Origin of the sequence: Bacillus sp. BB081, assembly GCF_008368895.1 — a bacterium.
GTDB lineage: Bacteria > Bacillota > Bacilli > Bacillales > Bacillaceae_G > Bacillus_A > Bacillus_A wiedmannii.
In genome coordinates this window covers 1-48,278 of record NZ_QOZX01000012.1, presented here as the reverse complement: position 1 = coordinate 48,278, position 48,278 = coordinate 1, and the positions used below count along the sequence as shown (strand labels likewise).

Sequence of the window (48,278 nt, the reverse complement as noted above, 5' to 3'; positions counted from 1 at the left end):
CGTTCAGTTTTCAAAGAACTCATCTGCCGCTCAGAAGCGACTTTATCAATATAACATTTCGTTATATTTTCGTCAACAACTTTTTTCAATAAGTTGTTTTTCGTTTGTTTTGCTTGTTACCTTTCGTGGCAACGAATATAAATATACCAGTTTGATTATTAAAATGCAATAGTTTTTCTAATAAAATTTTTAACTTAGTAAAAAAGTATAAAAATAGCACATTCCTTCTATATAAATATAATTTCTCGCACCATCAAGAGCTACTATCCCTACGTAGCTCATACTCAAATAAAAAAAGCTTTGGAGAAATCTCCAAAGCTTAGTCTTGTTTATGACGCATAGCAGGGAATAATAATACATCACGAATAGATGGTGCATTCGTTAACAACATAACAAGACGATCAATACCAATTCCTAGCCCACCTGTAGGAGGCATACCGTACTCAAGAGCTTCAATATAATCATCATCCATCATGTGAGCTTCATCATTACCTTGTTCGCGCTCTTTTAATTGCGCTTCAAAGCGTTCTTTTTGATCAATCGGATCATTTAGCTCAGTGAATGCATTTGCATGTTCACGTGCAACGATAAATAATTCGAAACGATCTGTGAATCGTGGATCTTCATCATTCTTTTTCGCAAGTGGCGAAATTTCTACCGGATGACCGTAAATAAATGTTGGTTGGATTAATTTATCTTCTACTTTTTGTTCGAAGAATTCATTTATAATATGACCAACTTCCATCGTATCCTTAATACCTACATTATGTTCTTTTGCAAGTTCACGCGCTTCTTCTACACTCATTGGATTCCAGAAATCTGCTCCAGAATGTTCCTTGATTGCATCTACCATATGAAGACGTGTCCATTCTGGTTCTAGATTAATTTCATAATCACCATATTGGATCGTTGTTGTACCTAGTACTTGCTTCGCAATATGCGCAACCATATTTTCTGTTAGTTTCATAATATCTTTATAATCAGCATACGCTTCATATAATTCAATCATTGTAAACTCTGGATTATGACGAGTTGATACACCCTCATTACGGAATACACGACCGATTTCATAAACTTTTTCTAATCCACCCACAATAAGGCGCTTTAAATGAAGTTCAATTGCGATACGCATGTATAATTCCATATCTAACGCATTATGGTGCGTAATGAAAGGACGCGCAGAAGCTCCACCTGCAATTGCATGCATCATAGGTGTTTCCACTTCAAGATAACCATTGTCATCTAAGTATCTTCTCATTTCACGGATGATTTTACTGCGAGTAACGAATGTTTCACGGCTTTCCATGCTTGTGATTAAGTCTAAGTAACGTTGACGGTAGCGTTGTTCAACATCTTTTAATCCATGATATTTATCCGGTAATGGACGAAGAGATTTCGTTAATAGTGTAAAGCCCGTTGCTTTCACCGAAAGTTCTCCAACGTTCGTTTTGAACACTTTACCTTCAATACCTACTAAATCACCTAAATCTGCTGTTTTAAACAATTCGTACTCTTCATCTCCAACAGCATCTTTGCGAACATAAATTTGAACTTGTCCATGTAAATCTTGAATATGTGCAAATCCAGCTTTTCCTTTACCGCGTTTTGTCATAATACGACCAGCGATAGAAACAGAGATTTCTTTCTCTTCTAATTCTTCTTTAGAGAACTCTCCATATAAGCTTAATAAGTCATTTGTTGCATTTGTACGTTCAAATCGTTTACCAAACGGATCGATTCCTTGCTCACGTAAGTTATGTAACTTTTCACGACGAACAAGCAATTGGTCGTTTAATTCTTCGTGGTTCATGTTATCCATGGTATTGATATCACTCCAGCTCTATTAATTTTTACAATATATACAGTATAGCATTTTCTACTCAACTAGAAAAACTGCCAGCAACTAGCTGGCAGTTCTTCTTTCTTTCACGTAATTATAGGAAGTGTATAGAAGAATGTCAATCTTCCCTATCTATTATTAACCAACGTGAATTGTTTGTTGTTTCGCTTCTACTTCTTCTACAAATGCACCTAATACATTCGCAAGGTCCTCACGCGTATTACAAGCATTGATACCATTACGTACAGTTGCATTACCACGAACACCCTTTAAATACCAAGCTGCATGCTTTCTCATCTCTCTTACAGCGACATTTTCGTTCTTTAAATCGATAAGACGATCTAGATGCAACATACATACGTCAATTTTCTCACGCACTGTCGGTTCCGGCATTAATTCACCTGTTTCCAAATACTTTACCGTACGATAAATCATCCACGGGTCCCCAAGGGCAGCGCGACCAATCATAACACCGTCTACACCAATTTCATCAAGCATACGCTTTGCATCTTGTGGCGTTTCGACATCACCATTTCCGATAACCGGGATATTTACAGCTTGCTTTACTTGTTTAATAATATCCCAATCCGCTTTCCCTTCATACATTTGTACTCGTGTACGTCCATGAACTGCTACTGCTTGTCCGCCAGCACGCTCAACAGCTTTTGCATTCTCAATTGCAAAAATATGATCTGCATCCCAACCAATACGCATCTTAACTGTAACCGGCTTTTCAACAGCATCTACAACTGCCGCTACCATTTCATATATTTTATTTGGGTCTAAAAGCCACTTTGCTCCCGCGTCACACTTAATGATTTTCGGTACCGGGCAACCCATATTAATATCAATAATGTCTGCTGTCGTATATTTATCTACGTATTTCGCAGCATCTACAAGAGTTTCTTTCTCTCCACCAAAAATTTGTAAACTTAATGGCTTTTCTCTTTCATCAATATATAACATATCTAATGTTCTTTTGTTATTAAGCAATATCGCTTTATCACTTACCATTTCAGCACAAACTAAACCTGCACCAAATTCTTTTACTGTCAAACGGAATGCAGAGTTACACACTCCCGCCATCGGTGCTAATACAACCGGGTTTTTCATCTCAATATTTGCAATCTTTAACACTCGACTTACTCCTTCCTTCATAGTCACTTCGGCATTAATTCCTCCACTGAAACCTTTAATGCCTTAGCAACTTCCACTACAAAATCTTGGGAAGGCGATCGATTCCCTCTCTCAACTTCACCTAAAACAGATACAGATACCCCTAACTCTTTCGCAAAACCTTCTTGTGTATAACCTTTTAGCTTTCGAAAAGCACGAATGCGTCTTCCCCATTTTTCTGCTTCCATACCGTTACTCCCTCTCGCCTTTTCATTTCTTCTACTTGTGAACGTGAAATGTTTTGTTTTATATCTTGATTAATCTCTAACAACGGAACGATAACAAAAGCTCTTTCGAACATCCGCGGATGCGGAACAATAAGATTCTCTGCTTCAATATTTTCTTGATTATATAGTAAAATGTCAAGGTCGATGGTCCTCGGACCCCATCTAATTTCCCTTTTTCTTCCTAAATCATTCTCTACTCTTTGTGTAATTTTCAATAACTCTTGCGGTGATAAATTGGTAGAAATTTTTATAACTAAATTTAAAAAGCAACTTTGGTCAGTATAGCCAACTGGTTCTGTTTCATATACAGATGAAATATCGTTAACTTGGATATACGGGTTTTTGTTTAAAAACTGAATCGCTTCAGTTAAATACGTATAACGTTCTCCGATATTTGAACCTAATGCAATGTAAGCTATATTATTCATGGTCGTTCTCTCATAATTTCTACTGCTACAGCACGATAATGCCCAGGTATCGGCGGATCTGGTTTAATTACTTTAATTGTACAACGGAAAATACTCTCATATTGTTTTAATATATCTGCAGCAATATTTTCAGCGATACTCTCTACAAGCTTATACGTTCTATCTTCAACAACTTTTCTACATAACTCGAAAAGCTCTCCATAATTGACAGAATGCTCTAAGTCATCACTTTCTCCTGCCTGTTTCAAATCCAACTCCACCGTTAAGTCCACTTTAAATCTCTGACCCAATTTATTTTCCTCCGGGAATACACCATGATAACCGTAAAACTCCATATCATGAACATAAATTTTATCCAATTACTTTACCCCCTTACCAATCATCGCATCCATCATCTTAGCCATACGTGCCATTTCCTTCACATCGTGAACACGAACAAACTCACAACCCTTTTCAATGCCGAGACAAACGGTAGCTCCTGTTCCCTCAAGACGTTCCTCTACCGGTAAATCTAACACATGTCCAATAAAGGACTTTCTTGAAGTACCTAAGAGAACTGGATAACCCAGTACGTTTAACTGTTCTAAATTACGCATCGCTTCTAAATTTTGTTCAGGTGTTTTAGCAAAACCGATGCCTGGGTCTAAAATGATATTTTCATCTCGCACGCCAGCATCTTTAGCAATTTTGATGCTTTCATATAAATCAGCAATCATATCAGCCATTAAATTGCGGTAATTCATGTTATCGCGATTATGCATCAAGATAATAGGTACATCGTAATGAGCTGCAACTTCAGCGATTTTCGGTTCCGCCTTCGCTCCCCAAACGTCATTAATAATATGAGCGCCCGCTTCGATTGCTTGTTTTGCAACTTCAGCTTTATACGTGTCGATAGAAATCGGCAATTCCACTTCTTTTGCAACCGCCTGAATCATCGGAACAACTCGCTTTATTTCTTCTTCCACCGATACTTTAGCAAAACCGGGGCGAGTAGATTCACCGCCGATATCAATAATATGAGCACCTTCATCTCGCATTTCTTTCGCATGGCGCACCGCAGCCTCTAACTCGTTGTAACTCCCACCATCAGAAAACGAATCTGGTGTTACATTTAAAATCCCCATAATTAAAGTTTTTTCATTTAAGTTCAATGTATATTCGCCGCAGCGCAAATCATAATCCCACTTCAAACTACACATCTCCTCTTCGCAATTCATTTCTGCTCCACAATTTCTCTCTCTGCATTTCATAAAGACTCATAAACCTTTTTGTAACCATACCTACTTTACCCGGGAAATCTCGTCCCTCTATATGATAAAGCGGGACAATTTCTTGAATCGAGTTTGTTACGAAGACTTCATCAGCTGAAAGTAATTCATCTTTTGGAAAGAAACCTTCCTTCACTTCGATGCCCAGCTCTTCAGCAACCTTTATAATAAACGCACGAGTGATACCATTTAAAATCCCTGTTTTTAGCGAAGGTGTATACAAAATATCACCTTTCACGAAAAAGAGATTCGAAACAATACCCTCTGCAACATAACCTGTTTCAGTAAGGAAAATACCTTCCTTATTCACAACATTTCCAATTTCACGTTTTCCTAAAATGTTATTTAAATAATGATGAGACTTTAAGCGAGACGCACCCTCTGGTGTATTTCGCACTTGCTTTAAAACAACCCCTTCTTTTTCCACTACATCTTCAGGGGCTGCTAAAGGTTTTATAAAAACAATAACAGACGGCTCTTCATACCTTTCCGTTTGCAATCCAATTTCATCTATACCCGCTGATACATTAAAACGTACATATGCATGCTCTAATTCATTCTTAACGAGTAAATTCTTCAAAATAAGCAGTACTTCATCTTTCGTCATTGTCCATTTAATTTGCAATGTATCCAGCGCATCTATTAAACGATTATAATGATCATCCAATAAGAAAGGATGACCATTATAAATACGAAATGTCTCAAAAACTCCAAGACCATATAAATAACCATGATCATAAGGAGAAATTCTCGCTTCACTCGCTTCTACATACTCACCATTTACGTAAATTAACACGATGTCACACTTGGGCTGTATTTACGAATGAAATTCTGCAACAACTCTTTCCCGTGGGAAGTCATAATTGATTCTGGATGGAACTGTACACCTTCAATCGGTAATGTTGTATGACGGAGCGCCATAATTTCCCCTTCTTCTGTCCAAGATGTTACCTCTAAGCAATCAGGTAACGTCTCTTTCTTAACGATAAGGGAATGGTAACGTGTCGCAGTAAACGGATTAGGGATATCCGAAAAAATCGTCTTTCCGTCATGATGCATAAGCGACGTTTTCCCATGCATTAAGCGCTCCGCACGTATAACCTCTCCGCCAAACACTTGTGCAATGGATTGATGTCCAAGACAAACCCCAAAAATCGGAATCTTTCCAGCAAAGTATTGAATAACCTCCATACTAATACCTGCTTCATTAGGACTACACGGACCTGGCGAAATCATTAAAAAGTCTGGTTTCATATTCTCAATATCTGAAATAGTCACTTCATCGTTACGTTTAACAACAAGCTCTTGTCCAAGTTCTCCAAGAAACTGCACTAAATTAAATGTAAAAGAATCATAATTATCAATCATTAATATCATTTCTCTCACCTAACCGTTTCTTCGCTACGTTCTTTTGCACGCCATAAAGCAATCGCCTTTTTTAACGACTCTTTATATTCATTTTCCGGATTCGAATCAATTACAATTCCCGCTCCTGCTTGTACATGTGCTTTTCCATCTTTAGCAAGCAGTGTTCTAATTACAATATTCAATTCTGTATCTCCAGAATAACCGATCCACCCGATTGAACCTGTATAAATCCCTCGGCGAACAGGTTCTAATTCTTCAATAATTTCCATCGTACGTATTTTCGGGGCACCAGTAATTGTTCCCCCAGGGAATACAGCCTTCACTAAATCAAAAGCATCTTTATCTTCTTCCACCTCACCACGCACATTAGAAACAATATGCATAACATGTGAGTATTTCTCAATTACCATAAATTCATCTACTTCTACAGTGCCATATTTACAAACACGCCCTAAATCATTTCGTTCTAAATCCACAAGCATGACGTGCTCTGCTCTTTCTTTTTCGTTCTCAATTAATTCTTTTGCTAATTCTTCATCCTCTTGCTCATTCGCCCCTCTAGATCTCGTTCCAGCAATCGGTCTTGTACTTACTTCGGTTCCCTCTTTCTTAATTAGCAACTCTGGCGATCCACTAACAATTTGAAAATCCCCGAGCTCCAAGTAACCCATATATGGAGATGGATTAATCTCACGAAGACTTGTATAGATTTCTAGTGGGTGTGTTTGTAACGTTCTTTCTTGCCTTGTCGACAAGTTTACTTGGAACACATCACCAGCCCCAATATATTCTTGAATACATTCAACCGCCTTCATAAAGCTTTCTTCTGTAAAAGCAACTGTTTCACTTTTCTCTTCAGGGCATGCAAAAGGTATATTCACTTCTGGCGCTTCTGTCGCCCAAAGAATCTTCCATTCATTTAATCGCTCTTTTGCCTCTTCATGCTTATCTACATAATGTGTAATAATCCATAATACTTTTTCTTTTTGATCATAAACAAACACATCATCAAATAATAAAAAGAATATATCAGGTATATTAATGTCATCCTCCGCATGGGAAGGGAGTTTTTCAATATAACGGATGCAATCATAACTAAAGTAACCAATTGCACCACCTTGAAATGGAGGGTATTCCGGATTATAATCCGTTTTCCATCGCTCCATATATTCCTGCATTAAATCTAATGGGTTTCCTTGTTTTATTGTTTCCTTACCACTTTCGCTTATATGTAACGTTTCACCCTTCCCTCGGATTACCGCTACTGGGTTCAACCCCACAATGTTATAACGACCGCCACGTCCACTCTCTAACAAAATATGTTGCGGTTTATCCTTAGAAAGAAATTTATACTGCTTAAAGAAATCTAACTGATATGGAATAGAAAGCGCTACAGATTTTCTTCGTTGCATATCAACACCCCGTCTTCTTTTATCCCACCCTCTTAGATTAACCACCTCAAACTACATTCGTTATGTATATAAAGTGGTTATACTCGAAGGCTAGTGAAAATAAATTAATTATACTACCTCTTATTTTACATGAAGTTTTCTAGTCATTCACTCTTTTCCTATTTCCAATCCAAAAAGAAAAAGCATCCTTTTCAAGGATGCTTTTTCAATCACATATAATTAAGACTCAAATTGATAAAGCGGTGTACTTAAATAACGTTCACCGTTACTTGGGATAATAACAAGTACCTTTTTCCCTTTACCTAACTTTTTCGCAATTTCTGTTGCTGCATAAATAACTGCTCCAGAAGAGATACCCACTAAAATACCTTCCTCTTTAGCCACTCTTCTTGCATATTCAAATGCTTGCTCTGCTTTTACTTGAACAATTTCATCATATACCTCTACATCCAATGTCTCTGGGATGAATCCCGCCCCAATTCCTTGGATTTTATGTGGACCCGGTTTCCCACCAGATAGTACTGGTGAATCCGCAGGTTCTACTGCATAAATTTTAATATCTTTATACGCTTCCTTCAGCACTTCACCAGCACCAGTAATCGTTCCACCTGTACCAATACCTGCAATAAACGCATCTAATTGGTCACCCATTTGTTCAACAATTTCTGGCCCTGTTGTTAAACGATGAATTTCTGGATTCGATTGGTTTTTGAACTGTTGTGGTATAAAGTAGCCATGCTCTTTTGCTAATTCAGTCGCTTGACGAATTGCTCCACCCATTCCTTCAGGCCCTGGAGTCAATACTAATTCCGCACCGTAAGCACGTAATAAATTACGACGCTCAATACTCATTGTTTCTGGCATTACTAAAATTGCCTTATATCCTTTAGCGGCCGCTACCATCGCTAAACCAATTCCCGTGTTACCACTTGTTGGCTCAATGATTGTATCGCCTTCTTTTAATAATCCTTTTTTTTCAGCATCTTCAATCATAGCTAATGCAATACGATCTTTAACACTGCTCCCTGGATTCATAAATTCTAATTTTAAGTATATATCTGCGCTGTTTGATTCTACGATGCGGTTCAACTTAACGATCGGCGTTTTCCCGATTAATTCTGAAACTGATTGTGCCACTCGCATTCCTGTCACTCCTAACACCGAGTATTTTTATTGGTTTTATCTATATTTAGATTTTGTCAGAAAATTCCCTGTTTGTCAATCTATTTAGAGGATGGATTCCCTCACTTCCCTTATTACAAACTCTCAATTAAATTTGTAATATCTTCTTTAGAGAACTTGTATCGCTCATTACAGAAATGACAATGAACTTCTGTCTCTTCTTCTTCTTCGCGAATTTGCTCTAACTCTGTTTTACCTAAACTAATTAACACACTCTCAATACGTTCGCGTGAGCATGTGCAATTAAATTGAACATCCATCACTTCTAATACTTTTACTTTATCTTCTCCAAGAACTGCATACAGTAACTCTTCTGGAGAAAGCCCTTGTTCAATTAACGTTGATACAGGAGGAATCTTCTGCAAACGATCTTCAATGAATGAAATTGTTTCTTCCTGTGCACCTGGCATAATTTGAAGGATAAATCCACCTGCCGCTAATACGCTGTCATCTCCATTTACAAGAACGCCAACTCCTACAGAAGAAGGTGTTTGCTCAGAAACTGCAAAATAATACGTGAAGTCTTCCCCTAATTCTCCTGAAACAATTGGAGATTGACCAATAAACGGCTCACGCATACCAATATCTTTAATTACTGTTACAAATCCCTCAGTACCTACCGCTTGATATACACGTAATTTCCCTTGTTCCGTTCCTTCAAAATCAACATGTGGATTCGTTACATAACCACGTACATCCCCATTTGCATGAGCATCTACTAAGATAGGACCAATCGGACCATTACCTTCTACCTTAATCGTTAACTTTTGGTCACCTTTTAACATCGCGCCCATCATTGTACCTGCAGTTAAAGAACGACCAAGTGCCGCCGAAGCTGTTCTCCATGTATCATGACGTCTTTGCGCCTCACTTACTGTGTTTGTAGTACGTACACTATATGCACGCACTTCTCCATCAAATGCTAACGCTTTTACTAAATAATCTTTCATACTCATTTATTCACCTTTCTCCTGCAGTAAATTTGCATTACGCTCGTATAACATATACAAACCTTTTAATGTTAAAAATGGATCTACAACATCAATTACATTCGATTCTTCTGAAATTAATTTCGCCAATCCACCTGTTGCAATAACTTTCGGTTCTTGTTTAGCTTCCTCTTTCATACGCTTAACAATACCTTCCACTTGTCCAACATAACCATAAAGAATACCAGATTGCATTGCACTTACCGTATTCTTTCCAACAACACTGCTTGGTTTTGTAATTTCAATACGAGGAAGTTTTGCCGCTCTACTATATAAAGCCTCTGCTGAAATCATAATTCCCGGCGTAATAACCCCACCCATATAATGCTTTTCTTCGTTAATATAACAATATGTAGTAGCCGTACCGAAATCGACAATAATAAGCGGACTTCCATACAAGTGGATTCCTGCTACCGCATTTACAATTCGGTCCGCGCCTACTTCACGTGGATTTTCATATTTAATATTTAGCCCCGTTTTTATTCCAGGACCTACTACAAGCGGTTTAATTTTAAAATACTTTTCACACATGCGCTCTAATGCAAACATAATTGGTGGTACGACTGAAGACACGATAATACCTTTCACATCTTCAAACGAAAGACCTTCATGCTCAAGCAACTGCTTTACAAGCATTCCATATTCATCTTCTGTCTTATGACGATCTGTTTCCATGCGCCAATGTTGACGAAGTTCCCCCTCTTCAAACACGCCTAGCACAGCATTTGTGTTCCCTACATCCAATACAAAAATCATATTCTCACCACTTATCTTATTTAATCTATATTTGTGCAGTATGTATAAAACTTATAAAAACATCATATCACACATACTTATATAATCAGCTTTTCTATCCTCATCATTTTACAAAAAGATTACGCTCTATTTCAATTTTTAATACCAGATTTACTTAAATTTTTTTCTACTTCATTTCGTTTCACAAATAAAAAAAGGAGTGACCATCGTCACTCCTTCATCTCTTACTTATCTTCTGATTCTTCATCGTCCTTCTTCATATTGATGTTTACTTTCACATCATCTGAAGATGTTGGACGCTCTGGCAATCTGCCGTAATCATATAAATGATTGATTTGCTCTGCATCTAACGTTTCTACTTCAAGTAACGTTTTCGCAATAATATCTAGCTTATCACGTTTTTCAGTAAGAATTTGTTTCGCGCGAGCATAACATTCTTTTATAATAGTTTGCATTTCCACATCGATTTCATGTGCAATTGCATCACTGTAGTTTTGTTCTGAATGGAAGTCTCTTCCTAAGAACACTTGACCACCTTGTGAGCTACCGAATTGCATCGGTCCAAGCTTATCACTCATACCGAATTCCGTAACCATACGTCTTGCAATACCAGTCGCACGTTGGAAGTCGTTGTGAGCACCTGTACTTGCTTCACCAAACACAATCTCTTCAGCTACTCGACCACCAAGTAAACCAGTGATTTTATCAAGTAACTCTGGTTTTGTCATGAAGTAACGATCTTCTTTCGGAAGCATTACTGCATATCCACCAGCTTGACCACGAGGGACAATTGTTACTTTATGAACGATATCTGCTTCATCAAGGACAACACCAATTACAGTATGGCCAGCTTCATGGAATGCAACGATATTACGTTCTTTTTCAGAGATAACACGACTTTTCTTAGCTGGACCTGCAATAACACGGTCCGTTGCTTCATCAATGTCACTCATATCAATTTTCTTCTTATCTTGACGCGCAGCCACTAAAGCAGCTTCGTTTAATAAGTTTTCAAGATCCGCACCAGAGAACCCTGGTGTACGAGTTGCAATTGCTCTTAAGTTGATATGATCATCAAGCGGTTTATTACGAGCATGTACTTTCAGCACAGCTTCACGGCCATTTACATCTGGACGATCTACTGTAATTTGACGGTCAAAACGACCTGGACGTAATAAAGCTGGATCAAGAATATCAGGACGGTTTGTTGCAGCGATGATAATAATACCTTCGTTTGCACCGAATCCATCCATTTCAACAAGTAATTGGTTCAACGTTTGCTCACGCTCATCATGGCCACCACCAAGACCTGCGCCACGTTGACGTCCTACTGCATCAATTTCATCAATGAAAATGATACAAGGAGCATTTTTCTTTGCATTTTCGAATAAATCACGTACACGTGATGCACCAACACCGACGAACATCTCTACGAAATCAGAACCACTGATAGAGAAGAATGGAACGCCTGCCTCACCTGCAACGGCACGTGCTAGTAAAGTTTTACCTGTACCTGGAGGTCCTACTAATAGAACACCCTTCGGAATACGGGCACCAACTTCAGCGAACTTACGAGGATCTTTCAAGAATTCAACTACCTCAACAAGCTCTTGTTTCTCTTCATCCGCTCCAGCAACATCTCTGAAACGAACTTTTTTCTTTTCGTCATTATATAACTTCGCCTTACTTTTCCCGAAGTTCATAACACGGCTACCGCCGCCCTGAGCCTGGTTTAATAAGAAGAAGAATAAAATGAAGATAATGACAAACGGAATGATTGAAGTAAAGAACGTTACCCAAGCACTTGTTTCTTCTGCTGGTTGATACTTAACTTCAGCACCTTGCGCTTTGTCATTAATTTTCTTTTGTAATTCCTCAGTATTTGGTGCATAAGTAACAAATTGTTCTCCTTGGCTAGAGTTGTTAAATTGTCCTTTTACCTCAAATACACCATTTTTCGGTTGAAGTTGCACATTACGCACTTCACCTTTTTCTAGTTTAGTAATGAATTTATCGTAGCTAACTGATGTCGTTTTTTGTGTCGAACCATTAAAATAGCTCACGATTCCAATTACTACTAGGAATATCAGTAAATAAAAGATGGTATTACGGAAGATACGATTCATTCCTAACCTCCTCTCACGGCATAAACACTATAGTAAATCGTAACATAGAAAAACTTTCCTATACAATTGTGACGCCTGTATTTAATTAATTTGAGTAAACACTTGGTTTTAATACTCCTACATAAGGAAGATTACGGTACTGCTCTTTATAATCTAATCCATACCCTACAACAAATTCATGTGGAACAGTAAACCCAACATAATCCGCTTTCAAATCTACCTTACGGCCTGTCGGCTTATCTAATAACGTAACAATTTTTACAGACTTCGCTTTACGATATTTGAATAGGTCTACTAAGTAACTTAGCGTAAGACCGCTATCAATAATATCTTCAACGATTAAAATATCGCGACCCTCTACAGAAGTATCAAGGTCTTTTAAAATTTTCACTTCGCCTGTTGAAACAGTAGAGTGACCGTAACTAGATACAGCCATAAAATCCATTTCAAGATATGTATCTGTTCTCTTTAATAAATCTGCCATGAATGGCATTGCGCCCTTTAATACACCAATCGCAAGAGGTATTGTGTTTTTATAATCCTCTGCAATAACCGCACCTAATTCGCGCACCTTTTCTTGTATTTGTTCTTCAGAAATTAATACTTTTTCGATATCTTGATTCATCATTTCATTATCCTCCCGGAAGACTCCTTGCTTTTGTAGTGAATAATCATATATTTATCCTTCTTTGCCGCCTCTTTCGAGATAGCAAATGCAGATCGCTTCAACAAGGGTACCCAAATAATATTCCCACTTGCATCACAAACGACCGGCCATTCTTCTCTTTTTTCTCTTGGTACTTTTGCTTCGATAAAAATAGTTTTTATCTTTTTTGTGCCATTCATACCTTGTATTGACATGCGATCTCCATTTTCTCTAGAACGAATACGAAGTGGATATGATATATCATTATACTTAGCAACAAATACTGTTTCATTCATGTTACTTGGTATGTCTTCGCTCACCTCTGTTACAAGCTTATCCCCGTTCGATAGCGTAATGGTCCCGGGCACTGATAAATCTTGTAAAAAAGGAGAAACAATTTCTTGTTTAAATCCAAAGCTGCACTCCTCGTATGCGCGAACAATTTTTAAATCACCTGGGAAATCAAGTGAACCCGAAGGTTGTGTCCGCTTAAAAAACTCGATCACTTTGTCAATATGTATAGAGGAAAGAGAAGATGGAATCTTATATTCATAAAGATAGTTTAATATTAGTTGAATCCCTCTTCTTTGTAAAGGCATAGACATGGATTCAAAGGCAGGAATTGATAAGCTAATTTGTTTATCACTTTTTTTTGTAATTACTTTATTCATTTTCTCAAAAGCTAATTCCTGCAAATACGCCTCATCCTCTTGCATCTGCATGCTAAATTTTTGGAATTTCTCATGCACTTGTGAATTTTCTTCTTTCAAATGCGGAAGAACATATTTACGTAATCGATTCCTTGTATATACTTCCTTTTTATTACTTGGATCTATACGGGGAATTATTTTTAGCTTATTACAGTAATCAACAATCTCTTCCTTCGTTACTCCAAGTAACGGCCTAATTAAATATCCATTATGAAAAGGACGCTTCACTGCAATTCCTGCATATCCTTTCGGAGTACTCCCTCGTACAAGGCGCATTAAAATCGTCTCTACTTGATCATCACCATGATGTCCAAGAGCTACATATCTCGCATCATATTTCTTCATTATTCTTTCCAAAAATGCATATCTGCATTCTCTAGCAGCAACCTGTGCATTCATTCCGTGTTGCTGTTGATATTGCGACACATTAATCCTTATCGTTTCGCAAATAACTCCCAGCCCTTTACAAAGGTCCTGCACAAACTGTAGGTCCTCATGAGATTCATCGCCTCTAAACATATGGTCCACATGTGCCACTACAATTTCGAACTGTTTTGCTGCTCTTTTTTCTAACAAATAATATAGAAGAGCCAAAGAGTCAGGACCACCAGAAACCCCTACAACAATTGTTGAACGTTCCTTTAATACATCATGCTGCTTTACAAAGTCATCTACCTTTTCAACAAATGTATCTTTCAACTTCGTAATCACCTTTCATTAAACAAGAACAGCAACGTTAGTTACCTTGTTTATAATGGTACAACTTTTACAAACATTGTGCAAAAAAAAGATATACAAAAATTACATTTTTATCTTACATCATCCGTGCATATTCACAAAAATAATAACATTATCTTTTAAAGTAAAAAAACCTAGGCATCCACCTAGGTTTTTAGAAAGAAACAGTGATAAAGAAACATCATACTTAAAATTTATTGTGCCTGCATTCCTACAATTGGAATCGTAGCCCACTTCGGCATATTTTTCTTCACTTTCGCCACAACGATAGTCATATCATCATTTATATAACCATCACAAGAGCGAATCACCTCTTCCATAATGATATCAGCAATTTCTTGCGGATCTTCGGTTTGTAATTCTTTAATTTTTCGTTTCATCCATAGTTCATGATTTTCTACATGTTGCGCTCCCTCGAAAATCCCATCGCTCATCATAATAAGGATATCACCCGTTTTTAATTGTTCACCTACTACATCAACTTCAACATCCTCAATAATGCCCATCGGCAAATTACTTGCCTCAATTTTCAAAATATTATTCGCGCGTTTAACAAAACTCGGCGTCGATCCAATCTTTAAAAATTTCGCACTCGCATCCCGCAAATCCACCATAGCTAAATCTAACGTCGTAAACATCTCTTCTGTTGTTCTTAAAGAAAGAATAGAATTGATAGATTTAATCGCTATTTCCTCATCAATGCCTGATTGAAGTATTTTTTGTAATAATTTTACCGTTTCTTTACTCTCCATATGAGCTCTTTGCCCATTTCCCATACCATCACTAATTGCAAGCGCATATTTACCAACACTTAAATCCATCATCGCATAAGAGTCACCAGAAACAAACCCACCGCCTTTTGCAGCTGTGGCCAACCCAGTATCAAGAGAATACGTTTTTGCCGAACCAAATGATATTAAGCTGTGGCCGTTCGGATAAGAAGATTTTTCTTCATGTTTAACAACAATATTTTCCTTTAGAATGTCAGAAAGCATCGGCGCAACTAACTTTTCACATTCTCCATGTTCATTAGATGCAACTGGAATCAACATTTCAATATCAATACTTCCTCTATCTAAACAATATATATCAACATGCTCTACTTCTACGCCAAAATCACGAAACGCTTGCATAATCTGTTCTTCCTGCACTTGATGATTTTCTCGTTCTCTTTGGATTTCCTTAGCAAAATCCTCCATAACTTTTGATACACCTAATAGTTGCTCCGCTACTATTCTACGGTTTTCTTTCATTTGTTTTCGTAATTTTTGTCCTTCATAGAAGTGATCTAATTCACCCGCTACTAAATCCGTCACTTTCTTCCCTCTCACACAATGCTTGTCCCATTCACGAACTAACTTCCGATTATGCTGCAACGTCCCCTCTTCCGTTTCACTCATTATTTGTTTCATATAATCGTACGTTTTGTCGAAATTAACTACCCAGCATTGGTCCTTTTTAAAGCATGTTTGACATGTTTTTGCAGTAATTGTACTTAAGAACAAATCCGCTTCTGTCTCTTTATCTTCCTCCTCCACATATCCATATACAGAAAAGCTATTAGATAAAGCAGCAAATACATTGGCAAATTGATTAATTTTATTCGCTGTAACATCACGCATCCTTCTTAAATACTGTTGTTGATCTTGCGAATGTTCCTGTGTGCCTGGCATGAATTTAGCAATACGATCCATAACAAGTTTCGGTGTTAATAAGAAGAACATAATCGCCACACCAGATTCAATTAAAGTTGTCACAATGTTTGTTTGCTTGTCTACATATAGCGTAATCAAGCTCGTCCCAATTAATAAACCTAAACTAACACCTAAACGCTTCCCTTCTTTTAACAAACCACCAAGCAACCCAGAAAAAGCAAGTAGACTAAGTTGAGACAAACTGGAGACATTGGCTAAACTTAATATTAATCCAGTGACGACCCCCACTGTAGATCCTGTAGCAGCCCCCGCGATAAATGCAAACACGAGTACTAAATACCTAGTAAAAATATGTTGAATAGAAGCGTCATATACAAACCAATCTGTTGTACCTGTTAAAACAGATGCTAGTAATATAATTAAACAAACAATTTCTTCTGTCTCTAGCGCTTGTTGTTTACCTTTTCGTTCTACTAAAAGCGGAACACTTTGTAAAAATATCATAGTTAATACGAAGCTAAGCCCTGCCTCAATCGTACTAACGAGTAAATCGTACATGGTGACGGTTTGTTGCGCGAAATATACGACAACTAAATGTGCGGTTAATGCGGAGATAAATACTTGGAATGGAACAAGTCCAACAGTTTTACGTGTAAACCGACTAAAGAAGATATTATAAATGAAGAAAGTAAAAATAGATGCAAAGGTAAAGAATAAATTATCTATCGAAACTGAAAGTGCGCCCCCCATAAGAGCCAAGAACGCGAGCGGCATTTTATCCCGCTTCATAACATAAACAGCAGCAAAAAACGGCAGTGCAAACGGTAAAATGTTTGTTAATATATATGCTCGTCCCAAAAGAAAACCAATAACAACAATAATAAATCCCCATCTAAAGAAAACCTGTTCAAACTTCATTCGCAACTTACTCGTCCACTTTACTGCTCCAAGCTGACTCTCATTCATTGCCAATGCACTTGTATTCATAGTATTCCTTCCTGCTTTAGGCATATTTTTAACACCACCTGCATAGTTTAATTACTGTCATTATAAAAGATGATTATTGGGATTTTTGTCAAAACAACAGTTTTCACTTTTATAATCGTTCGACTTTTTATTCGAAATAACTCTACATATATACACGGTATGTAATTTATTCTCACTATTTTAATTGAACATTCAGAAAATATAGGGTGATTTTGTAGAAGTGTTGTATGTCTTAATTTATTTAACAAAAAAAGATCATGCAAATTTGCATGATCTTTTTAGGATGACCCGTACGGGATTCGAACCCGTGTTACCGCCGTGAAAGGGCGGTGTCTTAACCACTTGACCAACGGGCCGTTAAATTAAATATAGCGGCGGAGGGGATCGAACCCCCGACCTCACGGGTATGAACCGTACGCTCTAGCCAGCTGAGCTACACCGCCATGTCGTCTTATTTAACGGACAATTAGTATCTTACCTCAGATATATTTTAAAGTCAACACATCTTGAAAACTTTTTTAAAAATATATTTTCACATATAAAAAAGCACCCCGAGCAATCGCCCTGGGTACCTCTCTATATGCTAAGAATTAAACGTTCTTATTATCCGCGACGTGCGCCACGGCCACCACGTTTAGATTCTGTGTTACGCTTTAAAGAAGTTAAACGATCTTCACTATCCTTTAAGAAACGTGCCATCTTTTGCTCGAATGTTTCTTTTGGAGCTCGTTCGTTACCGCCGCCACGGTTATCTCTGTTGAAAGAACGATTACGTTGTGGACGTCCAGAACGTTGTTGATCGCCACCGCCACCGCGTTGGTATTCACCACGTGGACGATCTCCTTCTGTTTTTTCACGTTCTTTCGCTTTTTTAATAGATAGACCGATCTTACCATCTTTTTCAACGTTAATAACTTTTACTTCTACTTGGTCGCCCACTTTTAAGTGATCGTTAATATCTTTCACATAATTATCAGCAACTTCACTAATATGAACAAGACCCGTTAAGCCTTCTGGCAGCTCCACAAAAGCCCCAAAATTTGTAATACCTGTTACTTTACCCTGTAACTTGCTGCCTACCTCGATTGACATAAAAAAAATGCTCCTCCTTAGTGGTTAAAAAGTCAAATTTTACTTTATTATATATAATCCTAAAATATAGTGTCAATAAGACATACTCTACTTAGAAACAGGAAAAATTATCTCCCCTTTTCCAGAGAAGAAATAATCCCTTCTAGCAATCTTTAATACGTACTCTTCATCATTTAACTTTTGAACTTCGTCTTTTAGACTCTTTTCTTTATTCGTTAATGAATCCAGTTCTTTTTTCATGTCCTTAACTTTTGCTTCTTTTGCTCTAATGGAACTGTTTTGTTGATAAAACGTTACACTAATACTCGCAATAATTGTAAAAGCAAAGACAAGAAAAACCGCTAAACGGCGATAAAGTCGCTTCCTGTTCTCATCCGTTTGTATTATATGCTCTTTAACAGGATTTGGACTCTGTTTTTCGATTGTTCTTTGTCTCAGTTCCCTCATTTCCGAGGTCCCCCTAACTTCTTTTTTATACGCCCCCATAATTGGAAGATGTGTCCCTTCAATTTTGCTATATATTGCAGGAACCCTACATGTTTCATTATAAAAAGTTTAACACGATTAGGGAGAAGTTTCCATATGAGCGAAGCAATAAATCGAACAGGCCAGAAAAAAACTTTCCATATGAAAAGTAATATCCAAATCACCATTTTCCATAACACATGTCCAATTGAAAGCAGTATACGAAATAAGAATAATATAAATGCAATAAATAGCTGCGCTATAATAATAACAGGTTTTATCATGAGTAGCTTTATAATTTGAACAAAAAAGTGTGTTGTTTGCATAAAAATATAGATGAGAAAATTTAACAGTCTCATGTATATTGCTTTCAATAAGCTTTGATATGCCGCAAAACCACATAATAATGCCAAAAATACATATATACGTAGTTCAGCTTCATTTACAAGAAGCAGTACATAAAAAACGAATAATGCTTGGACAATCCAAAATAGTATATCATGTATAAATACAAGCCAACGTTTACGTTCTTGCCGCTTTAAAAATCGTTGGTATGTATCTAAAGACGCTCCAATCCAAGCACCCATTCCGATCATTGAGAGCATCGTATACAACTGAATTGTTAGGCTCATTTAAACAACTTACTAAAGAATCCTTTAGTTTTCTCCCCTTGATTCTCATCAATATACAGCATCTCATGAACTTTCCCTTTAATCGATACAACACCTTTTTCTACATCTAAATTTTTCATTTGCAAATTTTGACCACGAATTGTTAAAAAACCCATTACGGTCTCAAGTAAAAACTCCTCGCTATCAAAACTCTCTACCTGCTTTACACCGGTAATATCAATTACACGCCTGCCACGCATAATAATATCATGCTCTACCGAAACATTTTGTTGATTAGAAGACATAGGTGAGTAACCATTATTCACGTAAATCCCCCCATAGATTTATACTAGCTAATAGTAATGTATGAAGGGATAATTGATTTTAGAACAAGCCTTCTTCAGCCTTTACTTTTTCTTCGCGAACTAAACTATACATATTTGCTGCATCTTCTTTTTTAGTCGTTTCTTTCAATTCGTTTATTTTTACAGTTACTATTTTTTGACCAAAACGAATTGTTAATTCATCAGCTACTTTTACATCTGAACTCGCTTTTGCCACTTGACCATTAATTGATATTCTTCCTTGATCAGCTACTTCTTTCGCTAATGTTCTTCTTTTAATTAAACGTGATACTTTTAAAAACTTATCTAGACGCATATCAAATCCCCCTATTAACGCTCTGTTTGTTTTGCCTCTTCCCATAAAACGTCTAACTGCTCTAATGATAAATCTTGCATCTCTTTATTCATTTCAGCTACCTTTGCTTCCATGTATAAGAAACGACCGACGAATTTCTCATTCGTTGAACGTAACGCCTCTTCGGGATCTATTTTATAATGACGAGCTATATTCACAAACGCAAATAGTAAATCGCCAAATTCACCTAACATTTTCGCCTCATCCATATTTGTAACTTCTTGTTGGAACTCTTGCCATTCTTCTAAGGCTTTCTCTATCATCGGTTGTACATCAACCCAATCGAAACCAACTTTACCAGCTTTTTTCTGGATTTCATAGGCGCGTAGTAACTGTGGCAAACTTTTTGGAACCCCATTTAAAACAGATTCTTTCACGAATCCTTTTTCTTGTTTTTTAATTTCTTCCCAATTGGCAATTACTTCATCGGCATTATTTACATCCGTATTCCCAAATACATGCGGGTGGCGGCGAACCATTTTCTCAGATAAAGTTCGAATAATATCATCTATAGAGAACCAACCTTCATCCTCCCCGATTTGAGCATGCAACATAACTTGTAATAATATATCACCCAGTTCTTCTACTAAGTGATCATCATCCTCTTCATCAATTGCTTCCAACACCTCATAAGCTTCCTCAATTAAATACTTCTTTAAAGATTGATGTGTTTGCTTTTTATCCCACGGACAACCATTCGGTCCACGAAGGTCTGCAATAATTTCTCTAAGCACATCAAACTGTTGATACAAGGACGCACGTTCTTTAACTGGTGGTACATATACACTCGTTAAATTATTCAACTCTGTTTCATGATCTAACATGTACAACGGCACCTTTTTAACTTGTTCAAATGAAGTCCCTGCAGCTGTTACGATATACACTTCATAATCATCTGATAGCATCTCCATTAATGTTAATTTCACATCAGATGCAACGAATGCGTCATATACTTGGCAAAAGATTAAATGTTGACGTAATTCTAATTGTCCTCTTTCAAATGATGTGGCGTCAATTAATTGGAATCCCTCAATCGGATCAATCTTTAGACTCGCAAACATAGGATCAAGGAAACTTTGTCCACCTTCAATGCGCACTTCAACATTCGCTACTTCGCCTTTTTCCAACAGTAGCTGAACCGTTCTTTCCGCTACAAGCGGATGCCCTGGCACAGCATAGATGATTTCTGTGCCTTCAGCTTGTTCTAGCAATGTATTTGCGATTGTTTCATATACAATTTCAAATGTATCATGCGCTTCATATACACTGTCAAAGGCTGTATATTGTATACCTTCTTTCTCCAACTCTTCTATAACGGGATGTTCCTTCGTTCTAACAAACATGTGATCTGCTTCTTTTATTTTTCGATATACACCCATCGTTAACTGATCTAACTCACCAGCACCTAATCCTAAAATAGTAATGATTCCACTCACAACCTGCCACCTCTATCCACTCTTCTTCAATGAACCTTCTTTTTTCTCTTTTTTCATAACGGTTCCTATTTCCGCTTTTGTAAATACACGTAATTTTAAAATTAAAAACACATATGTTAATCCACCGATAGCTACACCTAACAATGCCTCAAGTGTTGCAATTCCTCTATGCCTTGTATCAATCACTAATCCAGACATTTGCATCACACGTATAAATATTATTAATACAAACCCCATACCGATACCACTAATAATTACACCTAACATATTACGCTTATCGATAAGCGATTCGGATACAGCTTGCATAAGTAATGCACTATTTAGCACAGAAATTACAATTAACGCAACTAGTGTTGCAATTGCAGCTCCCTTCACACCAAAATACGGCATTAATGTATAATTTAAAGCTAACTTTAAACAACCCCCAAATATAACGAATATTGCTGGTTTTAATGTTTGTCCTAACCCTTGCAAAATAGAAGCAGTTGTAATCGACAATGAACTAAATAAAATAGATAAAGATAAAATGGATAAAACATCTGACCCATCACTATTTTCAAACAACATAATATTCGTAGGCTGAATAATACAAGTTAATCCAATGGCAGCTGCAAATCCAATAACAAATGTTATTTTTATTGCTAACTTTACCTTTTCTCGAATAAAGGAAAGATCTCCTCTTTCCTTCGCCGCTGTAATAATTGGAATAAGTGACAATGAGAAAGAAGTTGTCACGACAGTACCTAATTGCATAAGCGGGATACTTCTGTCGTAAACACCTTTTAATACCTTTGCACTTTCAGCTTGCTCTCCTGCCCCAATAAGTAAGGAATAGAAGGAAATGGAATCAGCCATTTGTATAAAAATAAGTACTAAGTTACTAACACAAATCGCCAATCCCTGCCAAAACAGAATTTTAATGATCCTCTTTTTTCCCTTAATTCTCTTTACACTCTTGAAAAATATAGAACGAAAGTCATGACGCATATAAAGTACAAGTACGATAATCCCAATCAGTCCGCCTGCGATTGAACCTAACATAGCACCTGCACCGACTGTATATAAATCAAATCCGCGAGCAATTAGGAATAGAGATAAAAATACAATAATAGAAACACGAATTGTTTGTTCTATCACTTGCGAAACAGCTGTTGGCATCATATTATTGAACCCCTGAAAATATCCTCTTGCTACAGATAAAAACGGCATCAATATGAATGAAAATGAAATAACACGTAATAACTTATCTAAGTGTATATCACCCATGGCTGCTGCAATTGTTTCGGCACCAAAAAACAATGTAAAAAAGCCTACGAAACCAATTCCTAATAAAAACCAAAAAGATACACAGATAATTTCTTCTGCTTCTTGTTGTTTCCCTCGCTCTAATCGTTCCGCAACCATTTTTGAAATTATAATGGGGAACCCATAAGTAGCTAAAATTAAACAAAATCCATAAAACGGATAAATTTGTTGGTAAATATAAAAACCAATATCACCCGCTATATTTTGATATGGAATACGGTAAAAAGCGCTTAATACCTTTGTAACAAAACTTGCGATTGTTAATATAATAGCCCCACGCCAAAAGGCTTGATACTTCTTCGATTCCATACAAGAAAACTCCTTTTTCTATTCTCACCCCTCGTATTATATCATAAAGAAAAGGACAAGCTTCCTTGCCTACACGAGTAATAATACATTCGTGCAATGCTAGAAATGTTCAACGAAAAAAGGTAGCAAAGCGCTACCTTCATTCAATATACATATATCTCCAAATATTTGATTTCTCAAGAAGAAATATCATAATTAGGAAAGATTGCTACTTCTAAAATTCGATATAGCCTTACTGCTCCATTTGTTTCGCTAAAAAGCTTGCAGCTGTATTTACTGACTTATGCTCTACTTCACTTATAATATCCTCTTTAGAGAAGATAACAACAGCTCCAATTGGATCCCCATTCGCAACAATCGGGCCAATTGTATAGGAACTTACTTTTTCTGTCACTCCATCAATAATTGAAATTTCGCTTTCATCTGTCATAATTACAGACTTACGCTCTTCCATTGTCTTCTCAATTAAATCGCCAACACTTTTATTTAAGTATTCTTTTTTAGATACGCCTGCTACTGCGATAATAGAATCACGATCGCATACAAGCACATTATGTCCTAAGCTATCGTATAAAGCTTCCGTATATTCCTTTGCAAAATTACCTAGTTCACTAATTGGAGAATATTTTTTCAAAATCACTTCTCCATCGCGATCAACAAATATTTCTAGTGGGTCTCCTTCTCGAATACGTAAAGTTCTACGAATTTCCTTCGGGATTACTACCCTACCTAAATCATCAATTCGACGTACGATTCCAGTTGCTTTCATTCTAATGCTGCCTCACTTTCTACTGATGATCAAAGTGGTGAATTTACCTGTTCATGTAAAAATCACCAACTGTTAGACATAGTATTTTACACATTAGTTCTTCTATGCACGCCGAATTGTATTTTTTTATCTTATATTAGGCATTTATGACTTCTTTTTTTACATCTGGTAGGCCTTTTAATAAATTTTCAGCAATTGTTAACCACTTCGATGTCTCTAAACCATTTGTTTTCATAACGATTTTCAATTGCGATCCTTCCATTCCTAGACCAATCATACGTCCAAAACTATTTCCGAGCATGAATAATTTTCCGCCATCAATATTTTGACTTGCTTGTTCTGAGAACAGAATTGTCACTTCAAATTTATTTTGCTTAATTAACTCAATTTGTTCTTTCATTGCCAATACTTTAATATTTGCAATTTGCAATAAGTAACCAACTTCTTGCGGGTAATCGCCAAATCTATCTATCATCTCTTCCTGCAACTCTTCAATATCCTCAATTGCAGAAACACCTCTAAACTGTTTATACATCATAATCTTTTGTTTACTATCTGAAATATAAGCATCTGGTAAATATGCATCTACTTCTAAATCAATTTCAACATTAACTGTATTTTCAACCCCATCTGTTCCTCTACGCTGTTCAATTGCATCTTTTAACATTTGAGAATATAGATCAAATCCGACAGAATCAATAAATCCATGCTGTTCGGCTCCTAACAAGTTACCTGCACCACGAATGGATAAGTCTCTCATCGCAATTTTGAAACCTGATCCAAGCTCTGTGAACTCTTTAATGGCTTGCAGACGCTTCTCTGCAACTTCTGATAACACTTTATCTCGTTTGTATGCAAAGTATGCATATGCAACACGATTAGAACGTCCAACACGACCACGAAGCTGATACAACTGCGATAATCCCATACGATCTGCATCAAATACAATTAACGTATTTACATTCGGAATATCTACACCCGTCTCAATAATTGTTGTACTTACAAGAACATCATGCTGCCCTTCTAAAAACGATAGCATAACAGACTCTAATTCACCTTCGTTCATTTTCCCATGTGCATACGTTACACGCGCGTCTGGAACTAACATCGAAATTTCATCTGCTTTTCTTTCGATATCCTCCACACGATTATATAGGAAGTAAATTTGCCCACCTCTTGCAAGCTCTCGTTCTATCGCTTCTCGCATTAACGCTGGATTATACTCTACTACATACGTTTGGACTGGGAAACGATTTTCTGGTGGTGTCTCAATAACAGATAAGTCACGCACACCAAGCATAGACATATGGAGTGTACGCGGAATCGGAGTTGCCGTTAATGTTAACACGTCAACATTTGCTTTTAATTGTTTAATTTTTTCTTTATGTGTTACACCAAACCTTTGTTCTTCATCAATAATAAGAAGACCTAAATCTTTATAAGTAACATCTTTAGATAAAATACGATGCGTTCCGATTACGATATCTACCGTACCATCTTTTAAGCCTTTAATTGTTTCATTTTGCTGTTTTCTCGTACGGAATCTACTTAATAATCCTATATTGATTGGATAATCTTGAAAACGCTCTCGAATTGTTTCATAGTGTTGTTGTGCAAGGATCGTTGTCGGCACTAAAATTGCAACTTGTTTTTCATCCATAATTGCCTTAAATGCCGCACGGATAGCTACTTCCGTCTTTCCATATCCTACATCACCACAGAGAAGCCTATCCATCGGACGTCCACGTTCCATATCTTTCTTAATCTCGTCAATAGAACGTAATTGATCCTCTGTCTCTTGATATGGGAAAGAAGATTCAAATTCTTGTTGTTCTGCCGTATCTGGTGTATATGCATAACCCTTTGAAGCTTCGCGCTCAGCATATAGTTTAATTAGGTCATCCGCAATATCTTGTACAGATTTTTCAACTTTCGTTTTGACCTTTTTCCAATCATTTCCGCCCAATTTATAAACTTTAGGATCCTTACCTTCAGATCCTACATATTTCTGCACTTGGTCAATTTGTTCAATTGGAACGTATAACTTATCATTACCTTGATATTTAATATTCAAGTAATCTTTATGAACACCATTAATCTCTAGTGTCTCGATACCTAAGAATTTACCTATACCATGATTTACATGAACTACATAATCTCCAACTTTTAATTCCGAATAACTTTTAATACGTTCAGCATTAGATAACTTCTGCTTACGTTGTGATTTTTTAACTTTTTTATGAAAAAGCTCTTTTTCAGTAATAACAACAAGCTTTTGCATCGGCATTTCAAATCCTGCATGTAAATCACCTACAGCAATTTGTAACCTTCCAGGCAATAATATATCTGTGCCCTCTACGATATCTGCCTCAATATCATAATCACTTAAAATATGTTGTAGTTTTTTTACACGTTCATCATCTGTGCCGAGTACAACAGTCGTAAAATGCCCTTCGTTCCATCTATCAATTTCAGTTTTCAACAACTGCATCTGCCCATGGAAATCTTGCATTGTTTTACATGTCACATTCACAATGTTTTGCGGATGTGTATGTGCTATATGACGTAAGAATAACGTTAAATATACAAAACTTCTTTTTTTATGATGAAGAAATTCCTCAAACGAGTGTGAGAAAGATAAATCTTGAATAATTGTTCCCTCACCAAGAAGTGATATATACCATTCCGCCTCTTCCGTTTCAAGATGTGATGCCGTTTCTTGAATACGGGAAATCTCATCTAAAACCACAATACCATCTTCTGGTAAATAATCTATCAGACTAGCAGGTTCTTTATAGAAAATAGATAAATATTTAAACATCTGTTCTATACTTTGCCCGTTTTTTAACATCTCAATTTCATGACTTACCGTTTCAAGCACTGTAGTCTTCAATTTATCATCGGAAAGTTTTTGCATCGTCTTAGTCAAGCCTTCCTCAAGATGCTCAATTCCCGACTTCAATTCTTCCTGTGAAAATAAAAACTCTGTTGCTGGACCAAATCTAACACTTTCTTTTTTATCTTGAGAGCGCTGTTCATCCACATCAAATAATCGAATAGAATCAACTTCTGTATCGAAAAATTCAATACGAAATGGTAACTCTTCAGTTAATGGGTAAATATCTAATATTCCCCCGCGCAAACTGAATTCCCCAGGAGCTTCTACCATCGACTTACGCTCATAACCAATATGATGTAAAGTATGCAAGAATGTATCTAAATCAATCTCTTGCCCTAGATTGATTTCGATTTGCCTTTGCTTCCACAACTCTTTCATTGGTAAAAATCTGCGTAGTCCTGCAACTGGCGCTACAATAATCCCGTTCTCTCCTGCCGCTAAACGATTCAATACTTCAATACGTTGCGCCTTCAATTCTGGGCTTGCAACACCAATTTCTGATGCTATCAATTCATTTACTGGGTATAACCACACATCTTTTTCACCAAGTAACGCCACTAAATCTTCATGCACTTTTTGTGCTTGATATAAATTATGCGTCACAATAAGTTGTGATTTTTTTGTTTTTTTATATAAGGCCGCCATTAATAACGAACGAGAAGAGGTTGCCATACCTGATACAAGTTGTTCTTTTAAACCATCTTCTAGTCCATTAATAACCGATTGGATCTCTTCATTTTTATAAAATTGCTCTAATAAACCTATCATTTTCAAAACCCCTCTCAACATAAAGAGCAAGCCACTATATTTTATGCAAATATTTTGGAAAAAGAAAACAGAAAAATGCTTTGGACATGCCAAAGCGACAACATTTTATTGCAGAAATTTTTCATATTCATAATACTCAGGATAAGATGCGAGCGTTTCTTGACACGATTCACAAATCGTTTTTATATATATATTTCCATTTTCATGAAAATGAATCATCTCTACTACTTCTTGCTCTGTTAGTTGAAATAAAACGTCGCTATACACTTTTTCTGCGGTAACGGAGCCTACATTACTCCCGCAATGTCTGCAATAATAATACCCTTCCATACTAGCCTCCTAAAAATCCAATTACTACTAGTATGGGTAAAAGCAAGACAAAATATTCCCAATCATACCCTTAACTATTGAAGGTATTCATGATTTGAAGAAAAGGTTTATTTAACCATTCTTCACATGCATCCGCTGCTTTTTCAATAGAATGACTCACATCAGGAATTTCTTCCGATGTAAAACGTCCTAATACGTAATCTACTACCTTCATGCCATTTTTCGGACGATCAATTCCCATACGGATACGTTGAAACTCTTGTGTTCCTAAATGTGAAATTGTTGATTTCACACCATTATGTCCACCAGCACTACCTTTCATACGAAGGCGTAATTTACCTACAGGGATGTCTAAATCATCGTACAGAACAACGAAGTCCTCAACATCAATTTTATAGTAATCCATGAGTGGTCGAATACTTTCCCCAGATAAATTCATATATGTAAGTGGCTTTAATAAGATTACTTTTTCTCCATTAACAAATCCTGCACCAAATATTCCTTTAAACTTTTGTTCATTCAAAGAAATATTCCAACGCTTTGCAAGTTCATCAATCGCCATAAATCCAATATTATGCCTTGTTAATTCATATTCTCTACCCGGGTTCCCAAGTCCTACTATCAATTTCATTCTTGTACCACTACTTTCTTTTTTCGATACGAAAAGACGTAACCAATCTTGGTTACGTCTCATTCTATCCAATTAATTGAATAATACACTTACAGATTCTTCTTCGTATACACGAATGATTGCTTCTCCGATTAGTGGAGCAACTGAAAGTTCATGTACTTTGTCGATTTTCTTCTCTTCTGGTAATACGATAGAGTTCGTTACAACTAACTCTTTAATATTTGAGTTTTGGATACGCTCAATTGCTGGACCAGATAATACTGGGTGTGTACAGCAAGCATATACTTCAGAAGCACCGTTCTCAACAAGAGCGTTTGCTGCTAATGTAATTGTACCAGCTGTATCAATGATGTCATCAATTAAAATTGCTGTTTTACCTTCAATATTACCGATAATGTTCATTACCTCTGATACGTTCGGACGAGGGCGACGCTTATCAATAATAGCGATTGGTGCTTTTAGACGATCTGCCATTTTTCTAGCACGAGTTACCCCACCGTGGTCAGGTGACACGATTACGATATCTTTAAGACCTTTTGTTTCAAAGTAATCTGAAAGAATCGGTACACCCATTAGGTGGTCGATTGGGATATCAAAGAACCCTTGAATTTGTGGAGCATGTAAATCTAGAGTGATTACACGAGTTGCACCTGCTGTTTCAAGCAAGTTTGCTACAAGTTTCGATGTAATTGGTTCACGAGAACGCGCTTTACGGTCTTGACGCGCATAACCATAGTAAGGAATAACAATATTAATTGTTTTTGCAGATGCACGTTTTAATGCATCAATCATAATAAGTAATTCCATGATATGTTCGTTTACTGGGAAGCTTGTAGATTGAATAATGAATACATCGCAACCACGGATACTTTCTTCAATGTTAATTTGAACTTCTCCATCACTAAAACGATCAACAGAACATTTTCCTAGTCCTACTCCAATGTGCTTTGCAATTTGCTCAGCAAGTTCCTTATTAGAGTTTAAAGAGAATACTTTCAAATTAGAATTTAGATATTGAGTCGACATCTAGATTAACCCTCCACATTATGATTTTTTCTTATTCAGCAATTGATCAACATAGTCTTCTTTGTTAACTTGACGTGCACGTGCTACAGATAATGCTTTTGATGGAACATTCTCTGTAATTGTAGAGCCTGCTGCCACATAAGCACCATCTTCAACTGTTACAGGAGCGACAAGGTTTGAATTACATCCAATAAATACCCCGTTACCAATCACAGTTTTGAATTTATTCTTACCGTCATAGTTCACCGTAATTGAACCACAACCAAGATTCACGTCTTCTCCAACTTGTGCATCCCCGATATAACTTAAGTGTGAAGCTTTACTTCTATTACCAAAAACAGTTTTTTTGATTTCCACGAAGTTTCCAACGCGTACTTCATCTCCAATAACTGAATCTGGGCGAATATGTGCAAATGGACCAACCGATACTTCTGTACCAAGTTTACTATCATGTACAGTAGATTGTCGAATTGTCGTACAATCTCCAATTTCACTATCGCGAATTACTGTGTGCGGTCCAATTTCACAATCAGAACCAATTACAGTATTCCCCTCAATAATTGTTCCTGGATGAAGAACTGTATCACTACCGATAATTGCATCAGCAGAAATATACGTGTTACTTGGATCAATAATTGTAACACCATTTACCATGTTTTTACGGTTGATACGGTTTTTCATAATAATTTCCGCTTGCGATAGAGCGACTCTGTCGTTAACACCTAACGTTTCATCGAAGTGCTCTGTTTGATAAGCCGATACGATATGACCTTCATTTTTTAAAATCTCAATAACATCTGGCAGGTAATATTCACCTTGTACGTTATCATTTGAAACTTTAGAAAGTGAGGCGAATAAAGCTTTATTATCAAAACAATACGTACCTGTATTGATTTCTTTAATAGCTAATTCTTTCTCATTTGCATCCTTATGCTCAACAATCTTTTCAACATGACCATTCTCATTACGAACGATACGACCATATCCAGCAGGTTCTTCTATGTAAGCTGTTAGCACCGTTGCCATTGCCCCTGCTTCTTTATGTTGCTGAAGCAATGCTTCCATCGTTTCAGCAGTTATTAGCGGCGTATCACCACAAATAACTAAAGTTGTTCCTTCTTCATTTGCAAGTACACTTGCAGCTTGATCGACAGCATGTGCTGTACCAAGTTGTTCTGCTTGTAATGCAAACTCACTTACGTTTCCTAGCTGTTCTTGTACCATTTCAGCACCATGTCCTACGACTGTTACAAGTTTCTGCAATCCTAATTGCGTTACTTGATCGACAACATGTTGTACCATAGGTTTTCCACATACAGGATGAAGCACTTTGTATAGCTTAGACTTCATACGTGTGCCTTTGCCTGCAGCTAGAATCACTGCAAATCTGTTTGACATATAGACCCTCCATCGCAACCTATTTATCCATTAACGATATTATCCTAAATCATCATATATTTCAAGAAACACATTTTAACTATTAAATTTTACCATAATTCTTATACGATGTTTTACTCTTTAGTATCTTTTTTAAGAAATAAGCTATACTATTTAAAATGATTTTGAAAAAATTAGAAGTTTTCCTCTTCACTTTAATAAATTCAGAATTTTCCGTACGAAAATAGATAAAACCACAAAAAAAAACAAACTCCTGTAAATGCTTACAGGAGTTTGTTGCAAAATTATAGGGATTTCTTTAAAAAGCCCTTTTCATTCGAATTTTACGAAGCACCCGCTTCTTCAAACTCAACCTCTTCTAACTCGCCTAAACGATGATACTCTGTTAAAACCGCATCTTGAATTTTAGAGCGTGTATTAGAATTAATTGGATGTGCAATGTCACGGAATTCTCCATCTGGAGTACGTTTACTTGGCATTGCTACAAATAATCCATTATTACCATCAATTACACGAATATCATGAACAACAAATTCATGGTCTAGAGTAATAGAGGCAATTGCTCTCATGCGGCCTTCTGTGTTTACGCGGCGTAATCTTACGTCAGTCACTTCCATCTTGTGTTCACCACCCTTTTCTAAATAAGCGATATATTTGTATAAATTCCACAAAATTTCTATTTTCCCTTTAATTTTTTAAAAATTTTTAAGATAAAAATTTTTAATGTAATTGAATATAGAGATTAGTGGAGGTTATCGCTTACAAAAGATTACTTAACTAGGGCAATTACTTCGATTTCAATTGAAACATCTTTCGGTAATTTTGCTACTTGTACACAAGAACGAGCTGGCTTATGAGTAGAGAAATAAGAGCCGTATACTTCATTAACAGCATTAAAATCATCCATATCTTTTAAGAATACTGTTGTTTTTACTACTGTATCAAATGAAGCACCTGCTTCTTCTAATACCGCTTGTAAATTTTGAAATACTTGCTCTGTTTGTACTGTCACGTCTCCTGCTACAAGCTCTCCACTTGCAGTTAACGGAATTTGTCCTGAACTGTAAAACATATTATTTACAATAATCCCTTGTGAATATGGTCCAATTGCTTGTGGTGCATTGCTTGTTTGAACAACTTTCATATTTTTTCACCCTTTTATTATTTATTTTTACTCTTTAAAAATAGTGCACGAAAAGCAGTTTGTCCATCTATTTTATAATTTATAAATAGAATAAAAAAAAGATAAAGCGATCTGCTTTACCTTTTTACTCAGCCTCTACAAGCCCTTCATCAAATGGTGCCAGTGAATAATTTCCCTTTTCCACTTGAATCGCTTTTTCTTTCACATCAACTTCTGATAGACGAATTAATGATACAAAATTATTAATTAGTCGTTCTTCAATATCCGTGGATTCTACTAATACACCAATACCAACAACATTAGCCTTAAACTCTTCTAACATACTCATCATACCCTGAATTGTCCCGCCAGCTTTCATGAAGTCATCAATAATTAAAACATTTGATCCCTCTGGAAGGCTACGCTTTGCTAACGTCATTGTTTGAATTCGCTTAGAAGAACCTGATACATAGTTAATACTAACAGTTGGGCCTTCTGTTACCTTATTATCTTTCCTTGCAATTACTACCGGTACATCTAAGTAATTTGCCACCGCATAAGCAAGTGGAATCCCCTTCGTTGCCACCGTCATAACCGCATCAATTGATTGCCTAGCAAAAACAGAAGCAAACAAACGACCTGCGCCATTAATATGGCGAGGATTACTTAAAAGATCTGTCATATATAAGTAACCACCAGGCAAAATACGATCTGGATTTTCAAATAAGCTACAAAGCTCACCAATAATTAAATCTGCCTCTTCCTCACTTATATATGGTATATATTTCACTCCTCCTGCTGCTCCTGGTACCGTTTGCAATGTGCCGACCCCTTGTTGTTCAAACGTTTGCTTAATAATAACTAAATCTTCACTAATGGAAGACTTAGCTGATTGATACCTTTCAGCAAAAAAAGTGAGAGAAACTAGCTGACGAGGGTTTTGTAACAAGTAATACGTCATATCGACTAATCTTGTACTTCGTCTAATTTTCATACTCTCACCTCAAATCACGAATATTCTAAACAAATCATAACGTATTATACGTCTTTATTCAAGCGTTTCTCGCTCTCCTAATAAACGTACTGCGTATACTTGTTCACAAAATCCTTTTAATCCGTTATATATACGATGCATTCGCGAATCATGGTGCACAAGACCAAATACGGTTGGGCCACTTCCACTCATTAATACGGCATCCGCCCCAAATCGCTTCATCTGTGCCTTAATACGTGCAACTTCAGGATGCATCGCAAACGTTACATCTTCTAAAACATTACCAACAGTATCACAAATCCCTTTGTAGTCCCCAGCATTTATGACGTTAACCATTTTATCTACATTTGGATGTGTAACTCGATTTAACTTTAAATTTCCATACACATCAGCAGTAGATACACCAATATGGGGTTTTGCTAAAATAACCCAACAAGAAGGTGGAGTTTTTATGTGCTCAATTTGCTCTCCTCTTCCAGTGGCAATTGCTGTCCCACCATATACACAAAACGATACATCTGATCCGATTTTTGCGCCAAGCTCTGCTAACTGATCAATTGTAAGCCCTAAATTCCATAATTTATTAAGGCCACGTAATGTCGCCGCTGCATCACTACTTCCACCTGCTAATCCAGCTGCTACTGGAATCGTTTTTTCAATAGTAATAGATACGCCTTTTTTCACATTAAACTTCTCTTTTAATAATTTCGCTGCTTGATAAGCTAAATTTCTTTGGTCGTCTGGGACATACCGATTATGGGATAAAATTTCAATACGGTCTTCTGCTAATTCCATTAGTTCTAAACGATCCGCTAAATCAATTGTTGTCATAATCATTTTCACTTCATGATATCCGTCTTGTCTTTTTCCCAGTACATCTAACGACAGATTAATCTTTGCTGGTGCTTTCACTAGTAGCTTCAATCTATTCACCCACTCTATGTACTCAATCTTTTATCGTTTATTTTACCATAAATTTATAGTAAGACGATGACACTTCCCTAATTATAACGAAAAGCATTCAGAATGAAACTACTTATGTAAAATGATGGCACCTTTTCGAGTACAAAAAGCCGAGGAATCACTCCTCGGCTACCGTAGCATAGAAAGTATCTTACAACTACTGGTTTTGTTTCATTAATTGCTGTTCTGCAATTTCTATAGCACGTTTCACCATGTTACCAGCATCTTTCGCACGAATTCCGCCCCAGCCTTCTTTCTGAACAACATCATAAAAGCCTAGCTCTTTTGCAAGCTCTTCTTTAAATTGATTTGACATGACACCTCTTCGTCTACTCAATGCAGAGTCCCTCCTTATTTTGCTACGGTATAATTAGTATGCAAAATAATATAGCTTTTCATTTGTGGGAATATATGTAACGATACATGAATTATAAAATCACTTCATTATGAGGTTCACCATAAAACGTTAACTCTACTGTCTCTGTTAAAACATCCGCATAGCTATATGATACACGTTGCAACGCATCTTCTTGCTGATCCAATTGTACAACAAAAACAGAACGGTACGTTTCTGCAAGTACACCTGATTGTTCTACTGTTTTTCTTCTCCCACTATTTGCCTTTAACATCAGTCTCTGTCCAAGATGGTGATCTAATTCGCTTTTAATTTCATCTAAACGTTTTGACATATACTTCGTTACACCTCGCTGTAATTTAGATTGAACACTTAAAACACGATATATCTATCCCAATTATTAACCGCAACTCACAGACAATATCATTATAAAAGCATCATGCGTTCAAATAGATAGAAGAAATACTATATTGTAAAAGTATCATTATATAGTCTGCGCGTTCTTGTCTCTTTTTATCCAAGCTGATTTAAATCCTTCCCATACAAAAAAGCAAGATACATATGTACCTTGCTTATTCTTCATAATGTTGAAAGGGTAATCCAGTTCGTAAAATCCCCCTTGTCTCAATCCCGCCAAGTCCCTTTTCGCCGGTAATCGTATTACGTACAACATCCCATACATTTACTCTTTCCATAAATGACGTAAAACTAATTTTACCAACCACATATACAGGATCTAGTGCGTGAATATTAATTCTAGATGGTGAACTAGCAAAGTTAGCACCTGCTCGAATTAATGCTTCAAAGTGTGATTGGCATGCCCCAGCAAAAATAACGAGTTGATCCAATGATGGATATTTTTTTCTCACTTCTCGAACAGCCTGTACAAAATGCCTTGAATGCCTATATGCTGCTAAATCTCCCTTTACCCCTTTTGATTTTGTATATGCATCGTGCCCCGTAATAACTAAAATGTCTGGACGGAAATGATCTATTAAATCTACTACCTTTTCATGCATCTCTGTTTCTTTACAATGAATACCTTGTACAGGAACACCAATTTTATTATATAAGTCTAAGCACTTGCGCAAATATAACGGGTCCCCATCTATATGCAATACACGTCCTGGCATTTGAAAATAATTCACCTCACTTGTATATCCACCCGTTGAAGTGTGTTCATGCCTTTGTTTCATTAATACATAATCTTGTTGAAACAAACGATACGTACGCTCCATCGTTTCTTTCTCACGCTTCGCTCTTTTTTTATGCTCTCGTTGATCTATACTAATTAAATCTTCAAGTGGCGCATCTGCCACCAGTCTAATTTCCTCTCCAAATAATATAGCTATCTCGCCTTTTATTTCTATAATACGAAAAAGGATATCCCTATTATGAGAATATCGTTCCACTAATTCTCCAACATGTAAAGCCATTCTCCTACCTCCAAACTCGTTAGGCCATCTTACCTGTTTTTAAAGTATGAATGTAGGAGAGGAAAGGTGACAAAAGGGACAGTTCAAGTTGAACTGTCCCTTTTCTATTCTTATGACAATTTATGAAGAACTAATGCATTACTTAATGTTGCAAACTCCTCTATAGATAGCGTTTCGCCTCTTCGTTTTGGATCAATTCCTACTTCTGTTAAAATTCGATCCAACAGCTCTTTATCTTTCGGGAAACCATTTAAATTATTTGATAAATTATTCATTAAAGTTTTACGACGCTGTGCAAAACTTGCTCGTACTACTTCAAAGAAGAATGTCTCATCTGTTACTTCTACAACTGGTTTCGGGCGCTTTAGGAGACGAATAATCGCAGAATCAACATTTGGTTGTGGCACAAACACTGTACGTGGTACAGTCATAACTGTTTCTACCTCTGTATAATACTGAATAGCAATGGATAAAGAACCATACTCTTTCGTTCCAGGTTTAGCAGCTAAACGATCTCCAACTTCTTTTTGCATCATAACAACAAATCCACGAACCGGTAATTTCTCTTCCAACAATTTAAATAAAATTGGCGTTGTAATATAGTACGGTAAGTTCGCTACTACCATTACATCTTGCCCTTCCTCAAATTGCTCACTAAACACCTCATGTACATCTGCCTTTAGTACATCTTTATTTATAACTGTAACGTTGCTATATGGCGCTAACGTCTCATCTAAAATCGGTAATAATCTCTGATCAATTTCAAAAGCCACTACTTTTTTAGCACGCTTCGCTAATTGTTCTGTTAACGCACCGATACCTGGTCCAATTTCAATTGCACCACTTTCTGAACCAATTTCAGCGTGATCGACAATACGATTTAATACATTCGTATCAATTAAAAAATTTTGTCCTAAACTTTTTTTGAATGAAAATCCATACTTTTCAACAATGTCTTTCGTACGATTTGGCGTTGCGATATCCTTCATTTTCTTTCCTCCTGTATGACTTGCTTATAAGCTTCTGCAAACGATTCTTTTGAAACTTGAAACATTTGTAAACGTTTATGTAACTGTTTTGCGTTTGTATAACCAATCTTTAATAGCTTACCCATTCTTTCTCTGCGACTCTTTGCCATTTCTCCGCCCACTAAGCCTGCATCGACTAAATCGCTCCAACTAATTTCACTTGTGTAAGCTTCCATTTCTTCATGTATATTCTCTAAAGCACGGCGAATTGATTCATTAGAAGCATGTTCAATCCCGACACCCTTTTTCCTTTTGGCAAGTGCTTCTTCCTTCGGTAAAAAAGCATGTTTACATCCAGGCACCTTATCAGAAATAATTTTTCGAATACGCTCTCCAGGATAATCCGGATCTGTGAAAATAATAACGCCCCGTTTTTGTAGCGCTAATTTAACTTGCTCAATAACATGATCACCGATTGCTGAACCGTTTGTTTCAATTGTATCCGCATCAACAGCACGCTTAATCGCAACTGTATCATCTTTACCTTCTACAACGATAATCTCTTTAATTTTCATGCTTGCCTCCACACTCGTTTCGTCTCTACTTAGTAAAACAAAAAAATGACGACTTTTCCATTATTATTTTCCCCATTCTTACATTTTAAAAAATAGAATGTCCAAAACTTTGTTCTCTCTTCTTATTGTAACACTTCCTCATTCGCCCTTATTTTTTCACAAAAATAAAAAAGAATGGGTTCTCCCACTCCTTTTTATTCAACACCAAATAAAGCTTTTGCATTTTTTGTTGTTATTTCTGCTACTTCCTCATAAGAAATTCCTTTTAAATTCGCAATTTCTTCTGCTACGAGTTTTACATAACTCGGTTCATTTCGTTTTCCTCGAAATGGATGTGGTGTTAAATATGGACAATCTGTCTCTATTAACAATTTCTCTAATGGAATCTCCACAGCAACTTCTTTCGGCTTCTTAGCATTTTTAAATGTAACTGGTCCGCCTAACGAAATTAAAAAGTTCATATCAACACATCGCTCTGCTACTTCTACGCTGCCGCTAAAGCAATGCATAATGCCTCCCACTTCAGCTGCATTCTCTTCTTCTAGAATATCAACAATATCTTGAGTTGCATCGCGGTTATGTATAATAATCGGCAATTTCACCTTTTTGGCTAATGCAATTTGTTTACGGAATACTTCCTTCTGTATTTCTTTTGGAGACTTATCCCAATGATAATCTAATCCCATCTCTCCAAGTGCAACGACTTTAGGATGAGAAGCAAGTTCTTCTAACCAAGCTAGATGTTCTTCTGTCATGTCAATTGCATCAACTGGATGCCATCCAACTGCAGCGTAAATAAAATCATAAGTTTCAGCTAATTCAATCGCCTTTTTTATCGTTACTTCATCAAAACCAACAACAACTGTATAGGTAACTCCCGCTTCTTTCATTCGTGCAATAACCTCTTGCAAATCTTCTTCAAATTGCTCTGCATTCAAATGTGAATGTGTATCAAACAACATAATACATAACTCCTTTTATATTGAAATCAAGTTTATTCTAAAAAATAAGCTCTTTAATAACTTAACGATAACAATACTATAATTTTAATGCAAAAATAGAGAGTGTAAAAAGAAAAAAGACGCTTCACACATGTTACACGTGAAACATCTCTTTTCTTGTCTTAATTACTTGATTTTTGTACCGTTTGGTAGATTTTGGTCGATTGATGCTAATGATAATACGCCATTCTCTTCACCCGCTAAAATCATACCTTGTGATAATTCACCGCGTAATTTTACAGGTTTTAAGTTTGTTACACAAATAACCTTTTTACCTTTTAGGTCTTCCGGCGAATAGAATTTTGCAATTCCTGAAACAACTTGACGCTTTTCTGTACCTAAATCCAGCTGAATTTTTAACAACTTATCTGCTTTTTTCACAGGTTCAGCTGATAGTACTTCAGCTACGCGTAATTCTACTTTAAAGAAATCATCAATTGTAATTTCTTCTGCTTTCGGTTCTTCTTCTTTTTTCTCTTCTACTTTAGGAGCAGAGCTTTTCATTTGTTCTTTAATGTACCCTACTTCTACTTCCATTTCTAAACGAGGGAAAATCGGGTTTCCTTTTTCTACTTTTGTTCCAGCTGGAATACAGCCAATTGTAGATAGGCTTTCCCAAGATTTATGTGCCTCTTCAGTAAGTCCAAGTTGAGCAAACATCTTACTTGGTGCTACTGTTAGGAACGGCATAAGCATAATACCTGTTTGACGAAGCACCTCTGCTAAGTGAGCCATTACAGAAGCTAATTTTTCACGATCATTCTCATCTTTCGCTAATACCCATGGTTGTGTTTCATCAATATATTTATTTGCACGGCTAACCAATTGCCAAATTGAGCTTAGCGCTACAGAGAATTCCATATTCTCCATTGCCTCTTCTACTTTTTTCAATGTATCTTTTGCAAACGTTACTAACGTTTCATCGAATTCCGTTACATTAGCTTTAAATGCAGGGATTTCTCCGTTAAAGTACTTATCAATCATAGCTACTGTACGATTTAATAAGTTACCTAAGTCATTTGCTAAATCGAAATTAATGCGCTCCACAAATCCTTCTGGTGTGAATACGCCATCAGATCCGAATGGAACTTCACGAAGTAAGTAATAACGTAATGCATCTAATCCGTAACGATCGATTAAAGTAACTGGATCTACTACGTTTCCTTTTGACTTACTCATCTTTCCATCTTTCATTAAAATCCAACCATGAGCAAAGATTTTTTTCGGAAGAGGTAAATCTAATGCCATTAAAATGATTGGCCAATAAATTGTATGGAAACGAACGATTTCTTTTCCAACTAAATGTACATCAGCTGGCCAGAATTTCTTATACATCTCTTCATTTTCTGTTCCATAACCTAATGCTGTAATGTAGTTAGATAATGCGTCAACCCATACGTAAATAACGTGTTTCGGATTACCTGGAACACGAACTCCCCAGTCAAATGAAGTACGAGAAACAGCTAAATCTTCTAGGCCTGGTTTAATGAAGTTATTAATCATCTCATTCTTACGAGACTCTGGCTGAATGAAATGTGGATTATCTTCATAGAATTTTAATAGTCTGTCGACATATTTACCCATTCTAAAGAAATACGATTCTTCACGAACAAGTTCTACATCATGACCACTATCAGGGCTTTTTCCTCCAACTACTTTTTCACCTTCCATAATTGGATCTACTAATTGATGCTCTGTATAGAATGTCTCATCTTGTACAGAATACCAACCTTCATATTCATCAAGATAAATATCACCTTGATCTACTAGTTGCTTGAAGATTTTTTCAACAACATCTTTATGACGATCTTCAGTTGTACGAATAAAATCATCATAAGAGATATCCATTTTCTCCCAAAGATCTTTAATTCCTGCAACAATGTTATCCACATATGCTTGTGGTGTAACATTTAATTCTTCTGCTTTCTTTTGGATCTTCTGTCCATGCTCATCAGTTCCTGTTAAATAATGAACATTGTATCCTTGCATACGCTTATATCGTGCCATCGCATCTCCTGCTACTGTTGTATAAGCATGTCCAATGTGTAATTTTCCACTTGGATAATAAATTGGGGTAGTAATATAAAAGGACTTATTTTCCTCTGTCATTGTTTTGGACCTCCCGGATAACCTCATATGTATTTATAAATAGTATATCAAAAACTTATATATAAAGTGAAACTTTAATCTGTGGGGGTTTTGTTCACTCCCGCGGATTATTTGCCCGCACCAATCAGGCTTTTACGAGCAATCCGACTCCAACTTAACTTCTTTGCTCCAGCCAAATTTTAAATTTAGAATCTTACTGCTTGGCAAATAGCGGGATAAAAACGAGTTAATACTTAATATCTTTATCATCTATTGCTCATATTTCAAGAAAATATACAGTCCTTACTTACAATCTATAAATTTTTCTGAAAATAAAGTGAAATAATAGTAGAAATTACTCTCATTCTATTATATATAAGAAGTAAGAAATCTATAAATCTTTTTAAAAAATATAGAATTAAAGAATTGACGGAAATGTAAATGATTGGTATCATATGTCCATAGGGTATTTTGTCGAAAAATGACGAATCTAGAAAATAGACTCGAAACTTATAAACTATTTCTTTAGGAGGAAAAGAATTATGAAATCTACTGGTATCGTTCGTAAAGTTGATGAATTAGGTCGTGTAGTAATTCCAATCGAATTACGCCGTACTTTAGGTATTGCAGAAAAGGATGCTCTTGAAATCTACGTTGATGACGAGAAAATCATCTTAAAAAAATATAAGCCAAACATGACTTGCCAAGTAACTGGTGAAGTATCTGATGGTAACCTATCTTTAGCTGAAGGTAAAATTATCTTAAGCAAAGAAGGCGCTGAGCGAATCTTAAACGAACTTCAAGATTATATCGAAACAGCAAAATAAGCTTCTCAATTATGAGAAGCTTATTTTTTATCGACATGATAGATTTGATATACATCGCGTTTCGACAAATCTCGATCTTTAGCGACTGTTTTTATTGCCTCTTTTGAATTCATACCTTTTTCGTTTATATAATGTTCAATATGATCATATACCGAAATAGATTCCCACCATTGTTCTTCCGGGGTAGGTTCTTCCGTTGAACCAGCTACTAAAATACAAAACTCGCCACGAACTTCATTTTGTTTCGTCCACTCAATTGCTTCCTCAACTGTTCCACGAATAAATTCCTCAAATTTTTTCGTTAACTCTCGACATAATACAATTTCTCTATTTCCCAACACTTCTTGCATCGAGATTAAAGTATCATCTAAACGATGGGGTGCTTCATAAAACATCATTGTAGTTTGTACATAACGAAGCTTCTCTAACTCCATTTTTCTTTCTTTTTTATTTCTTTGTAAAAATCCATAGAAATAAAATTGTTTTGTTTCAAGACCTGATGCAATTAATGCTGTAAGGGCTGCATTTGCCCCAGGAAGCGGGATTACATGATACTGTTCTGCTACAGCCTCGACAACAATATCGTAACCTGGATCGGAAATACAAGGCATACCAGCATCACTAACAAGTGCTACAGTCTTTCCTTCGTCTAACTTCCCTAATATTTTCTTACCACTTACTTCCTTATTATGCTCATGGTAACTCATAACGGGGGTTTCAATTTCGAAATAATTACAAAGTTTTTTCGTTTGTCTCGTATCTTCAGCAGCAATTAAATCAGCTTCTTTTAAAATTCGGATTGCACGAAATGTCATATCTTCTAAATTTCCAATAGGAGTTGGTACTAAATATAAAACTCCCTTTTCATTTTGTTGAAAGCTTTTTTGTTGCCACATAGCGTTCTCCTTTTTGCATATATTCTTCTTTTTGTTTTCTATTTAACTGCTTAAAATAATACTCTGCTTGCATAGCTGTACGCTTATCTTCATGAAATTCTATGTATTTTAAAACAACAGGAAGTCTAGCACGCGTATACCTAGCACCTTTTCCACTATTATGGGTCTGAATCCGCTTCTCTATATGATTTGTATATCCAGCATAATAACTTCCGTCAGAGCACTCTACTACATAAAAACAATGCTTATTCTTCTCCATATAAAATTGAACGAATCTCCTTTGTATATTCATTATTTGCTTCATATACAAAAAGAGGGGGCAATATTTTCAAATCTGCGTTTCCATCCTTAATTCCTTCAATTAACAATGTATTCGCTTCTTTCCCTGCCTTAGGATAAACAAATCGCACACGCTTTGGTTCAATTTTGTATTTACGCATTAATGTAACAATATCTAGCAAACGACCTGGACGATGTACAAATGCTACTTTCCCACCTTGCTTTACTAACTGACTACTTGCAGATACAACATCCTCTAATGTACACATAATTTCATGACGAGCTATCGCTAAATGTTCATTCATATTTTTCTCAGAAGTTGCAGGTGTTTGAAAATAAGGGGGATTACATGTAACTACATCATATTGATGACGTCCAAGTTTCTCCGGCATATCTTTCAAATCCCCATGTATTAAGTGAATTCTTTCTTCTAACTTATTGTATTGAACGCTTCTGATTCCCATATCATATAAACGTTCTTGAATTTCTACACCTGTAATGTTTCCCTTTGTTCTTGTACTTAATAAAAGGGGGACAACTGCGTTACCTGTACACAAATCAAGTACATTACCTTTTTGAATCGGCACCCAAGCAAAGTCTGCAAGTAAAACAGCATCTAACGAGAAATTGAATACCGATGGGCTTTGTACAATCTTCATATCTTGCGCTAATAAGTAATCTAAACGTTCATCTTCATATAAATTCATATGTTACTCCTTTTCTTACACTTAACCTACCCTATTTCATCTTCTACTAATAAAAAAACATATTTCATTCTACTCTCATGTATAAAAAATTACCTTTCCAATTATCATTGGAAAGGTAATTTCACTTTTTATTTAAAAATGACAGGCAGAATAAACAATCTCCCTCTTTACGTACACTTCCATAATGCAGATTACAAATATGAAAACCTTCTTGATATAGCCTTGCTAAATTATCATAGCCTTCGCCAATATCAGTTGTCTTCGGCTTCACTTCTTTACGTTTTTGAGTTTTTTGTTTTTCCTTAATCTGCACTTCTTCAAAGCGGTGTCGCAAATTTTCATTTTCCATTTTTATATGTTGGTTCTCTTCTAACAACTCTGCAAGATGTTGTTTTAATTCTCCCAACTGTTTGTATAAATGTCCAATTTGCTCTTCCATACTAGAAACCGATGCAAAAATATCTTTTTTCTCCACAAGCACCCACCTCATTAATCTGTGGTTTGACTCGAAACGACCCCTTTATTCACTAACTCATCTAACGTATATTCTACTATCCGTTCCTTGTCTACTAGTTCCACTTGAATTAATCTTTCTAAAATATTTAATCCGATAACACGGCCAGTACCATGCGGGGTTTGTATACGTTGATCTAAATCAGGAAGTTGTTCCTTTGCTGCCTCATATTCATCATTCTCATATTTTAAGCAACACATTAAGCGACCACATAAACCAGAGATTTTTGCAGGATTTAATGATAAATTTTGATCCTTTGCCATCTTAATGGATACAGGTTCAAAATCTCCTAAAAAAGTAGAACAACAAAGCATACGACCACACGGACCAATACCACCAAGCATCTTCGCTTCATCACGAACACCAATTTGTCTTAGTTCAATTCTTGTCCTAAAAATTGCCGCTAAGTCCTTCACTAGTTCGCGGAAATCAATCCGACCATCCGCAGTAAAGTAGAAAATAATCTTATTGCGATCGAACGTATACTCTACATCTACAAGTTTCATATCAAGATTATGCTCTACTACCTTTTGCTGACAAACTTGATATGCTTCTTTTGCAGCATGTTTGTTCTCTTCAACAATGGTACGATCATTTTCATTTGCAATACGAATAACCTTTTTTAGCGGTAATACAACGTCGTTTTCATCAACTTGCTTTTTGGTAATAACTACTTTTCCGTACTCAATACCTCTTACTGTTTCTACAATTACAAACTCATTTTCAGAGATATCGAACTGATTCGGATCGAAGTAATACACCTTTCCGGCCTTCTTAAAGCGAACACCTACTACATCATACAAAACGGTCATCCCTCCTGCAACCGCAACACTAACTGTTCGAACACAAGCTGCGCATTTACATTAGCGTTGATTCTATTTTTTGCCTCTAATATATTAAAGAGAGCTGATACAATGCGCTTCTGAGCATAGGAGAAAGATTCAAACATCTCTTTCTGCTCATGAAAAACAAGACGATCTTCTTCTCCAAGTTGAACATATAATAAATCCTTATAAATAAGGAGCAACATATCTAAACCTTGCTGTAATTGTTCTTTCTCTCTAAAGTGTTTCCCCCATTTTTCTTGTACAAAAAAAATAGAGGCTTTATCCTTTTCGAGCGCTTCACATAATTTTATCACTAAAGCTCGTGCTTGTGCAAACCATTCATCACTACATAAAGCTAAAGCTTCATCAAAACTATTCGTGAGTTGCGCAGCAAGTGTCGATAAAGATGCCGTAATACCTTCATCCTGTAATCTTCTAATTAAAGATTCCGTAGGTAACGGTCTAAATGTAACAACTTGACAGCGAGATAAAATCGTATTTAAAATTTGATGACTTTGTTCAGTAAGTAAAATAGCTGTTGTATCACTACTTGGTTCTTCTAAAAATTTTAAAAGTGTATTCGCTGCATTTGCTGTCATACGATCTGCGTGCTCAATAATATATACTTTTTTATTTGCTTCTAATCCTGTTTTTGAAAACTCTTCTTGTAAATCATGAATTTGCTGTTTCTTAATAGATAATCCGTCTGGTTTTACAATATGTAAGTTAGGGTGGTTACCTGAATCAATTCGCTTACAATTTGTACATACGTGACAAGGCTCTACCCCATTCCGCCCAGAACAGAGGAAACTCTTTGCCATTTGAATTGCCGTTGCAAACTTTCCAGTCCCTTTCCCTCCCTCTAACAAGTAAGCGTGGGATATACGCTCTTTTGCAATGCTATTCATCAACATTTTTACACCGATGGGTTGTATAGCAGAAAGCTGCTCCCACGTCTTCGTCATAATGCATACCTCACTTATTTCATTCTTTCCTTCTATTATAACAATTTATCTTCTATAATCTTAACAACTTCTTCTATAAGTTTTTCCATTGGTTGATCAGCATTTACCAATACAATACGATCTGAGAAACGTTCTACAACTTGTAAATATCCTTCACGGACACGTTTATGGAAAGAGATATCTTCCATATCTAATCGATTTACTTCACGTCCTGCATCTTTTTCAATGCGAGCTAAACCAATCTCTGGTTCAATGTCTAGGTAAATCGTTAAACTAGGCATACAGTCCTCTGTTGCGAAACGATTTATTTCAAATACTTTATCCATACCTAACCCTCTTGCATATCCTTGATACGCTAAAGAGCTATCTATAAAACGATCACATAATACAAGGTAGTCCTCGTTAAGTGCCGGCATAACCTTTTCCACCAAATGTTGTCTACGTGCAGCAGCATACAGAAGCGCCTCTGTACGTGCTTCCATCATCGTATATTCTTGTTTATGTAAAATTGTTCTAATATCCTCTGAAATTGCAATGCCACCTGGTTCTCTCGTCGCCATTACCTTTTGTTCTTTTTGTTCAAAGTACGGCAATAAACTTTTAATTAACGTTGTTTTACCCGAACCTTCTGGACCTTCAATTGTTACAAATAATCCCTTCATCCTAAAACCTACTTTCTATATCATACACTTTCATATATTTCGTGCTACCTTGAAAACGAGCGCCTGATTGCTCTAAATACATAATTTGCTCTTTATGTTCTGAAGTAATTCTTTCTCCATACATAATCAATGGAATTCCAGGTGGGTACGGAATTACCATTTCTGCCGCTATCATCCCAACTGCTTCTTCTACAGATACTACTTTTGTTTCATATCCTTCCAGTTGTTTATATGTATACGGTAAAGGAGAAAATTCTCCTTTATAAGTATAACGAATAGATTCCTTCTTGTCTTTCACCTCATAATATTGCAATGCCCCTCGGATCATCTCTATAGCCTTCATATACTCCTTATTTACTTGCAAGGGCAAAATAAATAGGACATTATACGGATCCGCCATTTCTGTATATATACCGACCTTTTCAAATACAGACTGTAATTCGTACCCTGATAACTGACAACGTGTCTGTACAGTAACCTTTAAATGGTCTTGTAATGGATACTGTAAAATAGCTATTTGTGGAATAGAACACAATTCATCTTTAAATCCCCGTAAAAACTCGACTATTTCATCATGTCCCTTTTCTTTTATACGTGCTATTGTAAAGCGTGCAATATCAAGAGAAGTCATAATTGGATACGATGGACTACTAGATTGTAGCATACTTAAATAGGTAGAAACTTTTTCTTCTTTTACTAAGCGACTATTTATATGTAAATAGGACCCCATTGTCATCGCGGGTAATGTTTTATGTGCAGAATGAACTACAATATCTGCACCATATGCTAATGCTGACTTTGGAAATGCCCCTCCTAAACAAAAATGAGCTCCATGTGCTTCATCTACTAAAACGGGGATTTTATGTGCATGTGCATAAGCAATGCTTGCCTCCAGATCCATTCCCATACCATAATAATTAGGATGCGTTAAAATGAGTGCTTTAGCATTTGGATATTTTTCAATTGCTTCCTTAATAATTTCATCATGAATTCCCACTGGTACATTATAAGCTTCATCAATCCATGGATCTAAAAAAATTGGATTTGCGCCCGCTAATTTTAAACCATTAATAATTGATTTATGACAATTTCTTTGTACAAGAACAATATCATGTTCCCCACAACAAGACAAAATCATTGCTAAGTTCCCTACTGTTGAACCATTAATTAAAAAATAACTTTTTTTCACTCCATATACATCAGCTAATAACTGTTGTGCCTCATCTATACATTCAAACGGACTATGTAAATCATCTAACCCCGACAACTCAGTTACATCGATAGATAGTATATCTTTAAACTCCCCTACAGCTTCCTGAGGGAAGTTTAAACCATTTTTATGACCTGGAACATGAAAGGATAACGGCCCTCTTTCTTTAAACTCTGTTAATGCCTCATATAAAGGTATGCGATTTTGATTCATCTATATCTCTTCCTTATCATTTCATTCTTCCTCTATTATACAGAACAAAAAAAATAATAGGCATATGCCTATTTAAAAATATGATACTTCTAATTTCCGAAGCTGTTTTAAATAATATATATACTTCGGATCATTTGTCTCCGTATTCACCATATCCTTTTCACATTCATAACATATTAAATTATTATAAACATATATCCCTTCTTTTCTTTCTGTCTCACAAACAATACAAACTTCATTTTGTGCTTTCATAACCTTCCCTCCCTATTTAAATGGACATATTTTATACTTCTATTCCTTAACAATTTACAGAAAAATATACATCCACCTCTTATATAATATGATTAACCCTTGGGCAACGTGTTTGTATTACCATTACTTCTTTTTTCGTACTGTTTGAAAACAGAAAAAAACACAAGTCAAAAG

Annotated in this window: 50 protein-coding genes and 2 tRNA genes; 1 reads left to right on the top strand and 51 read right to left on the bottom strand. The window is 36.2% G+C overall.

Going from position 1 to position 48,278, the window contains the following annotated elements; translation table 11 throughout:
* Positions 1-319: 319 nt before the first annotated feature.
* The 42 genes from lysS to metG all read right to left on the bottom strand — a co-directional run bounded on the left by lysS (position 320) and on the right by metG (position 40,773).
* A complete protein-coding gene (gene lysS / locus DN394_RS06410; RefSeq protein WP_000369672.1) occupies positions 320-1,819 on the bottom strand; it encodes a lysine--tRNA ligase in 1,500 nt (499 codons plus the stop codon).
* A 159-nt stretch (positions 1,820-1,978) separates the two neighbouring features.
* The gene (gene dusB / locus DN394_RS06405; RefSeq protein ID WP_000912237.1) at positions 1,979-2,977 is read right to left on the bottom strand and encodes a tRNA dihydrouridine synthase DusB; all 999 of its coding nucleotides are present in this window, start codon (positions 2,975-2,977) and stop codon (positions 1,979-1,981) included.
* Positions 2,978-3,000: 23 nt separating this feature from the next.
* Positions 3,001-3,204: a helix-turn-helix domain-containing protein gene (locus DN394_RS06400; RefSeq protein WP_000387029.1), complete on the bottom strand. Its 204-nt coding sequence runs from the start codon at positions 3,202-3,204 to the stop codon at positions 3,001-3,003.
* Positions 3,156-3,671, bottom strand: a complete 516-nt coding sequence (gene folK / locus DN394_RS06395) for a 2-amino-4-hydroxy-6-hydroxymethyldihydropteridine diphosphokinase (protein ID WP_001059453.1) — start codon at positions 3,669-3,671, stop codon at positions 3,156-3,158. The genes DN394_RS06400 and folK overlap by 49 nt, the downstream gene beginning before the upstream one ends.
* Positions 3,668-4,030: a dihydroneopterin aldolase gene (gene folB, locus DN394_RS06390; protein WP_046958123.1), complete on the bottom strand. Its 363-nt coding sequence runs from the start codon at positions 4,028-4,030 to the stop codon at positions 3,668-3,670. Before folB ends, folK begins: the two co-directional genes overlap by 4 nt.
* Complete coding sequence (folP, locus tag DN394_RS06385; RefSeq protein WP_046958124.1) at positions 4,031-4,891, bottom strand: dihydropteroate synthase; 861 nt, start codon at positions 4,889-4,891, stop codon at positions 4,031-4,033.
* Complete coding sequence (gene pabC / locus DN394_RS06380; RefSeq protein ID WP_046958125.1) at positions 4,866-5,738, bottom strand: aminodeoxychorismate lyase; 873 nt, start codon at positions 5,736-5,738, stop codon at positions 4,866-4,868. Before pabC ends, folP begins: the two co-directional genes overlap by 26 nt.
* Positions 5,732-6,319, bottom strand: coding sequence for an aminodeoxychorismate/anthranilate synthase component II (gene pabA / locus DN394_RS06375; protein ID WP_000602298.1), 588 nt, complete (start codon positions 6,317-6,319; stop codon positions 5,732-5,734). Before pabA ends, pabC begins: the two co-directional genes overlap by 7 nt.
* A 5-nt stretch (positions 6,320-6,324) precedes the next feature.
* Positions 6,325-7,722, bottom strand: coding sequence for an aminodeoxychorismate synthase component I (pabB, locus tag DN394_RS06370; protein ID WP_046958126.1), 1,398 nt, complete (start codon positions 7,720-7,722; stop codon positions 6,325-6,327).
* A gap of 219 nt (positions 7,723-7,941) precedes the next feature.
* Positions 7,942-8,865, bottom strand: a complete 924-nt coding sequence (gene cysK / locus DN394_RS06365; RefSeq protein ID WP_001261726.1) for a cysteine synthase A — start codon at positions 8,863-8,865, stop codon at positions 7,942-7,944.
* Positions 8,866-8,978: 113 nt separating this feature from the next.
* Positions 8,979-9,854, bottom strand: a complete 876-nt coding sequence (hslO, locus tag DN394_RS06360) for a redox-regulated molecular chaperone HslO (protein ID WP_033658948.1) — start codon at positions 9,852-9,854, stop codon at positions 8,979-8,981.
* A 6-nt stretch (positions 9,855-9,860) separates the two neighbouring features.
* Positions 9,861-10,649, bottom strand: coding sequence for a type III pantothenate kinase (locus tag DN394_RS06355; protein WP_098092495.1), 789 nt, complete (start codon positions 10,647-10,649; stop codon positions 9,861-9,863).
* Positions 10,650-10,873: 224 nt separating this feature from the next.
* A complete protein-coding gene (gene ftsH / locus DN394_RS06350; RefSeq protein WP_001079657.1) occupies positions 10,874-12,775 on the bottom strand; it encodes an ATP-dependent zinc metalloprotease FtsH in 1,902 nt (633 codons plus the stop codon).
* Positions 12,776-12,860: 85 nt separating this feature from the next.
* A complete protein-coding gene (gene hpt, locus DN394_RS06345; RefSeq protein WP_000981845.1) occupies positions 12,861-13,403 on the bottom strand; it encodes a hypoxanthine phosphoribosyltransferase in 543 nt (180 codons plus the stop codon).
* Positions 13,400-14,830, bottom strand: coding sequence for a tRNA lysidine(34) synthetase TilS (gene tilS / locus DN394_RS06340; RefSeq protein WP_000655443.1), 1,431 nt, complete (start codon positions 14,828-14,830; stop codon positions 13,400-13,402). Before tilS ends, hpt begins: the two co-directional genes overlap by 4 nt.
* A gap of 233 nt (positions 14,831-15,063) precedes the next feature.
* Positions 15,064-17,535: a stage II sporulation protein E gene (gene spoIIE, locus DN394_RS06335; RefSeq protein WP_001123543.1), complete on the bottom strand. Its 2,472-nt coding sequence runs from the start codon at positions 17,533-17,535 to the stop codon at positions 15,064-15,066.
* A gap of 260 nt (positions 17,536-17,795) precedes the next feature.
* Positions 17,796-17,867: transfer RNA gene (locus tag DN394_RS06330), tRNA-Glu, on the bottom strand.
* A 13-nt stretch (positions 17,868-17,880) separates the two neighbouring features.
* Positions 17,881-17,954 (bottom strand) — tRNA-Met (locus DN394_RS06325).
* Between the two features lie 160 nt (positions 17,955-18,114).
* On the bottom strand, positions 18,115-18,603 hold the full coding sequence (locus tag DN394_RS06320) for a S1 domain-containing RNA-binding protein (protein ID WP_000021454.1): 489 nt from the start codon (positions 18,601-18,603) through the stop codon (positions 18,115-18,117).
* Between the two features lie 87 nt (positions 18,604-18,690).
* Positions 18,691-19,050: a cell division protein DivIC gene (gene divIC / locus DN394_RS06315; RefSeq protein WP_001208737.1), complete on the bottom strand. Its 360-nt coding sequence runs from the start codon at positions 19,048-19,050 to the stop codon at positions 18,691-18,693.
* Positions 19,047-19,700, bottom strand: a complete 654-nt coding sequence (gene yabQ / locus DN394_RS06310; protein WP_000059764.1) for a spore cortex biosynthesis protein YabQ — start codon at positions 19,698-19,700, stop codon at positions 19,047-19,049. Before yabQ ends, divIC begins: the two co-directional genes overlap by 4 nt.
* Positions 19,697-20,005: a sporulation protein YabP gene (gene yabP / locus DN394_RS06305; protein ID WP_001059101.1), complete on the bottom strand. Its 309-nt coding sequence runs from the start codon at positions 20,003-20,005 to the stop codon at positions 19,697-19,699. The genes yabQ and yabP overlap by 4 nt, the downstream gene beginning before the upstream one ends.
* A 58-nt stretch (positions 20,006-20,063) precedes the next feature.
* Positions 20,064-20,339, bottom strand: coding sequence for an RNA-binding S4 domain-containing protein (locus tag DN394_RS06300; RefSeq protein ID WP_001234876.1), 276 nt, complete (start codon positions 20,337-20,339; stop codon positions 20,064-20,066).
* Positions 20,340-20,353: 14 nt separating this feature from the next.
* Positions 20,354-21,814 carry a bifunctional methyltransferase/pyrophosphohydrolase YabN gene (yabN, locus tag DN394_RS06295; RefSeq protein ID WP_000014264.1) on the bottom strand — a complete coding sequence of 487 codons (1,461 nt, stop codon included), beginning with the start codon at positions 21,812-21,814 and terminating at the stop codon, positions 20,354-20,356.
* A 12-nt stretch (positions 21,815-21,826) separates the two neighbouring features.
* Entirely contained in the window at positions 21,827-23,428 is a 1,602-nt protein-coding gene (locus DN394_RS06290; protein WP_097917660.1) for a putative polysaccharide biosynthesis protein, read from the bottom strand.
* Positions 23,429-23,660: 232 nt separating this feature from the next.
* Positions 23,661-24,197 carry a stage V sporulation protein T gene (spoVT, locus tag DN394_RS06285; protein ID WP_000648313.1) on the bottom strand — a complete coding sequence of 179 codons (537 nt, stop codon included), beginning with the start codon at positions 24,195-24,197 and terminating at the stop codon, positions 23,661-23,663.
* A 136-nt stretch (positions 24,198-24,333) separates the two neighbouring features.
* On the bottom strand, positions 24,334-27,864 hold the full coding sequence (mfd, locus tag DN394_RS06280; RefSeq protein WP_000579706.1) for a transcription-repair coupling factor: 3,531 nt from the start codon (positions 27,862-27,864) through the stop codon (positions 24,334-24,336).
* A gap of 105 nt (positions 27,865-27,969) precedes the next feature.
* Complete coding sequence (locus DN394_RS06275) at positions 27,970-28,194, bottom strand: anti-sigma-F factor Fin family protein (protein WP_000399441.1); 225 nt, start codon at positions 28,192-28,194, stop codon at positions 27,970-27,972.
* A 70-nt stretch (positions 28,195-28,264) separates the two neighbouring features.
* Entirely contained in the window at positions 28,265-28,825 is a 561-nt protein-coding gene (gene pth / locus DN394_RS06270; RefSeq protein ID WP_078183735.1) for an aminoacyl-tRNA hydrolase, read from the bottom strand.
* A 72-nt stretch (positions 28,826-28,897) separates the two neighbouring features.
* On the bottom strand, positions 28,898-29,851 hold the full coding sequence (locus tag DN394_RS06265; RefSeq protein ID WP_000107420.1) for a ribose-phosphate diphosphokinase: 954 nt from the start codon (positions 29,849-29,851) through the stop codon (positions 28,898-28,900).
* Positions 29,852-29,869: 18 nt separating this feature from the next.
* A complete protein-coding gene (gene glmU / locus DN394_RS06260) occupies positions 29,870-31,249 on the bottom strand; it encodes a bifunctional UDP-N-acetylglucosamine diphosphorylase/glucosamine-1-phosphate N-acetyltransferase GlmU (protein ID WP_098705639.1) in 1,380 nt (459 codons plus the stop codon).
* A gap of 323 nt (positions 31,250-31,572) precedes the next feature.
* Positions 31,573-31,866 (bottom strand): septation regulator SpoVG, encoded by a 294-nt coding sequence (gene spoVG, locus DN394_RS06255; protein ID WP_000454042.1) that lies wholly within the window; start codon positions 31,864-31,866, stop codon positions 31,573-31,575.
* A gap of 152 nt (positions 31,867-32,018) precedes the next feature.
* The gene (locus tag DN394_RS06250; RefSeq protein ID WP_000869826.1) at positions 32,019-32,393 is read right to left on the bottom strand and encodes a RidA family protein; all 375 of its coding nucleotides are present in this window, start codon (positions 32,391-32,393) and stop codon (positions 32,019-32,021) included.
* 124 nt (positions 32,394-32,517) lie between these two features.
* Positions 32,518-33,366, bottom strand: coding sequence for a pur operon repressor (purR, locus tag DN394_RS06245; RefSeq protein ID WP_046954525.1), 849 nt, complete (start codon positions 33,364-33,366; stop codon positions 32,518-32,520).
* 54 nt (positions 33,367-33,420) lie between these two features.
* The gene (gene ispE / locus DN394_RS06240) at positions 33,421-34,290 is read right to left on the bottom strand and encodes a 4-(cytidine 5'-diphospho)-2-C-methyl-D-erythritol kinase (RefSeq protein ID WP_000772096.1); all 870 of its coding nucleotides are present in this window, start codon (positions 34,288-34,290) and stop codon (positions 33,421-33,423) included.
* 196 nt (positions 34,291-34,486) lie between these two features.
* Positions 34,487-34,666, bottom strand: a complete 180-nt coding sequence (sspF, locus tag DN394_RS06235; RefSeq protein WP_001985066.1) for an acid-soluble spore protein SspF — start codon at positions 34,664-34,666, stop codon at positions 34,487-34,489.
* A 91-nt stretch (positions 34,667-34,757) separates the two neighbouring features.
* Positions 34,758-35,018 (bottom strand): biofilm formation stimulator Veg, encoded by a 261-nt coding sequence (gene veg, locus DN394_RS06230; protein ID WP_000044349.1) that lies wholly within the window; start codon positions 35,016-35,018, stop codon positions 34,758-34,760.
* A 238-nt stretch (positions 35,019-35,256) separates the two neighbouring features.
* Entirely contained in the window at positions 35,257-36,120 is an 864-nt protein-coding gene (gene yabG / locus DN394_RS06225) for a sporulation peptidase YabG (RefSeq protein ID WP_001173738.1), read from the bottom strand.
* Between the two features lie 110 nt (positions 36,121-36,230).
* On the bottom strand, positions 36,231-37,109 hold the full coding sequence (gene rsmA, locus DN394_RS06220) for a 16S rRNA (adenine(1518)-N(6)/adenine(1519)-N(6))-dimethyltransferase RsmA (RefSeq protein ID WP_000651555.1): 879 nt from the start codon (positions 37,107-37,109) through the stop codon (positions 36,231-36,233).
* Entirely contained in the window at positions 37,106-37,663 is a 558-nt protein-coding gene (gene rnmV, locus DN394_RS06215) for a ribonuclease M5 (protein ID WP_000692830.1), read from the bottom strand. Before rnmV ends, rsmA begins: the two co-directional genes overlap by 4 nt.
* Positions 37,664-37,857: 194 nt before the next feature.
* Positions 37,858-38,625, bottom strand: a complete 768-nt coding sequence (locus DN394_RS06210; protein ID WP_000895836.1) for a TatD family hydrolase — start codon at positions 38,623-38,625, stop codon at positions 37,858-37,860.
* A 165-nt stretch (positions 38,626-38,790) separates the two neighbouring features.
* The gene (metG, locus tag DN394_RS06205) at positions 38,791-40,773 is read right to left on the bottom strand and encodes a methionine--tRNA ligase (RefSeq protein WP_149293679.1); all 1,983 of its coding nucleotides are present in this window, start codon (positions 40,771-40,773) and stop codon (positions 38,791-38,793) included.
* Between the two features lie 521 nt (positions 40,774-41,294).
* Here metG and DN394_RS06200 point away from each other — a divergent pair.
* Positions 41,295-41,579, top strand: coding sequence for an AbrB/MazE/SpoVT family DNA-binding domain-containing protein (locus DN394_RS06200; RefSeq protein WP_000843039.1), 285 nt, complete (start codon positions 41,295-41,297; stop codon positions 41,577-41,579).
* A gap of 20 nt (positions 41,580-41,599) precedes the next feature.
* Here the strand turns inward: DN394_RS06200 and rsmI are convergent, their stop codons facing one another.
* From rsmI to DN394_RS06155, 9 genes are all read right to left on the bottom strand, one after another.
* Complete coding sequence (gene rsmI, locus DN394_RS06195; RefSeq protein WP_000267812.1) at positions 41,600-42,475, bottom strand: 16S rRNA (cytidine(1402)-2'-O)-methyltransferase; 876 nt, start codon at positions 42,473-42,475, stop codon at positions 41,600-41,602.
* On the bottom strand, positions 42,444-42,734 hold the full coding sequence (locus DN394_RS06190) for a GIY-YIG nuclease family protein (protein WP_000414343.1): 291 nt from the start codon (positions 42,732-42,734) through the stop codon (positions 42,444-42,446). The genes rsmI and DN394_RS06190 overlap by 32 nt, the downstream gene beginning before the upstream one ends.
* A complete protein-coding gene (locus DN394_RS06185) occupies positions 42,721-43,461 on the bottom strand; it encodes a tRNA1(Val) (adenine(37)-N6)-methyltransferase (RefSeq protein WP_088079977.1) in 741 nt (246 codons plus the stop codon). Before DN394_RS06185 ends, DN394_RS06190 begins: the two co-directional genes overlap by 14 nt.
* Positions 43,462-43,582: 121 nt before the next feature.
* Positions 43,583-43,936: a DNA replication initiation control protein YabA gene (gene yabA, locus DN394_RS06180; protein ID WP_000412057.1), complete on the bottom strand. Its 354-nt coding sequence runs from the start codon at positions 43,934-43,936 to the stop codon at positions 43,583-43,585.
* 14 nt (positions 43,937-43,950) lie between these two features.
* On the bottom strand, positions 43,951-44,778 hold the full coding sequence (locus DN394_RS06175; RefSeq protein ID WP_000272429.1) for a PSP1 domain-containing protein: 828 nt from the start codon (positions 44,776-44,778) through the stop codon (positions 43,951-43,953).
* A gap of 5 nt (positions 44,779-44,783) precedes the next feature.
* Positions 44,784-45,767, bottom strand: coding sequence for a DNA polymerase III subunit delta' (gene holB / locus DN394_RS06170; protein WP_046954526.1), 984 nt, complete (start codon positions 45,765-45,767; stop codon positions 44,784-44,786).
* 35 nt (positions 45,768-45,802) lie between these two features.
* On the bottom strand, positions 45,803-46,429 hold the full coding sequence (gene tmk / locus DN394_RS06165; RefSeq protein WP_097917657.1) for a dTMP kinase: 627 nt from the start codon (positions 46,427-46,429) through the stop codon (positions 45,803-45,805).
* Between the two features lies 1 nt (position 46,430).
* A complete protein-coding gene (locus tag DN394_RS06160) occupies positions 46,431-47,852 on the bottom strand; it encodes an aminotransferase class I/II-fold pyridoxal phosphate-dependent enzyme (protein ID WP_097917656.1) in 1,422 nt (473 codons plus the stop codon).
* A 72-nt stretch (positions 47,853-47,924) separates the two neighbouring features.
* A complete protein-coding gene (locus tag DN394_RS06155; RefSeq protein WP_000647291.1) occupies positions 47,925-48,104 on the bottom strand; it encodes a sigma factor G inhibitor Gin in 180 nt (59 codons plus the stop codon).
* Positions 48,105-48,278: the final 174 nt, after the last annotated feature.

Coding starts and splice junctions, on each gene's coding strand:
- lysS (WP_000369672.1), bottom strand. CDS start 1,819: ATGGATAACATGAACCACGAAGAATTAAACGACCAATTGCTTGTTCGT.
- DN394_RS06400 (WP_000387029.1), bottom strand. CDS start 3,204: ATGGAAGCAGAAAAATGGGGAAGACGCATTCGTGCTTTTCGAAAGCTA.
- folK (WP_001059453.1), bottom strand. CDS start 3,671: ATGAATAATATAGCTTACATTGCATTAGGTTCAAATATCGGAGAACGT.
- folP (WP_046958124.1), bottom strand. CDS start 4,891: ATGAATTGCGAAGAGGAGATGTGTAGTTTGAAGTGGGATTATGATTTG.
- pabA (WP_000602298.1), bottom strand. CDS start 6,319: ATGATATTAATGATTGATAATTATGATTCTTTTACATTTAATTTAGTG.
- pabB (WP_046958126.1), bottom strand. CDS start 7,722: ATGCAACGAAGAAAATCTGTAGCGCTTTCTATTCCATATCAGTTAGAT.
- cysK (WP_001261726.1), bottom strand. CDS start 8,865: ATGCGAGTGGCACAATCAGTTTCAGAATTAATCGGGAAAACGCCGATC.
- hslO (WP_033658948.1), bottom strand. CDS start 9,854: ATGAAAGATTATTTAGTAAAAGCGTTAGCATTTGATGGAGAAGTGCGT.
- DN394_RS06355 (WP_098092495.1), bottom strand. CDS start 10,649: ATGATTTTTGTATTGGATGTAGGGAACACAAATGCTGTGCTAGGCGTG.
- ftsH (WP_001079657.1), bottom strand. CDS start 12,775: ATGAATCGTATCTTCCGTAATACCATCTTTTATTTACTGATATTCCTA.
- hpt (WP_000981845.1), bottom strand. CDS start 13,403: ATGATGAATCAAGATATCGAAAAAGTATTAATTTCTGAAGAACAAATA.
- spoIIE (WP_001123543.1), bottom strand. CDS start 17,535: ATGCCTAAAGCAGGAAGGAATACTATGAATACAAGTGCATTGGCAATG.
- DN394_RS06320 (WP_000021454.1), bottom strand. CDS start 18,603: ATGTCAATCGAGGTAGGCAGCAAGTTACAGGGTAAAGTAACAGGTATT.
- divIC (WP_001208737.1), bottom strand. CDS start 19,050: ATGAGGGAACTGAGACAAAGAACAATCGAAAAACAGAGTCCAAATCCT.
- yabQ (WP_000059764.1), bottom strand. CDS start 19,700: ATGAGCCTAACAATTCAGTTGTATACGATGCTCTCAATGATCGGAATG.
- DN394_RS06300 (WP_001234876.1), bottom strand. CDS start 20,339: ATGCGTCTAGATAAGTTTTTAAAAGTATCACGTTTAATTAAAAGAAGA.
- DN394_RS06290 (WP_097917660.1), bottom strand. CDS start 23,428: ATGGAATCGAAGAAGTATCAAGCCTTTTGGCGTGGGGCTATTATATTA.
- spoVT (WP_000648313.1), bottom strand. CDS start 24,197: ATGAAAGCAACTGGAATCGTACGTCGAATTGATGATTTAGGTAGGGTA.
- mfd (WP_000579706.1), bottom strand. CDS start 27,864: ATGATAGGTTTATTAGAGCAATTTTATAAAAATGAAGAGATCCAATCG.
- DN394_RS06275 (WP_000399441.1), bottom strand. CDS start 28,194: ATGGAAGGGTATTATTATTGCAGACATTGCGGGAGTAATGTAGGCTCC.
- pth (WP_078183735.1), bottom strand. CDS start 28,825: ATGAAATTGATAGTAGGACTTGGGAACCCGGGTAGAGAATATGAATTA.
- DN394_RS06265 (WP_000107420.1), bottom strand. CDS start 29,851: ATGTCGACTCAATATCTAAATTCTAATTTGAAAGTATTCTCTTTAAAC.
- glmU (WP_098705639.1), bottom strand. CDS start 31,249: ATGTCAAACAGATTTGCAGTGATTCTAGCTGCAGGCAAAGGCACACGT.
- spoVG (WP_000454042.1), bottom strand. CDS start 31,866: ATGGAAGTGACTGACGTAAGATTACGCCGCGTAAACACAGAAGGCCGC.
- DN394_RS06250 (WP_000869826.1), bottom strand. CDS start 32,393: ATGAAAGTTGTTCAAACAAGCAATGCACCACAAGCAATTGGACCATAT.
- purR (WP_046954525.1), bottom strand. CDS start 33,366: ATGAAAATTAGACGAAGTACAAGATTAGTCGATATGACGTATTACTTG.
- veg (WP_000044349.1), bottom strand. CDS start 35,018: ATGTCAAAACGTTTAGATGAAATTAAAAGCGAATTAGATCACCATCTT.
- yabG (WP_001173738.1), bottom strand. CDS start 36,120: ATGGCTTTACATGTTGGAGAATTAGTGGAACGATATTCTCATAATAGG.
- rsmA (WP_000651555.1), bottom strand. CDS start 37,109: ATGAAGGATATCGCAACGCCAAATCGTACGAAAGACATTGTTGAAAAG.
- rnmV (WP_000692830.1), bottom strand. CDS start 37,663: ATGAAAATTAAAGAGATTATCGTTGTAGAAGGTAAAGATGATACAGTT.
- DN394_RS06210 (WP_000895836.1), bottom strand. CDS start 38,625: ATGTTGTTTGATACACATTCACATTTGAATGCAGAGCAATTTGAAGAA.
- metG (WP_149293679.1), bottom strand. CDS start 40,773: ATGACAGAGGAAAATAAGTCCTTTTATATTACTACCCCAATTTATTAT.
- DN394_RS06200 (WP_000843039.1), top strand. CDS start 41,295: ATGAAATCTACTGGTATCGTTCGTAAAGTTGATGAATTAGGTCGTGTA.
- rsmI (WP_000267812.1), bottom strand. CDS start 42,475: ATGTGGCAACAAAAAAGCTTTCAACAAAATGAAAAGGGAGTTTTATAT.
- DN394_RS06190 (WP_000414343.1), bottom strand. CDS start 42,734: ATGGAGAAGAATAAGCATTGTTTTTATGTAGTAGAGTGCTCTGACGGA.
- DN394_RS06185 (WP_088079977.1), bottom strand. CDS start 43,461: ATGAATTTATATGAAGATGAACGTTTAGATTACTTATTAGCGCAAGAT.
- holB (WP_046954526.1), bottom strand. CDS start 45,767: ATGACGAAGACGTGGGAGCAGCTTTCTGCTATACAACCCATCGGTGTA.
- tmk (WP_097917657.1), bottom strand. CDS start 46,429: ATGAAGGGATTATTTGTAACAATTGAAGGTCCAGAAGGTTCGGGTAAA.
- DN394_RS06160 (WP_097917656.1), bottom strand. CDS start 47,852: ATGAATCAAAATCGCATACCTTTATATGAGGCATTAACAGAGTTTAAA.
- DN394_RS06155 (WP_000647291.1), bottom strand. CDS start 48,104: ATGAAAGCACAAAATGAAGTTTGTATTGTTTGTGAGACAGAAAGAAAA.